The 56,687-nt window shown below is 66.4% G+C and carries 49 protein-coding genes, 4 pseudogenes and 1 riboswitch (1 of these 54 running past the window's edge); of the genes and pseudogenes, 28 read left to right on the top strand and 25 right to left on the bottom strand.

Going from position 1 to position 56,687, the window contains the following annotated elements; genetic code table 11:
- Positions 1–42: 42 nt before the first annotated feature.
- Positions 43–225, top strand: a complete 183-nt coding sequence (locus tag K369_RS25340) for a hypothetical protein (protein WP_245278147.1) — start codon at positions 43–45, stop codon at positions 223–225.
- A gap of 10 nt (positions 226–235) precedes the next feature.
- On the opposite strand, the pseudogene istB (K369_RS05450) reads toward K369_RS25340, so the two are convergent.
- The 3 genes and pseudogenes from istB (K369_RS05450) to K369_RS26195 all read right to left on the bottom strand — a co-directional run bounded on the left by istB (K369_RS05450) (position 236) and on the right by K369_RS26195 (position 2,729).
- Positions 236–962 (bottom strand): annotated as a pseudogene (gene istB / locus K369_RS05450) (IS21-like element helper ATPase IstB).
- Positions 895–2,461, bottom strand: a pseudogene (istA, locus tag K369_RS05455) (IS21 family transposase). The pseudogenes istB (K369_RS05450) and istA (K369_RS05455) overlap by 68 nt, the downstream one beginning before the upstream one ends.
- A 94-nt stretch (positions 2,462–2,555) precedes the next feature.
- Positions 2,556–2,729: a hypothetical protein gene (locus K369_RS26195; protein WP_156967742.1), complete on the bottom strand. Its 174-nt coding sequence runs from the start codon at positions 2,727–2,729 to the stop codon at positions 2,556–2,558.
- 125 nt (positions 2,730–2,854) lie between these two features.
- On the opposite strand from K369_RS26195, the gene K369_RS05460 reads away from it, so the two are divergent.
- From K369_RS05460 to K369_RS25355, 6 genes and pseudogenes are all read left to right on the top strand, one after another.
- Positions 2,855–5,983 (top strand): helicase-related protein, encoded by a 3,129-nt coding sequence (locus tag K369_RS05460; protein ID WP_036288943.1) that lies wholly within the window; start codon positions 2,855–2,857, stop codon positions 5,981–5,983.
- 298 nt (positions 5,984–6,281) lie between these two features.
- On the top strand, positions 6,282–6,512 hold the full coding sequence (locus tag K369_RS05465; RefSeq protein WP_036288946.1) for an AlpA family transcriptional regulator: 231 nt from the start codon (positions 6,282–6,284) through the stop codon (positions 6,510–6,512).
- Between the two features lie 311 nt (positions 6,513–6,823).
- Entirely contained in the window at positions 6,824–7,105 is a 282-nt protein-coding gene (locus tag K369_RS05470) for a hypothetical protein (protein ID WP_198033049.1), read from the top strand.
- Between the two features lie 123 nt (positions 7,106–7,228).
- The gene (gene istA, locus K369_RS05475) at positions 7,229–8,758 is read left to right on the top strand and encodes an IS21 family transposase (protein ID WP_156967678.1); all 1,530 of its coding nucleotides are present in this window, start codon (positions 7,229–7,231) and stop codon (positions 8,756–8,758) included.
- Complete coding sequence (gene istB, locus K369_RS05480; protein WP_036286363.1) at positions 8,748–9,530, top strand: IS21-like element helper ATPase IstB; 783 nt, start codon at positions 8,748–8,750, stop codon at positions 9,528–9,530. The genes istA (K369_RS05475) and istB (K369_RS05480) overlap by 11 nt, the downstream gene beginning before the upstream one ends.
- Before the next feature lie 292 nt (positions 9,531–9,822).
- Positions 9,823–9,987: pseudogene (locus K369_RS25355) on the top strand (JAB domain-containing protein); the annotation flags it as partial.
- 9 nt (positions 9,988–9,996) lie between these two features.
- Here K369_RS25355 and cobO read toward each other — a convergent pair.
- Genes cobO through K369_RS05495 form a run of 3 tightly spaced genes read right to left on the bottom strand, consistent with a single transcriptional unit; the run spans position 9,997 to position 11,286 of the window.
- Positions 9,997–10,635: a cob(I)yrinic acid a,c-diamide adenosyltransferase gene (cobO, locus tag K369_RS05485; protein ID WP_036288948.1), complete on the bottom strand. Its 639-nt coding sequence runs from the start codon at positions 10,633–10,635 to the stop codon at positions 9,997–9,999.
- Positions 10,636–10,655: 20 nt separating this feature from the next.
- Positions 10,656–10,994, bottom strand: coding sequence for a DUF86 domain-containing protein (locus K369_RS05490; RefSeq protein WP_036288950.1), 339 nt, complete (start codon positions 10,992–10,994; stop codon positions 10,656–10,658).
- Complete coding sequence (locus K369_RS05495) at positions 10,984–11,286, bottom strand: nucleotidyltransferase family protein (RefSeq protein ID WP_036288953.1); 303 nt, start codon at positions 11,284–11,286, stop codon at positions 10,984–10,986. Before K369_RS05495 ends, K369_RS05490 begins: the two co-directional genes overlap by 11 nt.
- Positions 11,287–11,333: 47 nt before the next feature.
- A riboswitch (cobalamin riboswitch) is annotated at positions 11,334–11,529 on the top strand.
- A gap of 30 nt (positions 11,530–11,559) precedes the next feature.
- Between K369_RS05495 and K369_RS05500 the strand changes: the two genes are divergently transcribed.
- The 12 genes and pseudogenes from K369_RS05500 to K369_RS05555 all read left to right on the top strand — a co-directional run bounded on the left by K369_RS05500 (position 11,560) and on the right by K369_RS05555 (position 24,197).
- Positions 11,560–11,745: a CbtB-domain containing protein gene (locus tag K369_RS05500; RefSeq protein WP_036288956.1), complete on the top strand. Its 186-nt coding sequence runs from the start codon at positions 11,560–11,562 to the stop codon at positions 11,743–11,745.
- 7 nt (positions 11,746–11,752) lie between these two features.
- A complete protein-coding gene (locus tag K369_RS05505) occupies positions 11,753–12,460 on the top strand; it encodes a CbtA family protein (protein WP_036288960.1) in 708 nt (235 codons plus the stop codon).
- Positions 12,457–13,491, top strand: coding sequence for a cobalamin biosynthesis protein CobW (gene cobW / locus K369_RS05510; protein ID WP_036288962.1), 1,035 nt, complete (start codon positions 12,457–12,459; stop codon positions 13,489–13,491). Before K369_RS05505 ends, cobW begins: the two co-directional genes overlap by 4 nt.
- 9 nt (positions 13,492–13,500) lie before the next feature.
- A complete protein-coding gene (cobN, locus tag K369_RS05515; RefSeq protein ID WP_036288965.1) occupies positions 13,501–16,926 on the top strand; it encodes a cobaltochelatase subunit CobN in 3,426 nt (1,141 codons plus the stop codon).
- Positions 16,923–18,077: pseudogene (cobG, locus tag K369_RS27580) on the top strand (precorrin-3B synthase); the annotation flags it as partial. The gene cobN and the pseudogene cobG, both read left to right, overlap by 4 nt.
- A gap of 129 nt (positions 18,078–18,206) precedes the next feature.
- Positions 18,207–18,839 carry a precorrin-8X methylmutase gene (locus tag K369_RS27585; protein ID WP_036290115.1) on the top strand — a complete coding sequence of 211 codons (633 nt, stop codon included), beginning with the start codon at positions 18,207–18,209 and terminating at the stop codon, positions 18,837–18,839.
- Positions 18,836–19,609 carry a precorrin-2 C(20)-methyltransferase gene (locus K369_RS05530; RefSeq protein ID WP_051949091.1) on the top strand — a complete coding sequence of 258 codons (774 nt, stop codon included), beginning with the start codon at positions 18,836–18,838 and terminating at the stop codon, positions 19,607–19,609. The genes K369_RS27585 and K369_RS05530 overlap by 4 nt, the downstream gene beginning before the upstream one ends.
- Positions 19,606–20,358, top strand: coding sequence for a precorrin-3B C(17)-methyltransferase (gene cobJ / locus K369_RS05535; protein ID WP_036288968.1), 753 nt, complete (start codon positions 19,606–19,608; stop codon positions 20,356–20,358). Before K369_RS05530 ends, cobJ begins: the two co-directional genes overlap by 4 nt.
- Positions 20,355–21,563, top strand: a complete 1,209-nt coding sequence (locus K369_RS05540) for a bifunctional cobalt-precorrin-7 (C(5))-methyltransferase/cobalt-precorrin-6B (C(15))-methyltransferase (RefSeq protein WP_036288971.1) — start codon at positions 20,355–20,357, stop codon at positions 21,561–21,563. Before cobJ ends, K369_RS05540 begins: the two co-directional genes overlap by 4 nt.
- On the top strand, positions 21,560–22,111 hold the full coding sequence (locus K369_RS24525) for a cobalamin biosynthesis protein (RefSeq protein WP_051949092.1): 552 nt from the start codon (positions 21,560–21,562) through the stop codon (positions 22,109–22,111). The genes K369_RS05540 and K369_RS24525 overlap by 4 nt, the downstream gene beginning before the upstream one ends.
- Positions 22,108–22,875, top strand: coding sequence for a precorrin-4 C(11)-methyltransferase (gene cobM, locus K369_RS05550; protein WP_036288974.1), 768 nt, complete (start codon positions 22,108–22,110; stop codon positions 22,873–22,875). The genes K369_RS24525 and cobM overlap by 4 nt, the downstream gene beginning before the upstream one ends.
- Before the next feature lie 53 nt (positions 22,876–22,928).
- A complete protein-coding gene (locus tag K369_RS05555) occupies positions 22,929–24,197 on the top strand; it encodes a cobyrinate a,c-diamide synthase (protein ID WP_245278110.1) in 1,269 nt (422 codons plus the stop codon).
- Between the two features lie 288 nt (positions 24,198–24,485).
- Here the strand turns inward: K369_RS05555 and K369_RS05560 are convergent, their stop codons facing one another.
- Together K369_RS05560 and K369_RS05565 are read right to left on the bottom strand one after the other, a co-directional pair.
- Positions 24,486–26,033, bottom strand: a complete 1,548-nt coding sequence (locus K369_RS05560) for a murein L,D-transpeptidase family protein (protein ID WP_036288978.1) — start codon at positions 26,031–26,033, stop codon at positions 24,486–24,488.
- Positions 26,034–26,283: 250 nt separating this feature from the next.
- Positions 26,284–27,234, bottom strand: a complete 951-nt coding sequence (locus K369_RS05565; RefSeq protein ID WP_036288984.1) for an acetyl-CoA carboxylase carboxyltransferase subunit alpha — start codon at positions 27,232–27,234, stop codon at positions 26,284–26,286.
- Positions 27,235–27,632: 398 nt separating this feature from the next.
- Here K369_RS05565 and K369_RS05575 point away from each other — a divergent pair, with 398 nt between their 5' ends.
- Complete coding sequence (locus tag K369_RS05575) at positions 27,633–29,732, top strand: ABC transporter ATP-binding protein/permease (RefSeq protein ID WP_084570523.1); 2,100 nt, start codon at positions 27,633–27,635, stop codon at positions 29,730–29,732.
- Positions 29,729–30,439 (top strand): RlmE family RNA methyltransferase, encoded by a 711-nt coding sequence (locus K369_RS05580; RefSeq protein ID WP_036288995.1) that lies wholly within the window; start codon positions 29,729–29,731, stop codon positions 30,437–30,439. The genes K369_RS05575 and K369_RS05580 overlap by 4 nt, the downstream gene beginning before the upstream one ends.
- On the opposite strand, the gene K369_RS05585 is transcribed toward K369_RS05580, so the two are convergent.
- The 3 genes from K369_RS05585 to K369_RS05595 form a co-directional block, all read right to left on the bottom strand.
- Positions 30,436–31,854 (bottom strand): DHA2 family efflux MFS transporter permease subunit, encoded by a 1,419-nt coding sequence (locus K369_RS05585; protein WP_036289003.1) that lies wholly within the window; start codon positions 31,852–31,854, stop codon positions 30,436–30,438. The two genes, K369_RS05580 and K369_RS05585, sit on opposite strands and share 4 nt — an antisense overlap.
- Positions 31,855–32,016: 162 nt before the next feature.
- On the bottom strand, positions 32,017–32,235 hold the full coding sequence (locus K369_RS05590; RefSeq protein WP_084570524.1) for a hypothetical protein: 219 nt from the start codon (positions 32,233–32,235) through the stop codon (positions 32,017–32,019).
- A 127-nt stretch (positions 32,236–32,362) separates the two neighbouring features.
- A complete protein-coding gene (locus tag K369_RS05595; RefSeq protein WP_036289011.1) occupies positions 32,363–33,688 on the bottom strand; it encodes an Nramp family divalent metal transporter in 1,326 nt (441 codons plus the stop codon).
- A 475-nt stretch (positions 33,689–34,163) separates the two neighbouring features.
- Here K369_RS05595 and K369_RS05600 point away from each other — a divergent pair, with 475 nt between their 5' ends.
- Both K369_RS05600 and K369_RS05605 read left to right on the top strand, forming a co-directional pair.
- A complete protein-coding gene (locus K369_RS05600; protein WP_036289013.1) occupies positions 34,164–35,045 on the top strand; it encodes a tetratricopeptide repeat protein in 882 nt (293 codons plus the stop codon).
- 235 nt (positions 35,046–35,280) lie between these two features.
- Positions 35,281–35,463 (top strand): hypothetical protein, encoded by a 183-nt coding sequence (locus K369_RS05605; protein WP_018264348.1) that lies wholly within the window; start codon positions 35,281–35,283, stop codon positions 35,461–35,463.
- A gap of 227 nt (positions 35,464–35,690) precedes the next feature.
- Here the strand turns inward: K369_RS05605 and serA are convergent, their stop codons facing one another.
- On the bottom strand, positions 35,691–37,277 hold the full coding sequence (gene serA, locus K369_RS05610; protein WP_036289014.1) for a phosphoglycerate dehydrogenase: 1,587 nt from the start codon (positions 37,275–37,277) through the stop codon (positions 35,691–35,693).
- 102 nt (positions 37,278–37,379) lie between these two features.
- The gene (locus tag K369_RS05615; RefSeq protein WP_036289017.1) at positions 37,380–38,552 is read right to left on the bottom strand and encodes a phosphoserine transaminase; all 1,173 of its coding nucleotides are present in this window, start codon (positions 38,550–38,552) and stop codon (positions 37,380–37,382) included.
- A gap of 248 nt (positions 38,553–38,800) precedes the next feature.
- On the opposite strand from K369_RS05615, the gene K369_RS25365 reads away from it, so the two are divergent.
- Positions 38,801–39,319, top strand: coding sequence for a Panacea domain-containing protein (locus K369_RS25365; protein ID WP_198033050.1), 519 nt, complete (start codon positions 38,801–38,803; stop codon positions 39,317–39,319).
- Positions 39,276–39,686 carry a hypothetical protein gene (locus K369_RS26205; protein WP_156967745.1) on the top strand — a complete coding sequence of 137 codons (411 nt, stop codon included), beginning with the start codon at positions 39,276–39,278 and terminating at the stop codon, positions 39,684–39,686. Before K369_RS25365 ends, K369_RS26205 begins: the two co-directional genes overlap by 44 nt.
- Before the next feature lie 104 nt (positions 39,687–39,790).
- Here the strand turns inward: K369_RS26205 and K369_RS05620 are convergent, their stop codons facing one another.
- The 5 genes from K369_RS05620 to gmd all read right to left on the bottom strand — a co-directional run bounded on the left by K369_RS05620 (position 39,791) and on the right by gmd (position 44,884).
- Entirely contained in the window at positions 39,791–40,642 is an 852-nt protein-coding gene (locus tag K369_RS05620) for an outer membrane protein (protein WP_084570526.1), read from the bottom strand.
- A gap of 137 nt (positions 40,643–40,779) precedes the next feature.
- A complete protein-coding gene (locus tag K369_RS05625; protein WP_156967746.1) occupies positions 40,780–41,328 on the bottom strand; it encodes a hypothetical protein in 549 nt (182 codons plus the stop codon).
- A 168-nt stretch (positions 41,329–41,496) separates the two neighbouring features.
- Positions 41,497–42,906 carry a glycosyltransferase family 1 protein gene (locus tag K369_RS05630; RefSeq protein WP_245278111.1) on the bottom strand — a complete coding sequence of 470 codons (1,410 nt, stop codon included), beginning with the start codon at positions 42,904–42,906 and terminating at the stop codon, positions 41,497–41,499.
- Positions 42,903–43,898 carry an NAD(P)-dependent oxidoreductase gene (locus tag K369_RS05635; RefSeq protein ID WP_051949093.1) on the bottom strand — a complete coding sequence of 332 codons (996 nt, stop codon included), beginning with the start codon at positions 43,896–43,898 and terminating at the stop codon, positions 42,903–42,905. Before K369_RS05635 ends, K369_RS05630 begins: the two co-directional genes overlap by 4 nt.
- Entirely contained in the window at positions 43,895–44,884 is a 990-nt protein-coding gene (gene gmd / locus K369_RS05640) for a GDP-mannose 4,6-dehydratase (RefSeq protein WP_036290130.1), read from the bottom strand. Before gmd ends, K369_RS05635 begins: the two co-directional genes overlap by 4 nt.
- Before the next feature lie 242 nt (positions 44,885–45,126).
- On the opposite strand from gmd, the gene K369_RS05645 reads away from it, so the two are divergent.
- On the top strand, positions 45,127–46,419 hold the full coding sequence (locus K369_RS05645) for a glutamate-5-semialdehyde dehydrogenase (protein WP_036289026.1): 1,293 nt from the start codon (positions 45,127–45,129) through the stop codon (positions 46,417–46,419).
- Positions 46,420–46,478: 59 nt separating this feature from the next.
- Here K369_RS05645 and K369_RS05650 read toward each other — a convergent pair whose 3' ends face one another.
- Entirely contained in the window at positions 46,479–47,654 is a 1,176-nt protein-coding gene (locus tag K369_RS05650; RefSeq protein ID WP_036289028.1) for an IS4 family transposase, read from the bottom strand.
- A gap of 332 nt (positions 47,655–47,986) precedes the next feature.
- Between K369_RS05650 and K369_RS05655 the strand changes: the two genes are divergently transcribed.
- Positions 47,987–48,622 (top strand): nicotinate-nucleotide adenylyltransferase, encoded by a 636-nt coding sequence (locus K369_RS05655; RefSeq protein WP_036289030.1) that lies wholly within the window; start codon positions 47,987–47,989, stop codon positions 48,620–48,622.
- Here K369_RS05655 and K369_RS05660 read toward each other — a convergent pair.
- Both K369_RS05660 and rimO read right to left on the bottom strand, forming a co-directional pair.
- Entirely contained in the window at positions 48,575–48,838 is a 264-nt protein-coding gene (locus K369_RS05660) for a hypothetical protein (RefSeq protein WP_036289033.1), read from the bottom strand. The two genes, K369_RS05655 and K369_RS05660, sit on opposite strands and share 48 nt — an antisense overlap.
- Before the next feature lie 235 nt (positions 48,839–49,073).
- Positions 49,074–50,432: a 30S ribosomal protein S12 methylthiotransferase RimO gene (rimO, locus tag K369_RS05665; protein ID WP_036290133.1), complete on the bottom strand. Its 1,359-nt coding sequence runs from the start codon at positions 50,430–50,432 to the stop codon at positions 49,074–49,076.
- 226 nt (positions 50,433–50,658) lie between these two features.
- Between rimO and K369_RS05670 the strand changes: the two genes are divergently transcribed.
- Complete coding sequence (locus K369_RS05670) at positions 50,659–51,636, top strand: beta-ketoacyl-ACP synthase III (RefSeq protein ID WP_036289034.1); 978 nt, start codon at positions 50,659–50,661, stop codon at positions 51,634–51,636.
- A gap of 7 nt (positions 51,637–51,643) precedes the next feature.
- Here K369_RS05670 and K369_RS05675 read toward each other — a convergent pair whose 3' ends face one another.
- The 4 genes in view from K369_RS05675 to pheT are tightly spaced (at most 31 nt apart) and all read right to left on the bottom strand, a layout consistent with a single transcriptional unit that may run on beyond the window.
- Positions 51,644–52,300 (bottom strand): isoprenylcysteine carboxylmethyltransferase family protein, encoded by a 657-nt coding sequence (locus tag K369_RS05675; protein WP_036289037.1) that lies wholly within the window; start codon positions 52,298–52,300, stop codon positions 51,644–51,646.
- Positions 52,297–54,072 (bottom strand): FAD-dependent oxidoreductase, encoded by a 1,776-nt coding sequence (locus K369_RS05680; protein WP_036289040.1) that lies wholly within the window; start codon positions 54,070–54,072, stop codon positions 52,297–52,299. Before K369_RS05680 ends, K369_RS05675 begins: the two co-directional genes overlap by 4 nt.
- Positions 54,073–54,103: 31 nt before the next feature.
- Positions 54,104–54,400: a hypothetical protein gene (locus K369_RS05685; RefSeq protein WP_156967747.1), complete on the bottom strand. Its 297-nt coding sequence runs from the start codon at positions 54,398–54,400 to the stop codon at positions 54,104–54,106.
- Between the two features lie 2 nt (positions 54,401–54,402).
- Positions 54,403–56,687, bottom strand: partial view of a phenylalanine--tRNA ligase subunit beta gene (gene pheT, locus K369_RS05690; RefSeq protein ID WP_036289041.1) — the 3' portion only. 139 nt of this gene lie beyond the right edge of the window; only the last 2,285 of its 2,424 coding nucleotides appear in the window; the start codon falls outside the window, past its right edge — the gene reads right to left on this strand; the stop codon is at positions 54,403–54,405.

Consider the following 56,687-nt stretch of genomic DNA (forward strand, 5'->3'; position numbering starts at 1 on the left):
CGCGTATGGGCGGCGCTGCGCGATATTCCGCCGGGCGCCACGATCAGCTACGCCGAGCTCGCCGCACGCATCGGCGCGCCGAGTGTCAATCGGCATCGAAAATTGACCCCCGATCGGCGTTCAAAATTGACCCCCTTTTGGCGTAGGGCGGAACGCGAGCGCTCGCCCCGGCGGAGCTGGCGGGGTTGCGCAGCCGGGGCGAGTGCGTTTCGGTTCGCGATGTGATCGGGAAGCGTCAGGCGCGGTTCTTGAAGCGCCAGCTTTCGTTGCCGGTCTCGACTGTCGCAATGGTGGGTGAGGCGATCGAGCAGCGCGCTGGTCATTTTCGCGTCGCCGAACACGCTCGGCCATTCGCCGAATGCGAGATTGGTAGTGATGATGATAGAGGTGCGTTCGTAGAGCCGGCTGATCAGATGGAAGAGCAATTGTCCGCCAGATTGCGCGAAGGGCAAGTAGCCGAGCTCGTCGAGTATGATGAAGTCCATTCTCGTGAGATATTCCGCGAAGCGTCCCTGACGACCTCCTCGCGCTTCGGTCTCGAGCCTGGTGACGAGTTCGACGGTGTTGAAGAAGCGGCCGCGTTTTCCAGCGCGAATGCAATTTCTTGCAATCGCTATCGAAAGATGGCTCTTCCCCGTACCGGTTCCACCGACGAAAACACAATTACGTTGTTGGTCGAGGAAGCCGCCGTTCGAGAGATCGCGCACCAACCCTTCATTGATCGGCGTACCGTTGAACTGGAAGCCGTCGAAGTCCTTCGCCAGCGGCAATTTGGCGATCGTCATCTGATATTTGATGGAGCGCGCGTGCTTTTCGGCGATTTCCGCCTCGAGAAGATCGCCGACGATGCGTGGCGGCTCATGCTGCCTCTTTATGCCACTCGACATCACCTCGTCATAGGCGTTCCTCATGCCGAAGAGCTTGAGCTCTCCCATGAGATCGAAGAGCTTGGTGCGTTCCATCAGCCTGTTCTCCTCAATTGATCATAGCGGGCGCAGTCGGCGAGCGGCATGTGCAGCAGCATCAACGACTCGGGCGTCGGGATCGTCGGCGGGGGCGGCGGCTCGCGCCGGCGGGCGAGAATGTTGAGAATGACGTCGGCGGAATGGACGCCTTGGCCGAGCGCCTCCGCGCAGGCGGCTTCCACCGCGGTCAATCCGTCCTCGACGACGGCGGCCAGAACCTTGACCATCTGTCGATCGCCATCATTGCTGCCGGCGAGCTTGCGCCGCACGCGCTCGATCGCTCCCGGCAACACCCAGTCCTTGAACGGCGCGCCGTTCCGTAGCGCGCCGGGCTTGCGCGCGAGAACTGGCACATAATGCCAGGGATCGAAGATCGTCGCGCCGCGCCCGAAGGCCCGAGCATGTTCGGCGACCACCCGCCCTTTTTGGCGGAAGACGATGCGGTCGGCGTAGGCGTGGATCTCGACCGGGGCGCCGACGGCGCTCGCATTGACCGAGTATTTATTGTTGTCGAAGCGCACGAGGCAAGTCTTCGACACCGACGCGGTCAGCTCGTGGAATCCGTCGAACCGCCCGCGCAGCGGAACGAGCTTCGGGCGCTCTTCTTCGAATGCCTCCCAGACCGTCTTGTCCGCGATTTCCGGATGCGGATGAGCCTTGGCGTAGGTGACGCATTTATCGAGAAGCCAGGCGTTCATATCGTCGTAGGTCTTGAACCGCAGGCGCGGCGTGAAGAACCGCTCCCGCGCCAGGCCGACTTGATTTTCGACCTGGCCTTTCTCCCAGCCGGACGCTGGCGTGCAGGCGACCGGCTCGACGAGATGATGGCTGCACATTTGCGCGAAGCGACGATTGAACTTGCGCTCCTTGCCGACGAAGATCGTCTCCACCGCCGTCTTCATATTGTCGTAGATGCCGCGCGTGCAGGCGCCCCTGAAGAAGGTAAAGGCGCGATCATGCGCGTCGAAAACCATCTCCTGCGTCTCACGCGGATAGGCGCGAACGAAAGGCATGCGGCTGTGGCACAGACGCATGTGCGCCACCTTCACGGTCGTCGTCACGCCGTCGAGCACAACGATCTCGTGGCTCCAGTCGAACTGGTAGGCTTCGCCCGGCTCGAAGCTCAACGGCACATAGGCGGCCGCCGTCGCCGCGCCTTGCTCGCTGCGCCATTTGCGCGAGTAGCGACGCACAGCGTCATAGCCGCCCGCGTAGCCCAGGCCGCTCAGATCTTCGAAAATACGGATCAGGGTTAGCCGCTCGCGCGGCGCCTTCTTCTCGTTCTCCGCGAGAACCTCATCGAGCTTGTCCGACCAAGGCCCGAGCTTGGGAAACGGCTGATTGTCGCGCTCGTAAGCGAAGGACGTTGCCTCCGACCGCAGCGCCTTGCGGACCGTGTTCCGTGAAATGCCCAGATCGCGAGCGATCTCCTTGATCGTCTTGCCCTTGACGAAATGTTCGCGACGGATTCGTCCGATCGTCTCCACAATCAACATCCCCCACCACCCGCCGTTTCAACCAAAACGGGCGGACTGTCCGGACTTCACCAGAGGGGGTCAATTTTCAACGCCGATTCCCCTCGTATGGGGGTCAAACTTGCACGCCGAATAACATCTTCTGCTCTCCGAACTGGGCGATCCCTTCGCCGCTGCCCTGGCGGCGCAGGACGGATCTGGTGCGGGCGCCTGGAGCACAGGCAGCGACGACGCACCGATCCTCGAAGAGATGGTTCGTGCCTTCTGCCGAGGTGGCGACCAGCTTCACGCGATCGAGCGCCTCATCACCCGTATGGAGGCGACCGGTGGCGGCGAAGCCGATCCTATTCCGGCAGAGTTCCGCGCGCTCTGGGACACTTTTCGGATCGCCCTTGCGACCGGGGGAGCGAGCTCATGACCGATGAACGGTTTCGCGCCGAGACGCCACTTGCGCCCCTCAAGGTCTTCCAGCGGCGCACCGTCGATTACGTCTTCGACCGCCTCTATGGCCAGGACAACCCCGTCCGCCAGTTTCTGGTCGCCGACGAAGTCGGCCTCGGCAAAACGATGGTTGCGCGCGGGGTGATCGCCCGCATGATCGAGCATCTGTGGGACACGACCAAACGGATCGACATCCTCTACATCTGCTCGAACCAAGCGATCGCCGCGCAGAACCTCAACCGGCTGAATGTACTTGGACGGCGCGAATTGACTCTGCCGACCCGTATGACCCTGGTTCCCCTGCAACTGCGCGGCCAGGCGGGCCTGGACGCCAACAAGGTCAACTTCATCAGCCTGACGCCTGGCACCACCTTCGATCTGCGCTCCGCGACGGGCGTGACGCAGGAACGCGCCTTGCTGTTCCATCTCCTGCGCGACCTCGTTACGCGCCCGCGCGGCCTGCACAACCTGTTGCAGGTCACGGCCGGCGTCGAGGGTTGGAACCGCGCTGTGGACAACCTCACCCTCGAAGGCGTCGACAAGCGCATCATCGAGCGTTTCCGCCGCGACGTGCAGGCGGATCGCGACCTCTTCGAGGAACTCGAACGGATTTGCGAACTCTTCCCGCGCCGCCGGGACACCTATCCCGCAGAAATGACACAGCCCCGCAACAGCCTGGTCGCCCGTCTCCGCGCCAAGCTGTCCCACGCCTGCGTGGATGCGCTGCAACCCGACCTCATCATCATGGACGAGTTCCAGCGGTTTCGGGATCTGCTGCATGGCGACAGCGACGCGGCGATCCTCGCGCGCGAGCTGTTCGACTACTCGGGAGGCGACGGGCACGCCGCCCGCACCTTGCTGCTTTCCGCCACACCCTACCGGATGCTCACGCTCGCCGGCGACGAGCCCGACGAAGGCGACCACTATCAGGACTTCCTTGAGACCCTGAGTTTCCTCTACGGCCGGGAAAAGGGGCCGGAGGTGGCAGCCACGCTGGCGCGTGAAATGCGCGCCTTCCGCGGCCTCCTGCATGCCCTGCCACAGTCACATGCCTCAGCGGTCGAAACCCGCCAGACCATCGAGCGGCGCCTGCGCCGTGTGATCGCCCGAACCGAGCGGGTCGCATCCACAGTCGAGCGCGACTCCATGATGAGCGAGCCTCCCATCACGGTCTCGATCGCGCCCGCCGACCTCGCGCAGGCATCCGCCGTTTCTCAGGTGGCGCGCACGCTTGATGCGCCGGAGATCATCGAATACTGGAAGTCTTCGCCCTATCTGCTCAATTTCATGCGCCACTACAGCCTGAAGCGGCTGCTGGAAGACCAGATCGACGCGCCTTCGGCCGTGCTCCGCACCGCAATCCAGGCGGCTCGACCGGCCATGCTCGATCACGACGCCATCGACGCCTATGCGCCGCTGGACCCGGCCAACGGTCGCATGCGCGCGATCATGGACGACATCTTCGGCCAGCATCTGGAACAGAACCTCTGGATACCCGCCGCCATGCCCTATTACGGCGAGGCGCGAGCCGGGGCGCCGCTGACCAAGGCGCTGATATTTTCGTCCTGGTCCATGGTGCCCGATGCGATCGCAGCCCTGCTGTCCTACGAAGCCGAACGGCGCATGGGCGTCGGCGAATCCGGCCGGCGCTATTTCGAGCAGCATCGCCTGCGTCCCTTGCAGTTCCGGCAGGATCATGGCCGGCTCGCGGGTCTGCGCGCGCTGCTGCTGATCTATCCCTCGCCGGCGCTGGCCGAGCTGGCCGATCCGCTGGCGGTGTTCAGCGAGACGGGGGTCGCCTTGTCGCTGGAGGGAATGCGCTCCGCTGTGGGCGACCGCCTCAAGCCCGCCCTCGGTGCTTTGAAGGAAGGCGCCGTGTCGCATCAGGACGCGCACAGCGCCGAGTGGGCCGCCCCAGCCGTGATCGATGACCTGCTGGGCGCGCGATCCCGCGCCTGGCTGGAAGCGCCCCACGGCATGCGCGCCCTGGCGAGCGAAGACGCCTTCCACGATCATGTCGCCGAACTGGCGGCAGCGGTGAAGACGCACGACATCGGCGCTTTGTCCGACGATCTTTCGGACCTGCTGGTTGACGTCGCGCTCGGCAGTCCGGCCGTCTGCGCGCTTCGCGCCCTCAAGCGGATCGCGCCCGAGCTGGCGTGGGATGACCCACGCTTGCTCAGCGCCGCCGCCGAAGTCGCCTGGTCGTTCCGGGCGCTGTTCAATCAGCATGACGCGGTCGCCTTGCTGCGACGGGATACCGACGATCACTACTGGCGCCGCGTGCTGGCCTATTGCGCCCAGCACAACCTACAGGCCGTCCTGGACGAATACGCACATTACCTCGTCGATGCCGAAGGTCTCGGAGCCCGCCCAGCCGACGACCGCGCAATCGGTGTCGCTCGCGCCATGGCACAGGCCCTCGCTATCCGCCCGTCGCAGATCGACGTCGATGACGTGCAGGTCGATGGAGAGTCCCTCGCCATCAGCAAGTTCCAGATGCGCGGACGCTTCGCGATGCGGCTCGCCGATTACAAGGACGAAGACGGCGCCGTCGCGCGGCTCGGAGGCGTGCGTGACGCCTTCAACTCACCGTTCCGGCCGTTCGTTCTCGCCACCACGTCGGTCGGCCAGGAAGGGCTGGACTTCCATCCCTATTGCTATCGCGTCTATCACTGGAACTTGCCAGGCAACCCGGTGGACCTCGAGCAGCGCGAAGGCCGCGTCCACCGCTTCAAGGGCCATGCCGTGCGCCTCAACCTGGCCGAGCGCCAGGCCGCGGTCGTGAGGGGCCGTGGGCAGGCTCCTGACGATCCGTGGAAGCTGATGTTCGAGCACGCGCGATCCGAGGCGGCGGTCGACACCGATCTCATCCCCTATTGGATCTACGAAGGTTCCGTGCGCGTCGAACGGCGCGTGCCGATGCTGCCGTTCAGTCGGGAAGTCACGCGACTCGCCTGGCTCAAACGCAGCCTCACGGTCTATCGACTGGCCTTCGGTCAACCACGGCAGGACGATCTGCTCGACTACCTGCAAACCCTGGCCGGCGACGGCATGGACTCCAACTTGCTTGCAGATCTGCAAATTCGGCTTGAGCCATAGGTGTTCGACAGGTCAGCGTGATGACCTCACCGCGCCTGGCTCCAAATGCCCTTTGCGAGCGGGAAGACCACTCCGCATCCCCGCCTATTTATATCCCCCACCATCCGCCTTCCCTACGCCTGACGATTGATACTTCCCTGGCCACTTCCGCGCGCTCATGTTCGGTCGTGCAGGAGCGTGCGCCATCGAAGCTCGGCCAGCGTGTCGGTGGCTCTGAATGACCAACGCATTACGAAATGCGTCTCGCGCTCGACCATCAACGATCATCAGCGGCAGGTCTCCTGCCGAAGGAGGGCGTATGTCAGAGACCACATTCCTCACGCCGGAAGAGGTGGCCGAACGCTATCGTGGCAGCGTTTCCGTCGGCACCCTTCGGAACTGGCGTGCGATGAAGATCGGGCCATCATTCGTAAAAATCGGCAAAGCGGTGCTCTACCGGATCGACGAGCTTGAGGCGTGGGACGACAGGAATCGTGTGCAGTGCCGCGCCCCGAAGCGAATTGAGCAAAGCGCCATGGATCGAGCTTGATCGCTCAGCACAAATGGCGGGCGCGCCGGTTGGCGCTCCCGACGCGCCCGCGCGCCCGCCTTCAGTTCATGCGAGGCGAACCGCCCCTCATGCGGCTGGACCATATGACGGCCAGCCTGGTGGGCCTCATGCGGGTTCGCCGCCATTCCCACCGCCATGCTTAATCCGCCCCACGGTGCGGCTTCTCCCATGGTCCCCGCGCTTATCGGGTCCGGGTCCCCATATCTGACTCAGGCGCTCGGCGTTTCCGCGATCGGGCCGAGCGTGTCGATCTCGGCGATCTTCTGAAACTCGCTGAGTTAGTCCTGCTGATGGGTCGCCAACCAACGGACCACGCGATTGTTCGCAAGGAGCTTGGCGACGTATCCAGCCGCCGTGCGATCAAGCAGCTCATGCGTCAGACGGATGCGAGCGAGAGGACCGTGAAGCATTGGCTCTCAGCGCAGCACGGGCCGGATACGGTGTATTTCCTGCGCCTGGTGGTTTCGTCGCCCGTCATCAGGGCCTTCGTTCTCGGCCTGCTCGAAGGCCCGGCGGCGATCCCGTTGACCGGCTGGCCCGGTGGATCGCATATCGCTCGCCAGAGCCCGTGAAGCCTATGCGGTGTTGATTTCCACTGAGAGCTGACCCAGGCAGCACGAGTTTTTCCACCGAGAACTGACCCATGTTCGAACCTTTCCCCCTCGACCGTCGTGGGGGACCTTGGAGTGATCGACATGGAGTTATTGAGCGTCATCCGACGCTGGCGATATCGGCAGGAGTTTTCGATCCGGGAGATTGCGCGACGCACGGGGCTGTCGCGCAATACGGTGCGCAAATACCTGCGCTCGGACAGCGTGGAGCCGGGGTTCGCCACGCCCGATCGACCGAGCCGGCTCGATCCGTTCGCCGACAAGCTGGCGCACATGCTGCGTCAGGAGGCCGCAAAATCGCGCAAGCAGAAGCGGACGGTCAAGCAGTTGCACGCGGATCTGGTCGCCCTCGGCTACGACGGCTCCTACAATCGCGTGGCGGCGTTCGCGCGCGAGTGGAAGGCGGCGCGGCATCGGGAGCAGCAGACCTGCGGGCGCGGCGCGTTCGTGCCGCTGACGTTTCTGCCCGGCGAGGCGTTCCAGTTCGACTGGTCGGAGGATTGGGCGATCATCGCGGGCGAGCGGACGAAGTTGCAGGTCGCCCAGTTCAAGCTCTCCTACAGCCGTGCGTTCTTCCTTCGCGCCTACCCGCAGCAGACGCATGAGATGCTCTTCGACGCCCACAACCACGCCTTCCGCGTGCTGGGCGGCGTGCCCCGGCGAGGCGTCTACGACAACATGCGCACCGCGATCGACAAGATCGGGCGTGGCAAAGAACGCCAGGTCAACGCCCGCTTCGCCGCGATGGTCAGCCACTTCCTGTTCGAGGCCGCATTCTGCAATCCGGCCTCCGGCTGGGAAAAGGGGCAAATCGAGAAGAACGTTCAGGATGCTCGTCATCGCCTCTGGCAGCCAATCCCGAGCTTTCCGTCGCTGGCGGCGCTCAACGACTGGCTGGAGGCGCGATGCCGCGAGCTGTGGGCCGAGATTCCGCACAGCGCGCAGCCGGGGACGATCGCGGAGGCTTGGCGCGAGGAGGTTCCGCAACTGATGCAGCCTCCGCGGCCATTCGACGGCTTCGTCGAACACACCAAGCGGGTCACGCCGACGTGCCTGATCCATCTGGACCGCAATCGCTACAGCGTGCCGGCTTCATTCGCCAATCGCCCCGTCAGCGTGCGGGTCTACCCTGAGCGCGTCGTCGTCGCCGCCGAGGGGCAGATCGTGTGCGAGCACGCCCGCGTCTTCGCCCGGTCGCATGACGACAAGAGCGTGACGGTCTACGACTGGCGGCATTATCTCTCCGTCATCCAGCGCAAGCCGGGCGCGCTGCGCAATGGCGCGCCCTTCGCGGAACTGCCGGTCGCCTTACGGACGCTGCAACAGCGCATGCTCGAGAAGCCGGGAGGCGACCGTGAGATGGTCGAGATTTTGGCTCTGGTCCTACAGCACGACGAGCAGGCCGTGCTGACCGCCGTCCAATTGGCGCTGGAGGCCGGCGCGCCGACCAAGACGCACATCTTGAACCTGTTGCATCGCTTGGTGGACGGCAAGCCGGTCGACGCGCCGCCCGTGAAACCGCCCAACGCGCTGACGCTCACCACCGAGCCGCAGGCCAATGTCGAGCGTTACGACGCGCTGCGCAAGGGTCGGGAGGCGCGCCATGCGTCATAATCCCGCCGCCGGCGCCATCGTCATCATGCTGCGCAGTCTCAAAATGCACGGCATGGCGCAAGCCGTCAGCGAGCTGACCGAGCAAGGCTCCCCGGCCTTCGAGGCCGCGCTGCCGATCCTGTCGCAACTCTTGAAGGCGGAAACCGCCGACCGGGAGGTGAGATCGATCGCCTACCAGCTCAAGTCCGCGCGGTTCCCGAACTATCGCGATCTCGCCGGCTTCGACTTCGCCAGCAGTGAGGTCAACGAGGCGCTCGCGCGCCAGCTTCATCGCTGCGAGTTCCTCGAGGATGCGCATAACGCCGTCCTGGTCGGGGGACCTGGCACGGGCAAGACGCATCTGGCGACAGCGATCGGCGTCCAGGCGATCGAGCATCACAGAAAGCGTGTGCGGTTCTTCTCCACCGTCGAGCTCGTAAACGCGCTCGAAGCCGAAAAGCACCAAGGCAAGTCGGGCCAAGTCGCGGCGCGGCTCGTTCATTCCGATCTCGTCATCCTCGATGAGCTCGGCTACCTGCCGTTCAGCGGCTCCGGCGGGGCGTTGCTGTTCCATCTGCTGAGCAAGCTCTACGAGCGAACCAGCGTCATCATCACGACGAATCTGAGCTTCGGCGAATGGGCCGCCGTCTTCGGGGACGCCAAGATGACGACGGCTCTGCTCGATCGCCTCACTCACCGCTGCCATATCCTCGAAACTGGAAACGACAGCTTCCGGTTCAAGGACAGCTCGGCGAAGGCGGACAAACCTGCAAAGGAAAAGACCAAAACTTGACGACCGACTGAGCCGCAAGCCATCTTCAACCCGGGTCACTTCTCAATGGAAATCCCGGGTCAAATCTCGACGGAAATCTACACCCGAGGGCTCCGCCGAATCGGTGGGCTTGAATTGTGAGGCGGAAAGGATGAAGTTCGGTGCCGTGCGTGACGTGAACTCGCTGAGCGCGCTGATGATCGCCCGTGACGATCACGATAGCGCACTAAGCGCAGCTCCCAAACCCCGGCACCACCTTCAGCGGTTCTTCAAAAAAATCATTGAATATCAAAATGATAATGAACACAGTGGGATGACGCATAATCACCCGTCCGGCGATCCGACGCCTTCCACCGCCGACATTCGCATGACGCTGGACATTATCGCCATAGCGCAGCCTTTCGGCATCGCCGTGCACGACCATCTGATCGTCGGGCGGAATGGGCATTCGAGCCTGAAAGGGCTGAAATTCATTTGAGGCGCCGCCTCAAAACTCGATTCCGGCCTGCGCCTTCACCCCGGCCTGGAAGTGGTGCTTGACCATTGTCATCTCGGTGACGAGATCGGCCGCCGCGATCAGCTCCGGCTTGGCGTTGCGGCCGGTGACGACGATGTGGAGATCGCCGCGCCGCGCCGTCAGCGCCGCGATCACCTCATCGAGCGGCAGATGCTCGTAACGGAGCGCGATCGACAATTCGTCGAGCACGAGCAGCCGAATCGACTTCGAGGCCATCAGCTCCTTCGCCTTCTCCCAGGCGCGCCGGGCCGCCGCCTCGTCGCGGGCGCGGTCCTGCGTCTCCCAGGTGAAGCCCTCGCCGAGCGTGTGCCAGGCGAGCAGCCCGTCCTCGCGGCCGAGCCTCTCGAGAATGCGCCGCTCGCCCGTGTCCCAGGCGCCCTTGCCGAATTGCACGACGCCCACCGCGAGCCCATGTCCCATCGCCCGCAGAGCGAGGCCGAAGGCCGCGGTCGATTTGCCCTTGCCGGGGCCGGTATGGACCATCAGCAGGCCTTTTTCGGCGATGCTCTTGCCGGCGACCTCGGCGTCCTGCACGGCCTTGCGCTTCTCCATCTTCTCACGATGGCGGCGGGCGGCGTCTTCTTCGAGCGGCTTGCTGGCGTCGGTCATGATTTTAATAAAGCGCAGGGCTAGCCATCTGTCGAGATTGCCGTCAGCAACGACCGAAGCGCTGGGATTTCTTCCGTCGCTGTCTTCCATAAGATATTGCAGTCGATGTCGTAATAGGCGTGAATCAAACGATTGCGCATCGATGTGATCTCGCGCCAGGGCACAGAGGGCGCGGCGGCGCGAGTCTCGAGACTTACTTTGGATGCCGCCTCGCCCATGATTTCGATCGCGCGAGCCAGCGCGAAGGTGAGCATTCGATCCCTGTCGAGATCGCTGCGCACACGGCCCACGATGAAACGGCCGGCGTCTTCCGCAGCCTCGATCATATGGCGAATTCGTATCACATCGTCAGGCGGCATACTGAATCTCGGCCTTGCGTACGACGTCCTCACGAAAATATCGGCTGAGATCCCCGGCCGTTCGCAGGTCGATGGTCCGTCCGCCGAGCAGTTCGGACAGTTCCGTCTCGATGCGGGCCATTCCGAGCAGCCCCGGCTCGCGATCCGGCTCGAACTCGACCAGGAGATCGATATCGCTGTCCGGCCGAGCAGAGCCTGAGAGCTCGGAGCCGAACAAAGAGAGCCTGAGGATGTGATGCCGACGGCAGACGGCGGCCAACGCGTCCAGGTCGGGGAAGACCAGGGCAGACATTCGTCAACTCCTCGTAGCCGCGCCGTTTGACGGCGCCCGAGCGCCAGATTATGACTGGTTGCGACGGTCCTCCGCAAGGAGGCGAAGAGGGAATGCGGTATGGGGCTCGCCCCTGATCCGCGGCTGCCCCCGCAACTGTGAGCGGCGAGCGCGCGCCCGTGATGCCACTGGGTCAAAGCCCGGGAAGGCGGCGCGCGCAGCGACCCGTGAGCCAGGAGACCTGCCGTCGCCCGAAACCATTGAGGCCGCCGGTGGGGCGGCGAGGAGCAGAACATGACCACGAAGACCCTTTCCGCCGCCGCGATCGTCTCCGCCAGCCGTCTCGAGATCCTGCGCGCTGCGCTGGTCGTGTTCACGCTCGGCGCCGGGCTCGTCTATCTCGCCGGCTTCTCTTATGCGAGCGTCGCGCATAACGCCGCGCATGATTCGCGCCATTCGCTCGGCTTCCCCTGCCATTGACGCAGCGGTGATCCAGCGACTCCTCGCGGTCGGCCTTTTGGCCGGCCTTCTCGCGGGGCTAGCGGTCGCGGCCCTGCAGAATGTCACCACGACTCCGCTGATCCTCGCCGCCGAGGTCTATGAGACCGCGGCCGAACAGGCTCATGCCGGAGTCGAGGCGCATCAGCACGCGCACGCCGTCGAGCCCGCTTGGGAGCCCGCGCCGGGCCTCCAGCGCACCGCCGCGACCAGCCTCGCCACCAGCGTCACCTCCATCGGCTACGCTTTCGTGCTGCTGGCTCTGATGCTGCTCTCCGGCGAGACGATCGAGCCCAAGCGCGCCGCGCTCTGGGGCGTCTGCGCTTTCGCCTCCACAGGCCTCGCCACCAGCCTCGGCCTCGCGCCGGAGCTGCCCGGCAGCGCCGCCGGCGATCTCGCCGCGCGCCAGCTCTGGTGGATCGGCACGGCGGCCGCGACCGGCGCCGGGCTCTTCGCCGTGCTGCGCGTCGAGCGCCCGCTCGTAAAGGCGCTCGGCGTCGCGCTGATTCTCGCGCCGCATCTCATCGGCGCGCCGCAGCCGCCCGCGCCGGAGAGCACCGCGCCGGCCGAGCTGGCCGCGCGTTTCGCCGCCGCTTCGCTCGCCATTCATGCGCTCACCTGGATTCTGGTCGGCGCGGCGGTCGGCTTCGTCTGGCGCCGTCTCCCGACAAAGACCGGCGCGGAGGCCGCGGCGTGAGCGCTCTCGCCAAAATCCCCGCCACCATCGTCACCGGCTTTCTCGGCGCCGGCAAGACGACGCTGATTCGCCATATCCTCGAGACGGCGCGCGGCCGCCGCCTCGCGCTCATCATCAACGAGTTCGGCGATGTCGGCGTCGATGGCGACATTCTTCGCGCCTGCGGCGTGGAGAATTGCCCCGAGGAAAACATCGTCGAGCTGGCCAATGGGTGCCTCTGCTGCACCGTGGCCGATGATTTCGCGCCGGCGATCGAGGCGCTGCTCGCGCATCCGAACCGGCCCGAGCACATCATCATCGAGACCTCCGGCCTCGCTCTGCCCAAGCCTCTGGTCAAAGCCTTCGAATGGCCGACGATCCGCCCGCATCTCACGGTCGATGGCGTCATCGCCGTGGTGGACGGCCCGGCGGTGGCGGCGGGCCGCTTCGCCGATGATCTCGACGCCATCGCCAAAGAGCGCGCCGAAACCCTCGCGATCGACCACGACAATCCGCTGGAAGAAGTGTTCGAGGATCAGCTTCTCTGCGCCGATCTCATCGTGCTCAACAAGACCGATCTGCTGAGCGCGGAAGACGAAGCGCAAGTCACAGAGCAAATCCGCGCCACCGCGCCCCGCGCGGTAAAGCTGCTGCGCGCCAGCGAGGGCAGGCTCGATCCCGCCATATTGCTCGGCCTCGGCGCGGCGGCGGAGGACGATCTCGCCAATCGCCCCTCTCACCATGATACGGAAGAGGGCCATGATCACGATGATTTCGAGAGCTTCGTCGTCGAGATCGCCGCCGCGCGCGATCCTGGCGAGCTGATCGAGCGCTTGGCCCGCGTCGCCGAGGCGCATGACGTTCTTCGCATGAAAGGCTTCGTCGAGATCGCCGGCAAGCCGATGCGCCTATTGGTGCAGGGCGTCGGCGCGCGCTTTCGTCATCAGTTCGACCGCCCCTGGCGCGCCGATGAAACGCGCGCGAGCCGCCTCGTCGTCATCGGCGAGAAGGGTCTCGATCGCGCGGGCGTGACGGCCATGCTGACGAGCTGAGGACGCGCCATGCATCTGCTCGCGCGCGATCTCCACGGCCTCGACGAGAATGAGGCGGCGGTCGACCTCGGGCAGACGCCGGCGCAAATCGTCTTCCTTTCCTTCTCCGACGCCGAGCTTTGCCTCCTCGCCGAGCTGCATGAGCAGAACGCCGCGCTTCCCTCCTTGCGCTGTGCCTCGCTCGCCCGGCTGAAGCACCCCTATTCGGTCGATCTCTACATCGACAAGGTCGCGCGCCATGCGCGGCTCGTGGTCGTGCGCCTGCTGGGCGGCAAGGATTACTGGGCCTATGGCGTCGACGAGCTCGCGACCGCGGCGCGCATGCGCGGCTTCGCGCTGGCGATCGTTCCGGGCGACATTCATGGCGATGAAAGGCTGGAGCGAGCCTCCACGCTTTCTTCCGACGCGCTCGCGCGCATCTGGTCCTTCTTCCGCGACGGAGGCCCGGACAATCTGCGCTCCTTCCTCGGCTACGCCGCGACTCTCGCCGGAACGCCCACGCCCTGGCGCGAGAGCGCGCCCGCGCCGGTCGCCGGCCGCTGCGAGCAAGCCTGCCGTTCAGCCCTTTCCACCAACCCTCCCCCTCATGCTGAGGAGTCTCCGCAGGAGCCGTCTCGAAGCACGAGGGGGAGTTTCAGAAGTCCGTGCGTGACGGCTCCCCCGTCCTTCGAGACGCCCGCTGCGCGGGCTCCTCAGGATGAGGGAGCCTCCGGGCAATCGAGCGGCGCACAGGCGGCAGCGGCGCCGCGCGCGCTCGTCACTTTCTATCGCTCCGCTTGGCTCGCCGGCGATTTCGCGCCGATCGTCGCGCTCGCCGATGCGCTGCATGCGCGCGGCTTCTGCGTCGAAGCCTATTTCGTCGCCAGCCTCAAGGACGCCGCTTGCGAGACGCTGCTCGCGCAGACGATCGCAGATTTCCGTCCCGATGTGATTCTCAACGCCACCGCCTTCTCCGCGCGCACGGAAGGCGGCTCGGTGCTCGATCGCGCCGACGCGCCTGTTCTCCAAATCGCGCTCGCCACTTCGACGCGCGAAGCCTGGACGAACTCAAAGCGCGGCGCCAATGGCGCCGATCTCGCGATGAATGTCGTGCTGCCCGAGGTGGACGGCCGCATCTTCGCCGGCGCCGTCTCGTTCAAGGCGCAGACGCGCGCGCGCGCCGCCAGCGAGTTCGACGAGATTCGTCATTCCCCCGAGCCATCGCAGATAGATCACGTCGCGGCGCTCGCGCAGAATTGGGCGCGCCTGCGCCGGCTCGGACATAGCGAGAAGAGCCTCGCGCTGGTGCTCTCCGATTATCCGGCGAGACGCGGACGAGGCGGCTATGCAATCGGCCTCGACACGCCGAAAAGCGTGGTCGCCATTTGCGATCTGCTGCGCGACGCCGGTTACGAAATCGGATCGCTTTATCGTGACGGCGATCTCGTCATGCGCGCGCTGGAGGAAGCCGCGCATTGCGCCGAGCTGCCGCTCGCCGAATATCAGCGCCTCTTCGCCGCGCTGCCGGACGATTTCACTGGACAAGTCCTCGCCGCCTGGGGCGCGCCGCAAGAAGATCCGGCGTTCGCGAAAGGCGCCTTTCGCTTTTCCTGCATAGAGACCGGCAAGCTCGTCATCGCATTGCAGCCGGATCGCGGAAGCAGAGCCGAACGTCGCGAGACCTATCACGACGCCGAGCTCGCCCCGCGCCATGCCTATATCGCTTTCTATCTGTGGCTGCGCCACAGTCGAAGCATAGACGCGCTGATTCATCTCGGCACGCATGGCACGTTGGAATGGCTGCCCGGCAAATCGGCGATGCTCGGCCCGTCTTGCGCGCCGCAGGTTCTGCTCGGCGCCACGCCGCTCGTCTATCCCTTCATCGTCAATGATCCGGGCGAGGCCGCGCAAGCCAAGCGCCGCGCCGGCGCGGTGACGATCGGCCATATGACTCCGCCGCTCGTCGAAGCGGGACTCGCCGCCGAGGCGGAGGAGATAGAGAGCCTGCTCGACGAATATGCGAGCGCCGCGACGCTCGATCCGCGCCGCGCCAAGGTGGTGGCGGAAACAATTCTCGATGTCGCCGAACGCAGCGGCCTCGCGCAGGAATGCGACGTCACGCGCGAAACCGATCGCGCGGAAGCATTGGCGCGGCTCGACGCCTGGCTCTGCGATGTGAAGGAAATGCGCATCGGCGATGGGCTGCACATATTCGGCGATGGCCCTTGTGGCGCAGCCGAGGCGAGCGGCTTGCTGCGCGCGCTCGCGGGCCGTTTCGTCGAGCCCGGCCCGGCCGGCGCGCCCTCGCGCGGACGCGCCGACGTTGTGCCGACAGGCCGCAATCTCTTCTGCATCGATCCGCGCCATGTTCCGACCCGCACCGCGCATGATATCGGCGCCCGCGCCGCGCACGAGGTGATGATGCGTCATGCGCAAGAGCAGGGCGAATGGCCGCGCAACATTGTGCTCGATCTCTGGGGCAGCGCCACCATCCGCACCGGCGGCGAGGATTTCGCGCAAGCGCTGGCGCTGATGGGCGTCGCGCCGCTCTGGGACAACGCCAGCGCGCGCGTCTGCGGCTTCGAGATATTGCCGCTCGCGAGCCGCGATTTTCCGCGCGTCGACGTCACGCTGCATATATCGGGGCTGTTTCGCGACATGTTCCCCGGCCTCATCGCGCTCTTCCACGATGCTGTCGCAGCCGTGGCGGCGCTCGATGAAGAGGACGAGTCCAATCCGCTCGCGGCCGCTCGCCGCGCCGGCCGCGCGCTCGAGCGCGTCTTCGGCGCCGCGCAAGGAAGCTATGGCCTCGGCCTGTCGGAGGCCATCGCCCGCGGCGACACGCGCGACGCATTGGGCCAGGCGTTTCTCGTGGCCGGCGGCCATGCCGTCTCGCGCAATGGCGAGAGCGCGCCGGCGCGTGAGGCTTTCGGCGAGCGCGTCGGCCTCGCCGATGCACTGCTGCATGTGCAGGATATGGCGGAGACGGATGTGCTCACCGGCGCCGCCTTCGCGGAATTCGAAGGCGGATTTTCCGCCGCCAACGCCGCGCTCGGCGGCTCCGCGCAGATCACCCATATCGATGCGACGCGGCCCGCCGCATTGAAGCTGCGTTCGCTCGAGCAAGAGATCGCGCGCGTCATTCGCGGCCGCGTCGCCAATCCGCGCTGGCTCGCGGGGCAGATGCGCCATGGCCATCGTGGCGCGGCGGAAATCGCCGAGACGCTCGACAATCTCTTCGCTTTCGCCGCGACGACGCCGCATGTGCGCGACGCGCAATGGGATCTCGTCTTCGATTCGACGCTCGGCGCGCCGAATGTTCGCGACTTTCTGCTCGCCGCCAATCCGCGCGCGGCGGAGGCCATTCGCGACATGTTTCAGCGCGCCATAGAGCGCGGCTTCTGGCGCACGCGGCGCAATAGCGTCGCCGCGGCGCTCGAGGGACCCGCGCTATGACCGTCGCGCCAAAAATCCAAGGCTGGTGCCCGGGCGCGCTGCGGCCGATGCAGAGCGGCGATGGCCTTCTCTTGCGCGCGAAGACGACGCATCCGCGTCTTTCGGCGCGGCAGGCGCGCGAGATCGCGTCGATTGCGCAGGATTGCGGCAATGGCCTCGTCGACCTCTCGCAGCGCGCGCAATTGCAATTGCGCGGCGTGAGCGAAGCGAAGCTCGAGCAGGCGCAGAGTCGCCTCGCCGCGCTCGGCCTGCTCGCCGAAGATGCGGCGACGGAGAGCCTGCTCAATTTCCTCGTCTCGCCTTTCGCCGATGCGCAGGCGAGCGCTCTCGTCGCGCGTCTCGCGCAATCGCTCGTCAATGACGCTCCCCTTCGCGACTTGCCGGGAAAATTCGGCTTTCTCGTCGATGATGGCGGCGCGCTCGGCCTTTCCGCTTCGACAATGGATATTCGCCTCGAGGCGCATGGCGAAAATATCGCCGTCATCGCCGATGGCGCGCGCGAACATGCTTTTCTCGCAACGCCGGAAACGGCGAGCGATGTGGCCTTGGCGCTCGCGCGCGCTTTTCTCGTCTTGCGGAAAGGCCGGGAATTCGAATTGCGTCGCATGCGCAATGTCGTCGCCGCTTTCGGCCTCTCGGCGCTGATGGAAGTGGCGGCTCACACGCCGACGCCGTACACATCGCGCTGTCGCGCCGCTTCCGCCGCAGAGATTTTCGGAGCGCGGCTGTCTCACGAAGGCGGCGAAAACGGCGTGAAGTGTTTCGCCGGCGTGGGCGCGCCCTCTGGGCGATTGCGCGCGGATGATCTTCACGCGCTCGCAGCGCTGGCCGAAGTCCATGGCCTGAACGAGTTGCGCCTCACGCCCTGGCGCGCGCTGCTGCTGCCCTGCGCCGATCTCGACGCCGCGCAAAAAATCGTCGAGGTCGCGGGCGGGCGCGGCCTGGTCATTGCGGCGGATGATCCGCGCCTCTCCGTCATCGCCTGTCCCGGCGCGCCGGAATGCCCGCAGGCGCATGCGCCGACGCGCGATCTCGCCGAAATTCTCGCCCCTCTCGCGGCGCGGCTTGCGTCGGAGGGCGCGAGGCTGCACATATCGGGCTGCGCCAAGGGCTGCGCCTCTCCCGCTGCGGCGAAGGTCGCGCTGGTGGCGACGCCGCGAGGATTCGATCTCATCGACAATGGATGCGCGAGCGATGCGCCGACGTTGCGAGGCCTCGGCGTGAATGAGATAGAAGACGCAATGAGAGCGCGCATCGCGCGCTGCAAACAAGGAGCCACAATGTCCGGCGCATTGACCTACATACGCGACGGCGCCGCGATCTATGACCGCTCCTTCGCCATTATTCGCGCAGAGGCTCGGCTCGAGCGTTTCTCGCGCGAGGAGGAGCGCGTCGCCGTGCGCATCATCCATGCTTGCGGAATGGTGGAGATCGCCGACGATATCGTCTTCTCGCCCGGCTTCGCGGAAGCGGCGAGCGCGGCGCTGCGCAATGGCGCGCCCATTCTCTGCGACGCCAATATGGTCGCTCACGGCGTCACCCGCGCGCGCCTGCCTACGAATAATGAGGTGATCTGCACGCTCGCCGATCCGCGCTCGCGCGCGCTCGCCGAGGAAATGAAGACGACGCGCAGCGCCGCGGCGATGGAGCTGTGGCGCGAGAAGCTCTCTGGCGCCGTCGTCGCCATCGGCAATGCGCCAACCTCGCTGTTCCGACTGCTGGAGATGCTCGACGAAGGCGTAGCCCCGCCCGCTGCGATCGTCGCAATGCCGGTCGGCTTCGTCGGCGCGGCGGAATCCAAAGAGGCGGCGCTCGCCGACGGACGCGTTCCGACGGCGATCGTGCGCGGACGCAAGGGCGGCAGCGCCATGGCCGCCGCGGCGATCAATGCGCTGGCGAGCGAGAAAGAATGAATATCGTCGATCCGAATCTGCGCGCCGACGATGGCGCGCGCGTCACGTTGGGCGCGCTGCTCGGGGTCGGGCTCGGCCCCGGCGATCCCGAGCTGATGACGCTGAAAGCCGCGCGTCTGGTGAGCGAAGCAAAAATCATCGCTTATTTTTCCAAGCGCGGAAAGCCGAGCCATGCGCGCGCCATCGCCGCGCGCTTCATCGCGAAGGATTGCGTGGAGATCGCGCTCGCCTATCCGCTGACGACAGAGATTCCTTTCGATCACCCCGACTATGTGGCGGCGCTCGCCGCCTTCTATGAGGAAAGCGCGGATCGCCTCGCCTTGCATCTTTCGCTCGGCCGCGACGTCGCGCTTCTCTGCGAGGGCGATCCGATGCTCTACGGCTCCTTCATGCATTTGCAGACGCGCTTGTCGTCGCGCTTTCGTGTGGAGGTCTGCGCGGGCGTCTCCGGCATGTCGGGCTGCTTCGCCTCGGCGCGCCAGCCGATGACATGGGGCGACGATGTGCTGACCGTCATTCCCGCGACTCTTCCACGCGAAATGCTCGCGCAGCGCCTCGTCGCGACCGACGCCGCCGTGGTGATGAAACTCGGCGGCAATCTCGGCAAGCTGCGGCTCGCGCTCGAGGATGCGAAGCTCATCGAGCGCGCCATCTATGTCGAGCGCGGCACGATGGCGGAGGAGAAGATCATGCGCCTGGCCGAGAAGCGCGACGATGACGCGCCTTATTTCGCGCTCGTCCTCGTGCCCGGCGCCGGACGTCGGCCGTGACGGGAAAGCTCTTCGTCATCGGCCTCGGTCCGGGCGATGCGCGCTTTCTCACCGCGGAAGCGCAGCAGGCGTTGAGCGCCGCGCAATATGTCATCGGCTATGCGCCCTATGTCGCGCGCGTTCCCGTCACGCCCGGCCAGACGCGCCTTTCGAGCGATAATCGCGTGGAGATCGCGCGCGCGGAAGAAGCGCTGCGCCTCGCCGCGAGCGGACGTGACGTTGCTGTCGTGTCGGGCGGCGATCCGGGCATTTTCGCAATGGCGGCGGCGGTGCTGGAGGCGATCGACAATGGCGAGCCGGCATGGCGTGAATTGGACATAGAAATTCTGCCCGGAATTTCCGCCATGCAGGCGGCGGCGGCGCGGCTCGGCGCGCCGCTCGGCCATGATTTCTGCGTGATCTCGCTCTCCGACAATCTCAAGCCGTGGGAGGTGATCGCAAATCGTCTCGAGCTGGCGGCGCGCGCCGATTTCGTCATGGCTTTCTACAATCCCGCCTCGCGCGCGCGGCCGCAGCGCATTCACGATACATTCGCGTTGCTGCGCCGCGTCTTGCCGGCAGATCGCATCGTGGTCTTCGCGAAATCGGTCGGCCGCGCGGAGGAGAGCATCGCCATCACAACTTTGGGCGAGGCCGATCCGAGCGTCGTCGACATGTCGACCTTGGTGCTCATCGGCGCGAGCGGCACCAGGCTCGTGTCGCGCGAGAATGCGCCGCCTTTCGTCTACACGTCGCGGAAGGCGACATGAGCGCGGCGCGCTGGCTTTCGCTCATCGGCATAGGCGAGGATGGCCTCGCGGCGCTGACGCCGGCCGCGCGTGCGCTCGTCGCCGACGCCTCGCTCATCATCGGCGGCGCGCGTCATCTCGATCTGATCGGCCCGCAGAAAGCGGAGACGCTCCTCTGGCCTTCGCCGCTCTCTGCCGCAATGGAGACGATTCTCGCGCATCGCGGCGCGCCGACCGTGGTGCTGGCGAGCGGCGATCCTTTCTTCTTCGGCGTCGGCGATATGATCGCGCGTAATGTGGCGGCGGAGGAAGTGCTCTGCCTTCCGGCGCCGTCCTCCTTTTCTCTCGCCGCCGCTCGGCTGAAATGGAGCCAGCAGGATTGCGCATTGCTGTCGCTGCATGGCCGCGCCTTCGAGCGCGTGACGCCGCATCTGCAACCTTCGCGCCGACTGCTCATTCTGTCATGGGACGAGACGACGCCCGCGCGCCTCGCGGCGCATCTGACCGCGCTCGGCATGGGCGAGTCGCGCATCCATGTGCTCGAGCATATGGGCGGCGCCGAGGAGCGCATTCGCAGCGCGCGGGCGGAGGCGTTTTCGCTCACCGACATCGCGCCGCTCAACACGATCGGCGTCGAAGCAGTCGCGGGGCCTGGCGCGCGCATTCTGCCGCTGACGCCGGGCCTGCCGGATGATTGGTTCGAGCATGACGGGCAGATCACCAAGCGCGACATTCGCGCCGTGACTCTCGCCGCGCTCGCGCCGCGCCGCGGCGAATGCTTGTGGGACGTAGGTGCGGGCTCGGGCTCCATCGCCGTCGAATGGATGCTCGCCGATCCCGCCAATCGCGCCATTGCGATCGAGCGGAATGCGACGCGCGCGGCGCGCATCGCGCGTAACGCCGCTTCGCTCGGCGTTCCCGATCTCGCGATCGTCGAAGGCGCTGCGCCGGAAGCGCTCGCGGGATTGGCGACGCCGGATGCGATTTTCATCGGCGGCGGCGGCGAAGCAAAGATCATAGAGGCGGCGTGGAATGCGCTGCCCTTGCGGGGGCGCATCGTCGCCAATGCGGTGACGATAGAGACGCAGGCGCTGCTGATCGACGCTTTTGCGCGCATGGGCGGCGAGCTGGTGAGCATTGCGATCGCGAAAGCGCGCCCGATCGGCTCCTATCACGCGCTGGAGCCAGCGCTGCCCGCGCTGCAATGGCGCGCGGTGAAGAGTTGAGCGCGCGCTATGCGATCGGCATAGGCGCGCGCAGCGGCGTGGATGCGCGAGAGGCGGTCGCGCTGATCGAGAAAGCTCGCGAAGCCTATGCGCGCGATCCTTCTCCCGCTCGCGGGAGAAGGTGGCCCGGCATAGCCGGGTCGGATGAGGGCTCGCCGTGGCGTCGCGGTATCGAGGATGAGGGCGGCGCGGACCCTCATCCGACCTCGCTTCGCGAGGCTTCCTTCTCCCACGAGTGGGAGAAGGAGTGGGGCATCGAGATTGCGCTTTTCACCATCGAGTCGAAGCGGGGCGAGAAAGGGCTTCATGACGCGGCGCGATTGCTGAATCTGCCGCTGGTCTTTCTTCCGCTCGATACGCTGCTCGCGCGCAAGGACGAGCTTCTCACCCGCTCGCCGCGCGTAGAGGCGCTCACCGGCGTCGGCAGCGTGGCGGAGGCGGCGGCGCTGGTCGGGGCAGGGGCGGGGAGCCGTCTGCTCGGGCCGCGCCTCGCCAGCGCCGGCCTCACCTGCGCGATCGCGCGAAATGCGTTAGAGGAAGCGCCATGACCATATATTTCATCGGCGCCGGTCCGGGCGCCGCCGATCTGCTGACTTTGCGCGGCCGCGACATTCTCGCGCGCTGCCCCGTCTGTCTCTATGCCGGCTCGCTGGTCGCGCCGGAAATCCTGGCCCATTGCCCGCCGGACGCGCGCATCATCGACACGGCGCCGCTGTCGCTCGACGCGATCATTGCGGAGATGCAGAAGGCGACGGCGGCCGGGCAAGATGTCGCGCGGCTGCATTCGGGCGATCTCTCCATTTGGAGCGCCGTCGGCGAGCAGACGCGGCGGCTCGACGCGCTCGGGATCGCTTACACGATCACGCCGGGCGTGCCGGCCTTCGCCGCCGCCAGCGCCGCGCTGAGGCGCGAGCTGACCTTGCCGGAAGTGGCGCAATCGGTGGTGCTGACGCGCACCTCGGGCCGCGCCTCGGCCATGCCGGAGACGGAGACCTTGGCCGCCTTCGCCGCCGCGCGGGCGACAATGGCGATTCACCTCTCCATCCATTCGCTGGAGCGCGTCGTCGACGAGCTCACGCCATTTTATGGCGCGGACTGCCCGATAGCGCTGGTCTATCGCGCCTCCTGGCCCGATGAGCGCATCGTGCGGGGCACGCTCGCGACCATTGAAGCGCTGGTCGGCGAAGCGCCGATGGAGCGCACCGCGCTCATACTCGTCGGCGAGGCGCTGGCGGCGGAGGATTTCCGCGAGAGCGCGCTCTATGACGCGGGCTATGACCGCCGCTTTCGGCCCACGGGAGCGGGACGCTGACCGCGCCCGGAATTCTCATCGCCGCTGTCCGCTCCGGCGCGGGCAAGACCACGGTGACTCTGGGTCTGATGCGCGCGCTGGCGCGGCGCGGCCTGCGGGTCTCGGGCGTCAAATGCGGGCCGGATTATATCGACCCCGCCTTTCACGCCGTTGCGACCGGACGCGCGAGCTTCAATCTCGACTCCTGGACGATGGAGGCCGAGCTGCTCGCGCAGCTGGCGCTGCGCGCCGGCGAGGACGCCGATCTCGTCGTCGCGGAAGGAGCGATGGGGCTTTTCGACGGCGCGCCCGGCGAGCTGGCGCAGACGGGCGCCTCGGCGGATATCGCCGCTCATATCGGCTGGCCCGTGCTGCTGGTGATGGATGTCTCGGGGCAGGCGCAGAGCGCGGCCGCCATAGCGCGCGGCGTCGCGCTGCATGACGCGCGGGTGAGGCTCGCCGGCGTGCTGCTCAATCGCACCGGCTCGGAGCGCCATCGCAAGCTCGCGCAGGAGGCGATCGAGGCGGTCGGCATAAAAGTGTTCGGCGCGTTGCCGCGCGATTCCGGGGTCGCGCTGCCCGAGCGTCATTTGGGTCTGGTGCAGGCCGGCGAGACGCGAGGGCTGGAGGCTCTGCTCGATCGGCTGGCCGAGCGCATGGAGGCCCATGTCGATCTCGACGCCTTGCTCGCCGCTGCGGGCGGCGGGCTCGTCGATCTCGCGTCCAGTCCTCTCGAGGTTCCTCACCCGCCGGGCGGCCGCATCGCCGTCGCGCAGGACGAGGCTTTCTCTTTCTTCTACCCGCATCTCGCCCGCGCCTGGCGCGAGGCGGGCGCGGAGATCGTTTTCTTCTCGCCGCTCGCCGATGAAGTTCCGCCGGAGGATTGCGACGTCTGCTGGCTTCCGGGCGGCTATCCAGAGCTCCATGCGGGCCGGCTCGCGGCGGCGCAGAATTTTCTCGGCGGGCTTCGCCGCTTCGCCGCGACGCGTGCGGTCCATGGCGAGTGCGGCGGCTATATGACGCTCGGGCGGACGCTGACCGACGCGGCCGGCGCGGCGCATGAGATGGCCGGCCTGCTCGATCTGGCGACGAGTTTTGCGCAGCGCAAACTTCATTTGGGCTATAGGCGCGCAAGGCTTCTCGCCGATGGCGCGCTGGGCGCTGCGGGCGACGAGCTCGCCGGACACGAATTCCACTACGCGACCATCGTGAGTGAGAAGGGCGAGCCCTTTGCGATGGTTACAGACGCCTATTCGCAGGAGCAGCGGCCGGCGGGGCTGCGGGCGGGGCGGGTGACGGGAAGCTTCTTCCACGCGATGACGAAAAAAAAGGGCCGCCGGTAACGCCAGCGGCCCAAGTCAAGGGAGGAAACGCCCAAGGAGGGCTACGGAGCGAGAGAAGTTCTCGCTGCGTCGCACTGTTGTATTGCTGCGGCGCACAAGTGTCAAGCGCCTTTTTGGAAGCCCGCCACAATGTCGCATCACGACCGAGCTTTTGGCGGAAGTTCCGGCGCGGGGCCGCAGCGAAACAGCAACGCTCGCGGCGCCTTTTTCCGACCAATGCAGGCAAAATTGCGACGATCCGCCCTTGGGTGGATCGTTTGAGCAAAAAAATTGTGAGTTGCTCGTAAATCAGGGGCGAGCGGTAACCGGCGGCAGCGCCGGCACGCCGCCAGTGGCCGCAGCGACCTTGGCGTGGCGCTCGGCCCCGAGCGAGGCTTGCGGCTTTTTGGCCGGATCGGCGCGATGCGACGGCGCTGACGCGGGGGCCTGCGAGGCGGCGGCCTGGCCTGCCGCGGTCTTGGTCGCGACAGGCTTGGGCGCTGCAGCCTTGGCGGTCGCCGGCTTGGCCGCGGATTTGGCGGCCTCCGACTTTTCGTTCTTGGCGCTCTCGCCGGCCTTGGCGCCTTCGATCTTCGCGGGCTCCGATTTGGCTGGCTCGGCTTTGGCGACGGCGGGCTCGCTCTGGGCCGGCTCCTTGCGGAAGCCGAGCAATCCGCCGATCGAGTCCGTCGCTCCGGCGAGTCCGCCGAGCCTGACCGGCTCGGCCGGAGCGGCGGCTTCCACGACCTTCGCCACAGTGGCCTGCTCGGCGGCCGCGGCCGCCACCTTGATCTCGGTCTCTTTCTTGGCCTTGGCGGGGAGCCTCGTCGCGCTCATGGCCAGCACGGGAGAACGCGACTTGCCGCCGCCGATCTTCTCGTCGAGGGCGATCTCGATCGGCGGCGCGACCAGCGCCTCCGGCCGGCTCACCTCGGCGACGCGGGCGTAGAAATCGGGGTGCTGGCCGCCGTCCTGATAGACGACGCGCACCGGCCTGACGCCAGCCGCCGCCAGTTCGGCCACTTTGGCGTCGTCCGCAGCGGTTTTCTGCGCGACCTGCGCCTCTATCTCCGCATTGCGGCGCAGCGGAGGGCAGGCGGCGCCGGCGTCGAGCGGCTGGCCATTGGCCGAGGTCGCGTCGAAGACATAGCGCCGATTGCAGACGCCGACGCTAGGCTCCTTGCCGGCGACCTCGAAATGGTCGGAGCCTTCCTTCAGCTGCTTCCAAAAGCCGATATTGGGATCGAGCCTGTGCTTGGCCAGATTCTCCGCCGTCATCTTGAACGGATAGGACTGCATCTGGATCGAGCGCTGGCCATTGTTGAAGGAGGTGCGCAGGATCGCATAGATCTCGGCGATCTGCCGATCGGTCATGGAGAAGCAGCCGGCCGAGGAGCAGGCGCCATGGACCATGATGGAGCCGCCGCTATGGCCATAGGCGCGGTCATAGGCGTTGGGATAGCCGACGTTGAAGGAGAGATAATAGGCGGAGTTCGGATTCATCTGCCCGGGGGTGATGGAATAGAACCCCTCCGGCGCCTGCCGGTCGCCCTCGCGAACCTTCGGCCCGAGCTGGCCGGACCACCGGCACATGGGGAAGGTCTTGAGATAGGCGTAGCGCCCGTCGGGCCGCTGCTTCCAGATTTGGAACTCGGCCTCTTTCTTATAGGAGCGGATGAGCGTCGGCGATTCCTTGGTGACGCCGGCCTGCTCCATCAGCGCCAAGGTCTCGGGCGGGATGGGCGACAGCGCACGCTGCGAGCCGGAGCCGAGATCATTGCAGGCGGAGAGCGCGAGCGACGCCCCGACGAGGCCCCAGGGGGCGAGCCGCCGCCCGACGTTCCGGAAGAGATTCATTCTCGCCCCGCTTCTCGAGGTCCGCGCCCAAAGGCGCGAATCACGCCTCGGAGACCCTACCATGACAATAGACGTCGAATTACCAACGTCCTTCTAACGCAAGACGAAGAATAAGGCCAGAGCGTGGCTGTCGCCGCCGGCAAGAGCGCGGCGATCGTCTGTGAGGTTAACGATTGGTTGACGCCGGGAGACCAGAGCGGGTCAGGGTATCGAGCCCGGCGAATGCTGGACGCTCCCGATTCTCGTCTGCTCAGACCTTGCGGCCGACCGAGAGAAAGCGCTCGGCGCGGGCCTCGACGATTTGCGCGCGGGAGAGATTGGCGAGGCCGGCCAGCGCATCGTCTATGCCTTCGCCCACGGCGGCGACGGCCGTCTCGGGATCGCGATGGGCGCCGCCCGGCGGCTCGGCGACGATGACGTCGATAATGCCGAACTTCAGCAGGTCTTGAGCGGTGATCTTCATGCTGGTGGCGGCGTCCTGCGCCTTGGAGGAGTCGCGCCACAGAATGGAGGCGGAAGCCTCCGGCGAGGCGACCGTATAGACGGAATGCTCCAGCATCAGCACCTTGTTGCAGCTGGCGATGGCGATGGCGCCGCCGGAGCCGCCTTCCCCCACCACCACGGCGACATTGGGCACGCCCAGCGACAGCGACACGTCGATGGAGCGGGCGATCGCCTCCGCCTGTCCGCGCTGCTCGGCGTCTATGCCCGGAAAAGCGCCGAAAGTGTCCACCAGCGAGATGACCGGCAGGCCGAATCGGTCGGCCAGCTCCATGAGCCGGGCCGCCTTGCGATAGCCTTCCGGCCGCGCCATGCCGAAATTGTGCTCGAGCCGGCTCTCCGTGTCGGAGCCCTTCTCCTGGCCGATGAGGCAGACCGGCTCGCCGCGAAAACGGGCGAAGCCGCCGACGATGGCGGAGTCCTCGCCGAACAGGCGGTCGCCGGCCAGCGGGGTGAACTCGCTGAACAAAAGCCGCACATAATCGGAGAAATGCGGGCGCTGCGCATGGCGCGCGACCTGGATTTTCTGCGTCGGCGTGAGGCTGGCGTAGAGATCGGCCAGCGCCTTGTGCGCCTTGGCCTCCAGCTTGGCGAGCTCGTCGGCGATCGACACGCCGTCGCCTTTGGACAGCGCGCGCAGCTCTTCCACCTTGGTCTCCAATTCGGCGACGGGCTTTTCGAAGTCGAGATAGGAGCGCATGAGGCGAACGACACGGGATTGCGGCTGGAAAGCCTAGCGAAGCGGCGCGGAAACTGGCCGTAACGGCGCGGGAAGTCAAGAACGCGCCCCTTATCCTTGCCCGCCGGAGGCGAAAACGCCGAATTTTTTCCTCGCCGCCCGAAAGCCGGCGATATCTTCTCCGCCGGGGAGGGAGAGCGGCGGTCGCCGCCTCGCGCCGGCGCAGCTCGAGCAAAATCCTTTCGCGGCGCAGGCGCGCGGCGCGGCGCGACGATTTGCCCTTTCGGCCGAAAGCGCGCTATCGCAGGGCGAAAGCGGCGCGCCGCGCTCTGCGCCACGCCATTGGCGCAATCTCGAGATTACTGCGCCCGAAAGCGACGCGACGCGCGAATGCGGCGCGACCAACGAGAGGACAGGACATGCAGAGACTCGGAGCGGCCGTCGCCGTCTTCGCGGCGCTAACGCTCGCAGCGGGCGTTCACCTAGGCGACGCCAATCTCTTCCTCTTCGCCGCCGCCGCCGGGCTCTGCGCCTTCACCACCTGGCGCAGCGGCGCCATCTCGAGCTTTCTGAAGATATTCGTCTCAATCTTCTCGGTGGAGACGATCGTCTTCGGCCTCGCGCGCCTGCTGGAGGCCGAGGGCCTGTGGCCCGCGGCGCTCGCCGATTACGCTCTGTCCGAGAGCTTGTCGCTCACCGTCGCCGTCTTCTCGATCATCGTCTTCGCGGTCTCGCATGTTCCTGTCGTGCGCGAGATGACGCGCATCGCCGATCTCTATTTCGACAGCAGCGACCGCGGCGAGGCGAACATATTCGGGCTCTTTCGATTCGGCGCGCGGGAGCGCAGCATCGCCGTCACGATGATCGTGCTGCTCGTGCTCATCAATCAGGCGCAGGTCGGCGTCAATGTGCGCCTGTCCTTTTTCAATCGCGATTTCTTCAACGCGATCCAGGAGAAGAACGCCGACGCCTTCTGGCGCCTGCTGCTCTATGTCTTCACGCCTTGGGCCTTCACCTACATCATCAGCGCCGTGATCGAATTCGTCGTGCAATCGTTGATGATCATTCGCTGGCGGCGCTGGCTCACCGAGCATTACGTCTCCCGCTGGCTCGGCGATCACACGCATTATCGAATGGCGCTCGCCGGCAGCCAGACCGACAATCCCGACCAGCGCATCGCCGAGGACGTGAATCGCTTCATCGATGGCGGCACCGACGGCTACGGGATCTATTCCTATTCGATCCTGCTGATCCAGACGTTGAGCTCGCTCGTCTCCTTCTCCATCGTCCTTTGGGGCCTCTCCGGCAATTACGCCTTTCCGGGCACCGATATTTTCATTCCGGGCTTTTTGTTCTGGGTGGCGCTGCTCTATGCGGCGGTCGGCACGGTGGTGACGCATCTTCTCGGCCGCACTCTGTCGGGCTTGTATTTCGAGCGCCAGCATCGCGAGGCGGATTTCCGCTTCTCGCTGGCGCGTTTGCGCGAATATAGCGAGCAGGTCGCGCTGCTCTCCGGCGAGAAGGCCGAGCGCTCTTCGCTGGTGAGCCGCTTCACGGCGATCATCGTCAACTATCTGCGCATCGTCACGACGCGCAAGAAAATGATCAGCTTCACGGCGACCTATGGGCAATTGTCGCCGATCATACCCTATCTGCTCACCGCGCCCTTCTATTTTGCCGGCAAGATCAATCTCGGCGTGATGACGCAGACGTCGGGCGCCTTCGACAAGGTGCAGGACGCGCTGACCTTCTTCGTCAACTACTACACCTCGCTCGCCAATTTCAAAGCGGTGCTGGACCGCCTCTCCTCTTTCGACGAGGCGATCGAGCGCGCGGCGACATTGAGCGCCGCGGCGCCGAAGTTCGAGCGCGGCGCTTCGCCGGAGATCGCCGTTCATGATCTCGCTCTGTCGCTTCCCGACGGGCGGCGCATCGTCGAGGCGCGCGATCTCGTGTTCCACCCGGCCGAATCGACGCTGCTGACGGGTCCCTCTGGATCGGGAAAATCGACTCTGTTCCGCGCCATCGCCGGCATTTGGCCCTATGGCGAGGGCCGCGTGCGCACGCCGGACGACGCCAATGTGCTGCTGCTGCCGCAAAAGCCCTATATCCCGATCGGCACGCTGGCCGCGGCCATCGCCTATCCGAGCGCGCCCGACGCCTTCTCTCGCCGCGCGATCGAGGAAGCGCTCGACGCCGCGCGGCTCGGGCCGTTCGTGCATCGGCTGGACGAGGAGGACGCCTGGTCGCAGCGCCTCTCCGGCGGTGAGCAGCAGCGCGTCGCCGTCGCCAGGGCGCTGCTCGCCGAGCCCGACTGGCTCTTCCTCGACGAGGCGACCTCTGCGCTCGACGAGAAGCTCGAGGGCGAGATCTACGCCATGCTGCGCGAGCGCCTGCCCAATACGACGATTATCTCCATCGGCCATCGCTCGAGCCTGCTCGCCTTCCATCAGCGCCATATCGCGATGGAGCAGGAGGCGGACGGAACCTTCGCGCCGCGCGAAGCGGTGCTCGCATGACGAAATCGGGCGCAGGGGGGCGCGAAGGCGGCCGCTCGCTGAAGGAGCGCGTGAAGACGGCGAGAAAGCGCTCGCTGTCCTCGACGCTCTGGCTCGAGCGCCAGCTCAACGATCCCTATGTGGCGCAGGCCAAGCGCGACGGCTATCGCTCGCGCGCCGCCTATAAGCTGCTGGAGATGGACGAGCGCTACAAGCTCTTCGCGCCCGGCAAGCGCATCGTCGATCTCGGCGCCGCGCCGGGCGGCTGGTCGCAGATCGCCGCGACGCGGGTGAAGTCGGCCGAGGGCAAAGGCAAGGTCGTCGGCATCGATCTTCTCGACATGGAGCCCATCGCCGGCGTCGAGTTCACCGTGATGGACTTCAATGAGGAGACTGCGCCGGAGCGGATCAAGGCCATGCTCGGCGGCGGCGCCGATGGCGTCATGTCGGACATGGCCGCCAACGCCACCGGCCATAAGCAGACCGATCATTTGAAGATCGTCGCGCTCGCCGAGCTGGCGGCGGATTTCGCTCGCGATGTGCTGGCGCCGGGCGGCTTTTTCGTCGCCAAAGTGCTGCAGGGCGGCACGGAGCATCAATTGCTCGCGGCGCTGAAGCGCGATTTCGCGCAAGTGCGCCATGTGAAGCCGGCGGCGAGCCGCGCCGATTCCGCCGAGCTCTATGTTCTCGCCACCGGATTTCGCGGCGGCCGACAGGAGCGCTTCTAGGCCGATCCGTCGGCCTCGATCGGCTGCTCGATCGATTTCTTGCCGGTCAGCCCCTCTCCCGCCGTGGGCGCGAGCCTGCGGAAAATGAGGACGGAGGAGGCCGAGACCGCCGTCACCGCGAGAAAAGCGGCGTCGAAATCCGTGAGCCGCAGCGCGCCGCCGCCATGCAGCGCGCTCGCCGTCTCGAGCGTCGCGGCGGCGAGCGAGACGCCGGCCGACAGGGCCAATTGCTGCCCGGCGGAAGCGAAGCTCGTTGCCCGGCTCATCGCCTGAGGCTCTATATCGGCATAGCCGATCGCGTTCAGCGCCGTGAATTGCAGCGAGCGGAAGAAGCCGCCGACGAGCAGCAGGCTCATGATGATCCAATGCGGCGTTTCCGGCGAGAACAGCGCGTTGAAGCAGAAGAAGCCCGCCGAGATCAGCGCATTGACGACGAGCACGCGGCGGAAGCCGAAGCGGCTCAGAATGGGCTGCGCCGTCGTCTTCATCGCCATGGCGCCGATGGCGGCGATGAAGGTCAGCGAGCCCGATTGAAACGCCGTGAGGCCGAAGCCGGTCTGCAACATCAGCGGCAGCAGGAATGGCGAGGCGCCGAGGCCCGTGCGAAACAGAAAGCCTCCGATGATGGAGGCGCGGAAGGTCGGCACGCACAGAAGGTCGAGATCGATGATCGGATGCGGCGCCCGCCGCGCATGGCGCACATAGAGGAGGAGCGCGATCGCTCCCGCTGCGACCAGCCCCGCCGCGGCCGGCGCCGGAACGATGCGCTGGCCGAGCGCGCCGAGGCCGAAGACGAGGCTCGACAGGCCGAAACCCGAGAGCAGAAAGCCGCGAATGTCGAGTGGCGGAACGCTCTCCTCGCGCAGATCGGGAATGTATCGCGTGACGAGCGCGACGCCGAGCAGGCCGATCGGCACATTGATCCAGAAAATATAGCGCCAATGGAAATAAGTGGCGATGAAGCCGCCGAGCGGAGGCCCCACCACCGGGCCGATCAGCGCCGGAATGGTGAGATAGGCGAGCGCGCGCACCAGATCGTGACGCGGCGCGACGCGCAGCAGCACCAGCCGTCCGACCGGAACCATCATGGCCCCGCCGAGCCCCTGGACCACGCGCGCCGCCACCACGCCGGCGAGCGAGGCGGAGAAGCCGCAGAGAATGGAGCCGAGCGTGAAGACGAGGATCGCCGCGCGAAACACCCGCCGCGCGCCAAAGCGATCGGCGACCCAGCCGGAGAGCGGAATGAAGACCGCGAGCGAGAGAAGATAGGAGGTGAGCGCGAGCTTCAGAGCGATGGGGTCCTCGCGCAGATCGGCGGCCATTGCGGGTAGGGCGGTCGCCAGCACGGTTCCGTCGAGATTCTCCATGAACAGCGCGGTCGCGATGATGAGCGGCGTGGCGGCGAAGGAAGGCAACGGACCCCTTGTCTTTCGAGCGGATCGGCGCGGCGCGGCCGCGGCGGGAGCCCTCCTTATGCGCCTATTCTCGAAGCGCCGCCAATGGCCCGGCCAATGGCCGGCCTCGACGGCGCTCGCCCCGTCGCCCGAGGCGTGGCTCAGGCGACGGGGCGCTCCGCGTCAGATCGTCTGCTGGGGAGCGGTCCAGCCGGCCGTGCGCCAGCTCTGCTCGAGGCCCCAGCGCCAATGATGATGATGGCGCCAATGATGGTGGTGATGATGGCGCCAGTGGTGATGGTGATGGTGGTGATGATGCCGATGGTGGCCGCGGGCGGAGGCCACGCCGGGCAGCATCAGCGCGCCGATGAGGGCCGCCGCATAAACCATAGGTCGAAACATGCCGTTCTCTTCCCTTCTGGCGAGGCGGCCCCCAGCGCCGCCTCGGCCGGGGAGGAATGTCGCCCGAGACAGGATCGTTCCGGCTGCGGTCGGGGCGAGGCCCGGCATGGTGAAGGGGCGGTAAAAATCAGCCGGCGATCGCGTCGAAGATCAGCTTGCCGTTGAGCGCGATGATGGCCACGGCGATGACGGCGGCGACGATTGTGGCGCGGCGCGGCGCTGCGAGCTCACCCATCAGCCGGCGCGAGGCGGTGAACCAGACGAGCGGCACGACGGCGAAGGGCAGAGTGAAGCTCAGCACCACCTGGCTCAGCACCAGCAGCCGGCCGGCAGCCTCCTCGCCCGAGATCAGCGTCACGCCGACGGCCGGGACGATGGCGATGAGCCGCGTCACCAGACGGCGAAGCGCGGGCTTCATGCGCAGCTCGACGAAGCCTTCCATCACGATCTGCCCGGCCAGCGTCGCCGTGACGGTGGAGTTGAGCCCGCAGGCGATGAGGGCGATGGCGAAGAGCTTGGCGGCGATCGGCGCGCCGAGCAGCGGGGCGATCAGCGTGTAGGCCTGGCCGAGCTCGGCGACCTCCGTATGGCCGGAGGCGTGGAAGACAGCGGCCGCCAGCACGAGAATCGAGCCGTTGATGACGAGCGCGAAGAGCAGCGCCAGCGAGCTGTCGAAAATGGCGAAGTCGATCGCCTCTCGCCGCTCGGCCGAGCTGGCGCCGACGTCACGCGTCTGCACGATATAAGAGTGCAGGAAGAGATTATGCGGCATCACCGTCGCGCCGAGAATGCCGAGGCCGATATAGAGCATCTCGGGATTTTCGATCAGCGCGCGGCTGGGGACGAGGCCGGCGGCGACCTCGTGGAGATCGGGCCGCGCCAGCAGCAGCTGACCGCCGAAGGCCAGCGCGATGATTCCGAGCATGGCGACGACGAAGAGCTCGATCTTGCGGAAGCCGAGGCGCTCGAAGGCGAGCACGAGGAAAGTGTCGAGCAGAGTGACGACGACGCCGAAGGCGAGCGGCAGGCCGAACAGCAATTGCAGGCCGATCGCCGTGCCGATGACCTCGGCGAGATCGGTCGCCAATATTCCGGCCTCGGCCAAGAGCCAGAGCCCCACAGAGGCGGAGCGCGGAAATTGGCGACGGCAGGCGCTGGCGAGATCGAGGCCGGTGGCGAGGCCGAGCCGCGCCGTCAGCGATTGCAGCACGATGGCCATGAGGCTGGACAGAACGGCGACGAAGAGCAGCGCCGTGCCGAATTTGGAGCCGCCGGCGAGGGCGGTCGCCCAATTGCCGGGGTCCATATAGCCGGTGGCGACGAGATAGCCCGGCCCCAGAAAGATGAAGAGGCGACGAAAGCCGGCGGTCTCGCGCGGCACGCGCACAGAGCCGCGCATGTCGCCGCGCGTCGCGCCGAGCGTAGCGGAAATTTCGGGCGAGACGGCGTGCATGAGGCGACCTCTGCTGCGCCCGCCCGAAGGCGAGCCACTCGGGACGATATAGGCCCCTCCCGCCGCATGCGCCAGCCGGCTAGAGGTCGGCTTTTCACGCTCGCCCCCGCTGCGGGCTGCGGGCGATGCGACGGACCGGGTCGATTCTATGTCGCAGTGCGTAGCCGGATGCGTCGAGCCGGCGCCGAGCCTGCGGCGAAACGCTAAAATTTGTGACCTTGTTGCAACAGTCGCCGAGATAGTTTTCTGCGAGCCGGGCAAAGAGCCACATGCCCCTTTTCAGCCATAAACGCTGCGCTAATCTCGGCTCGTCACAAGGTCATCGAGGACAAGGGAGACGCCTTCCGCGCCGGCTCGTCGCGGGAGAAGGCTCTTTACGTTCTCAAAGCCTGTCGTCGATTTCGGCGGTGACGATGGCGGTGTTGGTGCGCGGCGTTGTCGAGACGCCCGCGGCGTTGCGAAAGTCAGATCCTCGATGATCGTGTTTCTCCAGGCGATTGCGTCGACGGTGGGGCCGCGCGGGCGTCGTGGGACGCTGCTTCTAGCGCTCGGCTGCGCGACGGTCGGCTCCCTCGCGGCAGGCCGCGCCGCCGCCTTCGACGCGTCGGAGCCGCGCTCCCTCGCCGCCGCCACCCAGCCGTTGACCATGTTCAAGGACCCGCGCGCCGCTCTCGCCGCCGGGCTCGAGAGCTATCACGCCGGCAACACCAAAAAATCGGTCGAGGCTCTGCGCTACGCCGCCGACGGCGGCGAGTCGCTGGCGCAATGGAAGCTCGGCCGCATGTATGCCGATGGCGACGGCGTCGCCCGCGACGACGCCAAGGCCTATTCCTATTTCGCCAAGCTGGTCGAGCATTTCGCCGACGACGAGCCGAGCCCGCGCGAGCGGCTGATGGCGGCCGGCGCCTTCGTGGCCGTCGGCGTCTATTATCTCGAGGGGATCGCCGCCGCGAAGATCATGCCGGACGCCGGCCGCGCTTTCGATCTCTTCCGCTACGCCGCGACCTATTTCGGCAACGCCGACGCTCAATATAATCTCGCGCGCATGTATCTCGACGGCAATGGCGTCTCCAAGGACGCCCGTCAGGCGGCCAATTGGCTCGATCTCGCCGCGCGCAAGGGCCATGCGCCGTCGCAGGCGCTGCTCGGCCATCTGATGTTCAATGGCGAGGCCGGCGGTCCCCCGCAGCGCGCCCGCGGGCTCATGTATCTCACGCTGGCGCGCGAGGCGGCCGGCGATCGGCCGACCGATCAATGGATCGTCGAGCTGCATTCCCGCGCGCTGGCGCGGGCGAGCGAGTCGGACCGCAAGTCCGCCGTGGCCATGCTCGAATATTATCTGACGCGCCGGGACTAAGCCCCTTTCTCGAGCCGAGAACAGCGAGGCGATCCCGGAGCCGTCAGGCCCCGGGGTCGCCTTTTTGCGTCGCGCTCTCGCTTCCTTTCCCCCCAGCCTGACTAATTTTGTCGCGCGCGCACATGCCGCATTGTGTCTCGAAAAGAGTTGGTGTAGGCTGACGCCGATGCGACGCTTTGCCGCGCATCAAGTGCAAAAAAACAAAATAAAGCACCAACATTCGGAGGATCGTCACATGTCAACAATCGGACACAGCAGCGCTGAGATCGGCAAGACCGTCCTGTGGCTGGTCGGAATTGTCGCTTTCGTCATCATCGCGCTGACGAAGGTCCCGGACTGGATTTCCCCCGCCGGCACCAACGGCACGGGCAACGGCAGCGACCCGGGCGTCGGCCGCACCGTGAAGATGATTCAGTAATCACGACGATCCTTCGCCTTTCGTCTGCGGCTTCGCCGACCCTTTTCGCGGAGCCCACGGCATGGCGTTGATCGCCGACTGTTAAAAGTCGCCACTCGATCCGCCTCCTCCGCCCCCTTGTCGCGACAAAGGGGCGGAGTGAGGGGGACGAGGAGGCGCCGGGGAGGAGACCTTCCCGACTCGCGAGCACGCCGCCTGCGGCCTCGCCGCCCCCCTTGAAGCGCAGCTCAAAATTGGAGCGTGGCCGCGAAGCGCACGCCGGGAAGCGCTGCGATTTCGCCTATCGTCTCGCGCGGCGCCGGCTCATCGATCGCGACAATGGCCACGGCGCGGCCGCCCGGCCGATCGCGCCCCAGCGCGCAAGTGGCTATGTTCACGCCGGCGGCGCCGAGCAGGCCGGCGAAGCGTCCGATGAAGCCGGGCCTGTCGGCGTTGGAGACGAAGATCATCCGCTCGGAGAATTCCGATTCGACGCGCACGCCGTCGGCGGCGACGATTCGCGGCCGTCCGTCGTGGAACAGCGAGCCGGAGAGCGTCCTCTCTCCGTCGCGCGTCTTCACCGATATAGCGATCAGCGAATCATAATCGCCTTCGCCGGTGCGCGTCGCCTCGTCGATCGTGATCGCGCGCTCCTTGGCGATGGCGAGCGCCGAGACGAGATTGATCTCGGCCAGCGCCGGCCGCAGCACGCCGGCGACCGCGGCCGCCGTCATCGCCGCGATATTGCGCTGCGCCGCCGCGCCCTCATAGGCGACGGAGATGCGCTCGATCGGCGACTCGGTCGCCTGACCGAGGAAGGAGCCGAGCCTTTCGGAAAGATCGACGAAAGGCGCGAGCCGCGGCGCCTCCTCGGCGCCGATCGACGGAAAGTTGACCGCATTGACGATCGCGCCACGCGTCAAAAAATCCGACATTTGCTCGGCGATCTGCACGGCGACCTTCTCCTGCGCCTCTACGGTCGAGGCGCCGAGATGCGGCGTGCAGACGACATTGGGACACGAGAACAGCGGATTTTCGCGCGCCGGCTCGGTCTCGAACACATCGAGCGCTGCGCCGGCGACATGGCCCTCGTCCAGCGCCGCGACCAGCGCCGCCTCGTCGACGAGCCCGCCACGCGCGCAATTGACGATGCGCACGCCGCGCTTGGTTTTCTTCAAAGATTGCGCGTTCAGCAGATCGCGCGTCTTGGCGGTGAGCGGCGTGTGCAGCGTGATGAAATCGGCGCGCGCCAGCAGCTGCTCGAGATCGACCGGCTCGACGCCGAGCCTTTTGGCGCGCTCCTCGGTGAGGAAGGGATCATAGGCGATGACGCGCATGGAAAAGCCGAGCGCGCGTATCGCGACATTTGCGCCGACATTGCCGCAACCGATGACGCCGAGCGTCTTGCCGGCGAGCTCGACGCCCATGAACTTGCTCTTCTCCCATTTTCCGGCGCGGGTGGAGGCGTCGGCGGCGGGAATCTGACGCGCCAGCGCCAGCATCAGCGCCATCGTATGCTCGGCGGTGGTGATGGAATTGCCGAAGGGCGTGTTCATCACGATCACGCCGCGCGCCGTCGCCGCGGCCACATCGACATTGTCCACGCCGACGCCGGCGCGGCCGACGACCTTCAGCCGCTCGGCCCGCGCGAGCAGCGCCTTGTCGACTTGCGTGGTCGAGCGAATGGCGAGGCCGTCATAGGCGCCGATGGCGGCGGCGAGCGCGCTCGGCTCCTTGCCGAGTTCCGGCCGATAATCCGCCTCTATCTCGCGGGAGCGGAACAGATCGAGCGCTGCGGGCGAGAGCGCGTCGGAGACGAGCACGCGTTTGGGCATGAAGGGCCTCCCTCGGGCCGAGCCCGAGATTTCGCCCCCCTTCGGCGCCGCGCTGGCGCGGCGGCCGTCCCTTTCCCTAGATCGTGACGAGCGGCCGTCGTCTCAAGCCGCTTTGGCCGTTTGCGCTACCGCCTCTGCATAGGCCCAGTCGATCCATTGCGTGAGCGCCGCGACGTCGGTGGCCTCCACCGTGGCTCCGCACCAGATGCGCAGGCCGGGCGGGGCGTCGCGATAAGCGCCGAAGTCGAAGCCCGCGCCTTCTTTCTCGACGAGGCCGACGATACGCGCGGCGAGCGCCGATTGCTCGGCGCGCGGCAGGGCGGCGATGGCGGGATCGGCGAAGACGAGGCAGACGCCGGTGTTGGAGCGCGTCGCCGGATCCTGGGCGAGATGGGTGAACCAGGGCGTCTTCTCGACCCAGTCATGCACCACTTTGGCGTTGGCGTTCGCCCGCGCGAACAGCGCGTCGAGCCCGCCGATCGATTTGGCCCATTTCAGCGTATCGAGATAATCCTCGACGCAGAGCATGGAGGGCGTGTTGATCGTGTCGCCCTCGAAAATGCTCTCCACGAGCTTGCCGTTCTTGGTGAGGCGGAAAATCTTCGGCAGCGGCCAGGCGGGCGTGTAGCTCTCGAGCCGCTCCACGGCGCGCGGCGAGAGGATGAGCATGCCATGCGCCGCCTCGCCGCCCATCACCTTCTGCCAGGAGTAGGTGACGACATCGAGCTTGTCGAATTCGAGCGGCTGCGCGAAGGCGGCCGAGGTGGCGTCGCAGATCGTCAGCCCCTTGCGGTCGGCGGGGATGAAATCGGCGTTCAGCACGCGCACGCCGGCGGTGGTGCCGTTCCAGGCGAAGACGAAATCATTGTCGAAGTTTATCTTCGACAGATCGGGCAATTCGCCGAAGGGGGCGACGAAGCTGCGGGCGGCGCCCGGCTTCAGCTGCTCGATGATGTCGGTGACCCAATCTGCGCTGAAGCTCTCCCAGGCGGCGACATCGACGCCGCGCGCGCCGATCATCGACCACAGCGCCATTTCGACGGCGCCGGTGTCCGAGGCGGGGACGATGGCGATGCGATGGCTCGCCGGCACGCGCAGAACCTCGCGCGTCAGATCGATGGCCTCTTTCAGCTTCGCCTTGCCGGCCGGGGAACGATGCGAGCGGCCGAGCGCCGCGCCCGCGAGCGCGTCCAGCGTCCAGCCGGGACGCTTGGAGCAAGGACCTGAAGAGAAACGCGGATCGGCCGGCTTCACGCCGGGCTTTTGGATGGGCATTTTTGTGCTGCCTCCCCGGGGCATGGATTTTCGGAGCCTGCGCTACGCGCAACACGTCTTCGCGTCAAGTCGGGCGCGAGCTGTGGCGGGGCGCTCTGCCGCGGCGTCGAGGCGCCCCTAGTTGAGCTGCGGGCGCAGACGCGCCTACGCCGGTGGAAATGGCCCCTACAAAAAATAGCCTAGAATCTGAGCTACGGATGTCGCGGGAACCATTATATAAAAGGTCGAGAATTGATTTGGGTCGAGAAATGGCAGGGTGGTCGCCTGAAATTGCAAATGAATTCATCCGCTTAGGGAAAGCGGAGGGGGTGTTCTTTACCCAAATGCAGCTCCAGAAGCTCGTCTACATCGCGCATGGATGGAATCTCGCCATCAACGAAGAGCCTCTCACGCATGATGCGCCCCAAGCGTGGGACTATGGTCCCGTTTATCGTGAACTTTGGCAAGCGCTCCGACCGTATGGTCGTGCACCCGTGACTCGCGAGATTACCAACGGTGAATATGCGCCAGGGTGCTTTGCAGAAGATTTGGGTGCGGCTTCACACGCTGAGCTCGCATCAAGAGAACGCGAGGTGATAGACCGAGTCTACCGTGACTATGGAAAGTTCCATGCCTATCAGCTTTCCGCCCTGACGCATATGAACGGGACGCCGTGGACCTCAATCTATAAGGGTGGGGAGGGTAAGTTCGATGAAATCCCCTCCCAAATGATCCGGGATCACTTTGTCGAACTTACCAGAACCCGTAGAGCAAAAGCTCACGCTTGATGACATCGATGTCGGCGTTCAAGAGGTTGCCGTTGTCGAGAGGAAAAGCAGGCTCGATTTGCTGGAAGAGCAGCAAATCGAGGAGGCTCGGCTTCGTAATGAAATGGCGCGAGCGCATATTGCAAACGTAAATGCAGATCGCGCTATGCGGATGGAGTATGCAAGCCGTATATTGCGCTATCTTGAATCGTATTCTGCAGTTGTTGCCTTGATAGTGATCGCATCGGGTTTTAGCTTCACGTCATTTCATCTGCCAGTTGAGATAGAGGCGTTTTTAGTCGGCAGCACAGCTGTCTCTGCGATTGGCCTAGTGGGATTTATCGCAAAGGGGCTCTTCCGTCTTCCGCCGGACGAAAAATCACACTGAGACGGCGCGCGTCGCGCTAGCGCAGGGATAGGCGTCGCGCCAGCGCGGTTTTAACGTTCCGCCGTGTGCTCAAAGCAGACGTGATCAGAATTTCGGCGCGATCCTCAGTCGATCAGATAGCGGAAGCCGAGTCGGACCTGCTGAATGTCGAGCTTGCGGGTATGGTTGACGCCGAGCGCGTCCTTGCCCGAGATCGAGCCCAGATTGAGATAGCGATAGCCGATGTCCACCGCCCAATGGTCGGTGATGTCATAGGCGAAGCCGCCCATGAAGGCATAGGCGAATTTCAGATAGGTGTTGGAGTAGCTGCGGTCCCAATTGGCCATATAGGTGCCGAGCGTGTAGGGGTCGGTCCAGGTCGTTCCAGCATAGGGAACGAGATTGCCCATGTACCATTGCACCTGGGCCTTCTGGAACAGCACGTCGACGCCGGCGCCGGCGCCGATATAGGGCGTGAGGCCGCCCCAGGTGCCGAGATCGATATAGACATTGCCGAGGAAGACCGAGGCGGTTCCGCGGCTCTGCGAATAGGGGAAACAGTTGGTGTAGACGCCGATGGAGTCGGTGTAGGGTCCTCCGGCTGGCGTGCCGACAGCCCCCGTCTGGCAGGGCGTCTTGATATAGGAGGCCCCGGATCGGCTGTAGAGCGGCTGATAATCGGCGGTGACGTCGGTGCGCAGCCAGCTATTGTAACGATAGCCGAAGCCTATGCCCGCCGACCAATTATTGACGAAGCTGTTCGAGGTGGTGGCGCCGTCTATGTTCAGCACGGGCGAGCGAACCGCGGCGATGTCGCCGCGCAGATACCAGCCGGTTCCCAGCTCTACGGGCTGGTAATCCTGCTGCTCGGGCGGTGAGAAGAAGGGCATGTCCGCCGCGGCGGCCGGACCGGAGGTCGAGAGGCCAAGGATCGCGCAAAAAAGCCCCGCCCCGGCGCAGGAACCGGAAAATCTCATTGGTTCATCCTCGCTACGCGCCGGGCGGCCTGAATCGGGCCGCGACGCGGGTGATGAACGATGAGTAAGTGATTATGCTTAATTGTTACTTAATGAGCGCCGCCGCGGGCTTGTCGCCGCGGCGGCGCTCCCGCCCGTCAAATGAGGTTGAAGGCGCGCGTCAGCAGCGGCGACAGGATCAGCAGAATGAAGCCGAGATAGATCGCGCCCAGCGCGAAGGCTGGAATGAAGCGCATCCCGGCGTGCCGATAGATCCACAGGAACACGGTGAACTTCCACAGCACCAGTGGAAACAGCACGAAGCCGACGAGCTTCAGGGCTGGCATCGGCGGCGGAAATATCTGCGCCACCGCGAGCGTCAGCAAGAAGGATACGAGGCCGATGACCGCGCCCGTGGCGGTGAGGGCGATCAGCGTATGCTGAAAGCGCTCGCGCGTTCCGGTCAGCAGCAGCGCGCCGAAGGTCAGCGCGGCGAGCAGAGCGGCGCTCACCAGTCCGTAAGCGATCGAGGGGGGGATGTCGGCGCTCACCAATTGGCCGCCCGTCTCGGTGAGAATATAGGCGGCGAGGCTGATCCACAGCGCCGGCCGGCTGTCGGGCATAGAGGCCGGCCCGGCCTCGAGCTTGATGAGGTCGAGGAGCGCCTTGGGCGTCGGCGGCAGGCTGATGGACGGCGAGATCGACATATGACGGCCTATCGGGTTGGAGCCTCGGCGGCGGAAGGTCGCGACCTGCGCCCCCGCTTTGCGCAAAAGCGGCGAAGCCTGCGGTTCGAGTGAGCCGCAGGCGCCGCCGCCGCAGCCGTCTCTAACATGCTTTTCGGCGCGGCGGAACAATGGCCGTACGGGCGGGGCTCATGGCAGGGAGCGCGTCCAGTCCTCGGTCGCGATCACCTGCGCGACGCGATGCGCCGCCTCGGCCCAGGAGACGCGGCTGACGGCGGAGGGATCGACCGTCGCGCTTCCGTCGAGCAGCTCCCGAATGCGCTCGGCGAGAGCGGCCGGATCATTGACGCGGAAATAGAGGGCGCCGGCGCCGCCGACCTCGCGGAACACGGGAATGTCGCTGCAGATCACCGGCCGGCCGCGACGCGCGGCCTCGGCAATGGGCAGGCCGAAGCCCTCCGCATAGGAAGGAACGAGCGCCGCCGCGCTCTTGTCGTAGAGAAAGGCGAGCTCGGCGTCGCCGATATCGTCGAGCCAGAAGAGGCGCCGCCCGAATTCGGCATGGCCGCGGATCTCGGCGGCGATCGCCTCCTCGAACCAGCCGCGCCGCCCGACGAAGACCAGTCGCGCATCGCGGCCCTCGCGCCACAGCGCCTCGAAAGCCCGCAGCGCGACGCGATGGCCCTTGCGCGGCTCCACAGTGCCGACGCTCAGAAACATGGCGCCGCCCGCGGCTGCGGCGGCGATCTGCGGCCGCGGCGCGGCGGGCGCGCCATCGGCGATGTCCGAGCCGCAATGGAACCAGCCGATCGAAAGGCCGGGTCGATGCGGCAGGCCCTTCTCTTCCACGAAATCCGCCAGCTCCTCGGCGACCGTGCGCGAGATGGCGAGAAAGGCGTCGCTCTCGAGCAGCGCGCGGCGCAGCCACGCCTCATAGCGCGGCGGCGTCACCTCATGGCAGGCGTGCGGATAGAGGACGGGAATGAGATCGAAAATGCAGGTGACGATCTCGCCGCCGCCGGCGCGAATGCGCGAGAAGATCGGCCGAAACTCCTCGAAAGCGTTCCAGCTGTCGGAGAGCATGAAGAAACGGTCGCCCGGCTCTATCTCGATTTCGCGATCCGGGCCGGCCGTTCCGCCGATGAGCGCGGCGACGAAAGCCTCGCAGGTGAAGAGGCGGCCGCCCTCGCAGCGCACGGCGATCACAGGAATGGGAAGCGCCGGATCGCGATAGAGCCCCTGCGTGATCTTCTTGACGACGCGCTGGATTCCCGTGCCGGCGTCCTGCCGCGCCGTCGCCGTCACATCGACGAGCAGCCGTCGCGGCTTTTGCGTCTTGCCCCGAGCGGCGGGCTCCGAGACGGCGGACTCGATGGCGGGCGCCGGGGCCTTGCGAGAGAAGAGTCGCAGCAGCGGCGTCACTGTGTCGACGAGCGCCGCCTCGAAACGGCGCAGCGGCCGGAAGATCAGCCAGGCGGCGGAATAGACGTTCTTCTCGCGCTCATGGACGAGATGCAGAAGCTCGGCGCGCAGAAAATCGAGCTGGTGCTCGAGCAGGCGATTGCGCTCCTCGAGACGCCGCTCGCGCTCGCTGGTCATTTCGCGGCTTCTGCGGCCGCGCGACAATAATCGAGCAGATCGACGAGCGTCTCGTCGATCGCTCTGCGCGGGCTCCAGCCGGTCGCCGCGCGCAGCTTGGCGGCGTCGCAGCGGGCGATCGGTATGTCGGCCGGCCGCAGCCGCGCGGGATCGACGACAATCTCGAAATCGCGGCGCGCCAGCGCGCGCATTTTCTCGACCAGGGACACTAGCGGGCGCGTCTCGCCCGAGGCGATGTCGAAGACATTGCGGTCAGGAAGACCGGGCGCGACCGCGATGAGCCGCAGATAGGCGTCGATGACGTCGCGCACGTCCAAAAAATCGCGCTGCACGGAAAGATCGCCGACCGAGAGCCGCGGCTCGGCGCGTCCACTTTCGATCTCGACGATCTGCGCGGCGAAGGAGGAAACGGCGAAGCGCTTGTCCTGCCCCGGGCCGATATGGCTGAAGGGGCGGGCCACGATGAGCCGCGTCGTCTGCGGCAGAACATCCGCCAGCATCGACTCGGCCGCCAGCTTGGAGCGGGCGTACACGCTGAGCGGCCGCGGGATCATATCCTCATGCGCCGGGCCTTCGCCGAGGCTCGCGCCATAGACATCGGCGGTGGAGGCGAAGAGCAGGACGGCCGCGGGCGCGTGGCGCGCGAGCGCCGCGGCGAGATGGAACGCGCCGTCGAAATTGACGCGCCAGGTCTCTTCCGCCGCCAGGAAGGACTGCGCCGCCGAGGCTTGCGCGGCGAGATGAATGACGAGATCCGGCCGCGCCTGCGCGACGGCGGCGTCGACCGATTTGGGATCGAGCAGATCGAAGGCGATCGGCGTCCAGCGCCGGTCCGGCGCCGGCTCGCCCGGCCGCGCCAGCGACAGGCGCTGCGCTTCAGGATAGGCGCCCGCCAGCGCCTCCAGCAAATGGCGCCCGACGAAGCCGGAGCCGCCGGTCACCAATATGCGTTCGTAGCGGGCCGTGGATGAGGACGTGGGTTCCACGCTCATCGTGTCGCCGAATCCTGCTTCAGCCGCTCGAGATCGGCGTCCACCATCTCGCGGATGAGCGCATCGAGCGAGGTCTCGGGCGCCCAGCCCAGCGCCTTGCGCGCCTTGCTGGAATCGCCGAGCAGAATGTCCACTTCCGCCGGGCGGTAGAATTTCGGATCGATCACCACATGCGCCTCCATGTCGAGGCCGGCATGGGCGAAAGCGATGCGGCACATGTCGCGCACAGTGGTGGTGACGCCCGTCGCCACCACATAATCGTCCGGCATCTCCTGCTGCAGCATCAGCCACATGGCGCGCACATAATCGCGCGCATGGCCCCAATCGCGCTTGGCGTCTATGTTGCCGAGGCGAAGCTCCTTGGCGAGGCCGAGCTTTATGCGCGCCACGCTATCCGTCACCTTGCGGGTGACGAATTCTATGCCGCGCAGCGGGCTCTCATGATTGAAGAGAATGCCCGAGGAGGCGTGCATGCCGAAGCTCTCGCGGTAATTGACCGTGATCCAATGGCCATAGAGCTTGGCGACCGCATAAGGGCTGCGCGGATAGAAGGGCGTCTTCTCGCTCTGCATCGGCTCCTGAATGAGGCCGTACATCTCGGAGGAGGAGGCCTGATAGAAGCGCGCGCCGGGGGCGCCGAGCCGCAGCGCCTCGAGCACATTGGCGACAGCGACGGCGGTGATGTTGGCGGTGAGAATGGGCTGGCGCCAGGAGGAGGCGACGAAGGATTGCGCGGCGAGATTGTAGACCTCGTCCGGCTTCACCTCCTGCACGATGCGCAGCAGGCTGGAGAGATCGCCGAGATCGCCGTCGAGCAGCCGCACGTCATTGGCGACGCCGAGCCAGCGCAGGCGATGGTCCTCGACGCCGCGATGCGAGGAGCGGCGGATCACGCCATAGACTTCATAGCCCTTGCCGAGCAGAAGCTGTGCGAGATAGGCCCCATCCTGTCCGGTAATGCCCGTCAGCAGCGCGCGTTTCGTCATGCGAAGAACCTCATAGCGGCCGGCTCCGCGCGCCCGGGAACGTCGCATCGCCTGCGTTTTGGACGCGGCGTCGGGCGGGCGCCGGCGATTCGGCTCGAGGAGGCGAGCCGTGGCGACGAGCGCTCGCGTCTTACAAAAGGCCCAGCCCGAAGGCAAGCCTCGCAGGCGCCGGAGGCGCGCGCTCCCTTTCGGGGACGCGCCGATTCGTGGTAGCGCAAGCGAGCGGCGAAAGAGGCGATAAAATGGCGCAGGCGGAAGCATTGGCGAGGGAAGAGCGAGAGTTGAGCGCGCTGATGGCCGAGCTCGGCGCCGGCGCGAGACGGGCGTCGCGGGCGGTCGCTCTGGCGCCGGCCGAGACCAAGAACGCCGCTTTGCGCGCCGCCGCGGCGGAGCTGCGCCGCCGCACGCCGGAGCTGCTCGCCGCCAATGCGCTCGATGTCGCGGAGGCGAAAGCGCGCGGAACGGCCGCCGCTTTCCTCGATCGCCTGACGCTGGATCCCGCGCGCGTCGAGGCGATGGCGCGCGGCCTCGAGGAGATCGCCGAGCTCGCCGATCCGGTCGGCCGGCTGCTAGCCTCCTTCGAGCGCCCCAATGGTCTCCTCATCGAGCGCGTGGCGACGCCGCTCGGCGTCATCGGCGTCATTTATGAGAGCCGGCCCAATGTCACCGCCGACGCCGGCGGCCTCTGCCTCAAGGCCGGCAACGCCGCGATTTTGCGCGGCGGCTCGGAGAGCCTGCGCTCCTCGCGCGCGATCCACGCCTGTCTGGTCGCCGGCCTCGTCGCCGCCGGCCTGCCGGAGGAGGCGATCTCGCTGGTCCCCATCGCCGATCGCGCCGCCGTCGGCGCCATGCTGGCCGGGCTGGACGGCAATCTCGACGTCATCGTGCCGCGTGGCGGCAAGAGCCTCGTCGCGCGCGTGCAGCATGAGGCGCGCGTGCCGGTCTTCGCGCATCTCGAGGGCATTGTTCATGTCTTCGTCCACGCGCAAGCCGATCTCGATATGGCGAAGCATATATTGCTCAACGCCAAGCTCCGTCGCACCGGAATCTGCGGCGCAGCCGAGACGCTGCTGGTCGATCGCGCCTGCGCGGCCACGCATCTTTCGCCGCTGGTGAAAATGCTGCTCGACGCCGGCTGCGAGGTGCGCGGCGACGCGGCGACGCAGGATGTCGACGCGCGCGTGCTGCCGGCGAGCGAGGAGGATTGGCGCGCCGAATATCTCGACGCCATCATCGCCGTCCGCGTCGTCGATGGGCTGGAGGCGGCGATCACGCATATAGAGACTTACGGCTCGCATCACACGGATTGCATCATCACGCAGAATGAGGATGTGGCGCGGCGCTTCATGGCGGAGGTGGATTCGGCGATCGTGCTGCACAACGCCTCGACGCAATTCGCCGATGGCGGCGAGTTCGGCTTCGGCGCCGAGATCGGCATAGCGACGGGCCGCATGCATGCGCGCGGCCCGGTGGGCGTGGAGCAGCTCACCTCGTTCAAATATCGCGTCCACGGCGCCGGGCAGGTCAGAGGATGAGCGCGCGATCTTCGTGCGCGATTCCTTCTCCCACTCGTGGCACGGCTGTCCGGGGAAACTCAGGCATAGATCATCTCGATCTGGCAGTCGGACTTCCACCGGCTCGGCACGCGATATTTGGGCGGCGGCTCGTCGATCGATGCGACGGGCCGGCGCGCGAAGAGGAAACGGCCGGCCAGCTCGGCGAAGCGCAGCGGCGGCAGTGTGACGCCGTGGCTGTGCGCGGCGATGCACAGCAGCAGGAAGGCGATCATCGCCGCCAGCAGCTGAAGCTTGATGGCGTTCTCGTTCTTGCCCAGGAACTTGCGGATCGAGAGATGCTGCTTCAGCCAGCGGAACAGCAGCTCGATCGCCCAGCGCACCTTGTAGAGCGCGGCGATCTCCACCGCATCGCGCGTCATGTCGTTGGTGATCACCTCGATGATCGGCGATTTCGCCCGGCTCGCCGCGTCGCGCTCGATGCGGATGCGGCGCAGGCGCATCCGCAGCTTGGAATCGCCCTTGCTGGCCAGCGCGACCTCGCTGTCCGCGAGCACGGTGAAGCCGTCGCCGCGGGTCTTATCGAGCGGCCGTTCGGCGACGACCTTCAAGCGCGTGTTGGTCTTTGGCCGCGTGACGAAGAGCGCCCCGGCGTCGTGAATGCCCTTCCACCATTTGAAATCATAATAGCCCTTGTCGAAGACATAGGTGGCGCCCGCCTCGATCGGCGTCTTCTTGCCGATGGTGACATCATTGACATTGGCGAGCGTCACCTCGACGCGATAGGGACGGTCGGCCCCGCGATCATAGGCGACATGCATTTTGAGCCCGTGGATGCGGCCGTTGGAGCGGGCGAACGCATGGAACTTGCTCAAAGGGATGGGGGTCGAGTCGATGAGGCGGAGCATCTCGGCTCCCTCGCGCCGCGTCTTGCGGTCGAGCGTCGCGGCGAGCAGAGCGAAGAGATCGGCGAAGACGGCGACGGGCCGGCGGGCGCTGGCTTCGGCGAGCGTCGAGCGCGCGAAACGTCCGACGCCCAGGTGATAATGTCCATTGGCCTCGGCGTTGAAGGCGGCGACGAGGGCGCGCAGGCTGACGACCGCGCCCAGCTGCGCGAAGATCAGCGCCACCAGATGGCTCCAGCTCCTGAAGGATTTGTCGTAGGCGTCGCCGCCGTGACGATCCACGATCTTCTGGAAGCCGCGACGATCGATCGGTTTGAGAAGCTCGACGAAGACGCTATTCTCGAGGCGCATGTCCGGCTCTTTCTTTCTGAGTCTCGACAACCAGAAAGTACCCCGAAACTCTCGGGAAAGCCGGGCATGCGCCCGCGACCTATCGACTCATTCCCCGGACAGCCGTGCACAAGTGGGAGAAGGTGGCCTCGCCGTAGGTCGTCCGGCAAGGACGCCCGTCTCGACAGACGGGCTATGGCGAGGTCGGATGAGGGTCCGCGTGATTATCGCTATCGTCGGTGGAAATTCGGCCCGCATGCTGAAAACCGCGGCGGCCCTCATCCGACCCGACTACGTCGGGCCACCTTCTCCCGTAAACGGGAGAAGGGGCGCGAGCTTTCGAAGATTTCGCGATGATCCGTCTGCCGCCTCACGCGCCGGGAATGCGCATCGGCCTCTTCGGCGGCTCTTTCGATCCGCCGCATGAAGGCCATGCCCATGTCTCGCAGGTGGCGTTGCAGAGGCTGGCGCTCGATCGCCTCTGGTGGCTGGTGACGCCCGGCAATCCGCTGAAGGAGACCGCCGGCCTTCCGTCTCTGGCGCAGCGCATCGCCGCGGCGCAGAAAATCGCCCGCGATCCGCGCATAGTGGTCACGGGGCTCGAGGCGGAGATCGGCGCGCGCTATACGGCGGACACGCTGCGTTTCCTGCATCGGCGCTGTCCAGGCGCGCGCTTCGTCTGGATCATGGGCGCGGATAATCTGCTGCAATTCCACCGCTGGCGCGATTGGCGGGAGATCGCGCGGACGACGCCGATCGCCATCGTCGATCGGCCGGGCGCGACCTTTCGCGCCGCCTCGGCCAAAGCGGCGCAACGCTATGCGTCCGCGCGCCTGCCGGAGAGCGCGGCGGCGCTGCTCGCCGACGCGCCGCCGCCTGCCTTTGTCTATCTGCATGCGCCGCGCGTCGCGCAGTCATCCACCGCGCTGCGCAACGCGCGATTACTTGCCGGCGCTGCGGCGCTGCCACCAGAGCAGCGCGGCCCCTAGGCCGATCATCGGCACGACGACCAGCACATAGGTCCAGATCGTGCCTTCGTCATAAGGGTGACTGTCGTAATAGCCGAACTCGACCGCCTGCTGATACGGGTTGCGGAAGAAGAAGGTGACGAACACCCACAATGCGAGAATGACCGCCGTGAAGAACATCAGCTGACGGCTGGCCAGCAGACGCGGAAGGCGGTCCTTCGGGGGTTCTTCGGTCATCGGGCGGCGCTCCTCGGTTATTATTGTTCAGCATTCGTCGTGCGCGCTCCTTCTCCCACTTGTGGGAGAAGGTGGCCTCGCGAAGCGAGGTCGGATGAGGGCCGCTGTGGTTCGTGGCCTATTTTTTATGTACAATGCTGTCGCGGCCGGGACCCTCATCCGACCCGGCTTCGCCGGGCCACCTTCTCCCGCAGGCGGGAGAAGGAACGCAGCGGCGAGACTACGCCTTCATATATCACACCGCCGCGCCATAGAGATCATAGGCGTCGGCGCGGTCGATCTTCACCGTCACAATGTCGCCGGCGCGCAACGGGCGGCGCGAGGAGATGTGCACCGTTCCGTCGATCTGAGGGGCGTCCGCCTTGCTGCGTCCACGCGCGAGGCCTGTGGCGCCGCCGCCCGGCTCGTCCACCAGAACTTGCAGGCGCTTGCCGATCTTGCGCTTCAGCAGGCGGGCGCTGACCTTCTGCTGGCGCTCCATGAAGCGCTTCCAGCGCTGGTCCTTCACCTCGGGCGCGATGGCGTCGAGCGGCAGATCATTGGCAGGCGCGCCGGCCACGGACTCGTAGCGGAAGGCGCCGGCGCGGTCGATCTCCGCCTCCTCCAGCCAATCGAGCAGATAGGCGAAATCCTCCTCGCTCTCGCCGGGGAAGCCGACGATGAAGGTGGAGCGCAGCGCGAGATCGGGGCAGATGCGCCGCCACGCCTTGATGCGCTCCAGCGTCTTCTCCTCATTGGCGGGACGCTTCATCGCCTTCAGCACGGAAGGGGCGGCGTGCTGAAAAGGGATGTCGAGATAGGGCAGGATATTGCCCTCCGCCATCAGCTCGACGACCTCGTCCACATGCGGATAGGGATAGACATAATGCAGCCGCACCCAGGCCCCGAGCGAGCCCAGCTCCTTTGCGAGATCGAGGAAACGCGCGCGCACGCTGCGGTCGCCCCATTGGCTCTCGGAATAGCGCAGATCGCGGCCATAGGCGCTGGTGTCCTGCGAGATGACGAGCAGCTCCTTGACGCCGGCCTTCACCAGCCGCTCGGCCTCGCGCAGCACCTCGCCGGCCGGTCGCGAGGCCAGCGAGCCGCGCAAATGGGGAATGATGCAGAAGGAGCAGCTATTGTCGCAGCCTTCCGAGATTTTGAGATAGGCGTAATGGCGCGGCGTGAGCTTGACGCCCTGCTCGGGCACGAGATCGAGAAACGGGTCATGGCTCGGCGCGGCGGCGGCGTGGACGGCCTCGACCACGCTCTCATAGGCCTGCGGGCCGGTGATGGCGAGGACGTCGGGGAAGCGCTCGGCGATCGCCTGCGGTTCGGCGCCCATGCAGCCGGTGACGACGACCTTGCCATTCTCCTTCAGCGCCGCGCCGATCGCCTCCAGCGACTCGGCTTTGGCGCTGTCCAGAAAGCCGCAGGTGTTCACCACCACGACATCGGCCCCCGCATGGGTGCGGGTGAGCTCATAGCCTTCGGCGCGCAGGCGCGTGAGAATGCGCTCGCTGTCGACGAGCGCTTTGGGGCAGCCGAGCGAGACGAAGGAGACGCGCGGCGCCTCTTTGGCGGGCGCGGGCGGGTCGGAGGGGACGTTCTGCATGGGCGAAGGCTTGCCATGGCGCGCGCGCCGTGGCAATCGCCCCCGGCGCGGATCGAAACGTGAACTCGGCCCAGCTCGAGCTCGGCCGAACTCGAAGTCGGCCAATCTCGAGCTGGGCTTGGGGATTAACGAATTTTAAGGTTCGCGCCGCGCCGATCCCTGCTAGGCATGAGGTTTCCGCGGCGGCGCATGCTCGCCGGGGTCAGAAGGAAGAGGCTGCACGCCGTTGCTCAGAACCGTCATACTCGGAACCGGATCCTACGCCCCCGCGAAGGTTCTGACCAACGCCGACCTCGAGAAAATGGTCGCGACCAATGGCGCCTGGATCGTCAGCCGCACCGGGATCGAGGAGCGCCGCATCGCCGCGCCGGGCGAATCCACCTCCGATATGGCCGCCGCCGCGGCGAAAAACGCGCTGGAGCTGGCCGGCGTCGATCCGCGCGAGCTGGATCTCATCATCGTCGCCACAGTGACCGGCGACGCTCAGACGCCCGCCTGCGCCGCCTTTCTGCAGGCCAAGATCGGGGCCGAGAACGCTTTCGCCTTCGATGTCTCGGCCGCCTGCGCCGGCTCGCTCTATGCGCTCTCCATCGCCGATCAGTTCATCAAGACCGGCAAGGTCCGCCGCGCGCTGGTCGTCGGGGCGGAGACGTTGAGCCGCGTCGTCGATTGGACCAATCGCGAGACCTGCGTGCTGTTCGGCGACGCCGCCGGCGCCATGGTGCTGGGTCCGGGCGAGGAGGAAGGCCGCGGCCTGCTCGCGACCAGCCTGCGCACCGACGGGACCATGACCAGCATTCTCGGCATTCCGCGCGCCTATGATCCACGCCAGGACGGGCCGACGCCGGGGGAGGCGCATAAGATCAAAATGCGCGGCCGCGAAGTCTATAAGGTCGCGCTGCGCCTGCTGCCGGAGATCGTCACCGAGGCGCTGGCCATGGCCGGCCTCGAGGCGAAGGATGTCGATCATGTCATCGCGCATCAGGCCAACGCCCGCATCATAGAGGCGTCGCTGGCGCAGCTCGGCGTGCCGCTCGAGAAATGCTGGATGAATATTTCCCGTTTCGGCAACACGTCGAGCGCCTCCATGCCGATCACTCTGGACGAGGCCAATCGCGCCGGCCGGCTGAAGAAAGGCGATGTGATCGCCATGATGGCGATCGGCGCCGGAATGACCTGGGGCGGCGCGGTGCTGCGCTGGTGAGGCGTTTTCAGTAGAGGCTGGGAATGAGCCGCGCCGTGCGCGCGCGATAGGCGTCATAGACGGCGCCAAAATGCGAGGCGAGCAGCGCCTCCTCGGATTTCATGCGGGCGACCAGCGGCGGAATCGTCGCCGCCGCCAGCAAGAGGCCGATGAGCGAGCGAAAGACCAGCGCCCAGCCGACGAGGCCGATGAGCAGGCCGAGATAGCTCGGATTGCGGATATGGGCGTAGAGCCCGGTCGTCACCAGCTCATGGCCCGGCTGAATGGCGACGAGGCCGCTGAAGCGTCGTCCGAGCACGAAGACCGGCCACAGCCGCAGCACGCCGCCGATGGCGTAGAGGATGACGCCGATCCAGCGCAGCGTCTCGCCGCCGATCGTCAGAATGTCGAGGCGATCCGTATAGGCGGGCAGAAAAGCGTCCAGGATGCCGATGATCGCGAAGACGGCGATGACCCAGCGATTGCCGCGATCCTCGCGCACGCCGGGGCCGAGATGGCCTTGCGTGAAAGCGGCGGCGACGGCGAGCGCCAGAGTGACGAGCGTCAGCGCCGCGAGCGGCGGATTTGCGAGAAAGGCCGAAACGCCGCCCGCGCCGAGCGCCGTGAGGCCGAGATAGGCGAGGGTGAAGAGGATGACGAGCGCGCCTGTCGCGAGCCTCTTCATCGGCGATCCTCCAACACTTGCAGCGCGGCGCGGCGGCCGGAGCCGATCGCGCTCTCGATAGAGGGGACGCCTTCGACATGCTGGCCCGCAAAAACGATCGGCCCCAAAGGCGCGCAGGCGATGCGCCGCGGCGCCTGCGCGCGGTCGAGCCTGCCGCTCGCGTCGCGCGTCGCGCCGAAGAGAAAGCCCGGCGGCGGCCGCAACATGCTGTGCCCCCAGCGATAGAGAAACAGCGCGCTCACATCGCGATCGAAATCGAAATCCGCGTCGCGCATCAGCCGTGACAGATCGCTGCGGAGCGAGTCTTCGTAATCGGAGAAGGGCGTGTGCATCAGTCTCATGCGCGCTTCGGCGAGGCCGTCGAGCGGCGCGTCGCAGCCGCCATAGAAGGTGAGAATCGTTTGCCGCTCGGGATCGCCGCGCTTGTCGCTCATCCAATCGGCGACGATGTAATTGACGAAATGCCGGCCGCCCCACCAGCTCTGGCTGTAACCGAGGCCGAGCTGCGATAGCGGCGCGGCGCGGCGCAGCGCGACATTGGCGGTGACGAGCGGCGCCGCATGGAATTGCGCCCAGGCCGCTTTGCGCGCGGCGTCGGAAAGATGCGCGACGAGATGGCGCGCGCTCTGCGCCGGCGCGGCGAGGATGATCCGCGCGCCGAAGATGCGGTGAAAGCGGTCATTTTGGAAATAGACGACGTTCGCGCCCCGCGCCGTCGTCTCGATCCGTAGCGCCGTGGCGTTGGTTTCGAAATGCGGCGGCGTCTCGCTCTGCGTCAGCCGACGCAGCGTGCGGCGCGCGATTTCCGACGTTCCGCCCGGATAGGTGAAGACCGAGCCGCGGGTCAGCTCGCTCGAGAGGAAAGCGATGGCGCTGTGAGCGTTCACCTGCTCTGCTGTCCCGCCGAAAGCGCTCAGCGTGTAGGCGGTGAAGAAGCGCGAGACGATCGCGTCGCAGCCGAGCGTCGCCTCGAGATGCTGCGCGAGGCTGACGCTCGAGAGATCGTCGAGCGCGGGGTCGCTCTCATCGGCCGGATCGGCGAGGCCTTTTTCGCCGAGCGCGCGGATCGCCGCGAAAGCGCGGGCGAAGTCTTCGCGAAGGCGCGCGTCATAGGGAAGATGCGCGGCGCCGCGCTCGAATGTGTCTATGTTCCAGCCGCGCGCGCCGGCGCCGAGGCCGGGCGCGAATTCGTCGAAATAAAAGCTGCTCTCCGGGCCGGGGACGCTCTGCGCCAGCCAATCGACGTCGATCGCGCGATAGAATTGCGCGAGCCAATCGGCGGAAGGCGCGGTTCCATAGGCGCCGGCGGTGGAGGCGGAGCCGGGGAGAGGCGGGGCGTCGTCGCGGCCGGCGTTGCCGCCGAGGACAGGCGCCGCCTCGAGGATCAGCAGGCGCGCCCGCGGGCGTTCGCGCAGCAGATGATGCGCCGCGGAAAGGCCAGAAACGCCGCCGCCGATGACGATGACGTCGAAGCGTCCGCCCGCGTCCGCGAGCGGGATTTCGCCGGAGAGATCGTCGCAGCCGGGCGCGAGCGAGACGAAATCTTTCTCGAATGTCAGCCGACCGTCGCGCAGCCAATGGGAGACGGTGAAGGTCGCCGGCAGATTGCCGCCGCGCAGCACGCGCGGATCGAGGCCAATCGGCCCATCGCAGCTTCCGCCCGTGACGGCTCGGGCGGGAGAGCTATGCGAGAGCGCGCCGCCCGCGGCGATCAGCAGGCCATTGAGAAAATCGCGTCGCGCTATGCCGTCGGGGAAGGGCGTTCGAGCCATTGGTCTCGCTCCTCCCGCGCCGGCGGCGGCGTCAGCGGCCGTCGGGCGTGAACATCATGCGCAAGCGCCCGCGATGGCCTCGCTCGCTCCAAGCGCCGGAGCGCTTGGCGCTATGCGGGACCTGCTCCTCCGGCGCGAAGGAGAGCGCGGAATGGGCGTTGCGCGCATGGGCCGCCGGGCCGAAGGAGGCGAGGCAGCGATTATAGGCGTCCGCCGCCTGTATCTGCTCGCAATCGCCTATGTTGCGCGGTTCGGCCGCCGCCGCGCCGGCGGCGACGCAAGAACCGGCGAGGCAAGCAATAAAGACGAAGCGAATCATGCGAAGCATCGTCAACCTCTGAGTTGGGCGCCCGTTTTCTTGCCCGCCTCTGTGACAATTTTGTGGGCGAGCGCCTCGAGATCGGCGTCGGTGAGCGTTTTGTCGCGGGGCTGCAGCCGCACGGCGACGCCGACCGATTTCTTGCCCTCCGGCACGCCTTGCCCTTCGTAAATGTCGAAAATCGCGACATCGACGATGAGCGTGCGATCGGCGCCCTGCACGGCGCGGATGAGATCGCCGGCCGGCTGGGCGCGGTCCAGCAGAAAGGCGAAGTCGCGCGAGACGGGCTGGAGATCGGAGAGCTCCAATTTCGGCTTGGCCTTAGTGGGCTTGGCCTTGGGCGCCGGCAGCGCGTCGAGAATAATCTCGAAAGCGGCGATCGGCCCCTCGACGTCGAGCGCCTGCAGCACGCGCGGATGCAATTCGCCGAAATGGCCGATGACCGCCTTGGGGCCGAATTGCAGCGTCGCCGAACGGCCGGGATGGAGCCAGTCGGGGCCGCCGGCCACGATCTGCAAGCCGCCGGTGGCGACGCCGAGCGTCTGCAGCAGCGCGAGTGCGTCCGCCTTCACGTCGAAGACGCCGACCGCGCGCTCCTTGCCCGACCAATGGCGGCCGGCGCCGGCCGGCAGAGCGAAGCCTCGGCGCAGGCCCGTGGCGGCGATCTTCTGGCCCTTCTCATCCTCGCCGAGGAAGATTTGCCCGACCTCGAACAGAGCGACGTCGGGAAAGCCGCGCGCGGCGTTGCGGCCGGCGGCGGTCACGAGGCCGGGCAGCAGGCTTGGACGCATGTCGGAAAGCTCGGCGGCGATGGGATTGGCGAGCGCGAGGCGATGATTGTCGCCGCTGCCGAAAGCCTGCGCCAGCTCCTTTGAGACGAAGGACCAGGTGACGGCCTCCACCAGCCCGCGCGCCGCCAGCGCTCGCCGCGCCGCGCGCTGGCGCTTTTGCAGCAGAGTGAGAACCGGCTCGGTTACGCCGGCGTTGCGCGGCAGCGGCGTGGCGGCGATGGTGTCGAAGCCGGCGATGCGGGCGATCTCCTCGACGAGATCGGCCTTGCCTTCGATGTCCGGGCGCCAGCTGGGGACGCCGACCAGCGCCTCCTCGCCCGCCGCTTCGACCGTGAAGCCGAGGCGCGTGAGAATGGCGGTCGATTCCTCTTTCGAGACGTCGAGGCCGGTGAGGCGTTTCGTCTCGCTCCAGGGGAAGCGCAGCTTGCGCGTCGGCGTTTCCGCCGAGCCGCAGATGGCGACCTCCGAAGCCTCGCCGCCGCAGAATTCCAGCACCAGTCTGGTCGCCAGATCGAGGCCGGGCAGAGCGAAGGCCGGATCGACGCCGCGCTCGAAACGATAGCGCGCGTCGGTGGAAATGCCGAGCTTGCGGCCGGTGTGCGCGATATTGGCCGGATCCCACAGCGCGGTCTCGATCAGCACGTCCGTCGTGTCGTCGGAGCAGCCGGAATGCTCGCCGCCCATGACGCCGGCGAGAGATTCGGGGCCATTGTCGTCGGCGATGACGACCATGTCGGAATCGAGCTTGTAGCTCTTGCCGTCGAGCGCGAGCAACTCCTCGCCGACGCGGGCGCGACGCACCACAAGATCGCCGGCCACTTTCTTCGCGTCGAAGACATGCAGCGGACGTGCGCGGTCGAAGGTCAGATAATTGGTGATGTCGACGAGCGCATTGATCGGGCGCTGGCCGATGGCGCGCAGCCGATCCTGCAGCCAGGCCGGGCTCGGCCCATTCTTGACGCCGCGCACCAGACGCAGCGCGAAGAGCGGCGCGAGATGCTTGTCGTCCTCAATGAAATCCAGCGTGACGCGCTGCGGAATGGCGAAGCCGCCTGTGATCGTCTCGACAGAAGGCGTCTTCAGCGTTCCGAGGCCCGCCGCTGCGAGATCGCGCGCGATGCCGTAAATGCCGGCGGCGTCGGAGCGGTTCGGCGTCAGATTGATCTCGATGACCGGATCGTCGAGCCCGGCCCATTTGGCGTAGACCGCGCCGATGGGCGCATCCTCCGGCAGCTCGATAATGCCGTCATGCTCGTCGGAGAGCTCCAGCTCGGCGGCCGAGCACAACATTCCGAGCGATTCGACGCCGCGAATGACGCCCTTGCCGAGCGTGATCTTCTTGGCTGGAATATAGGTTCCCGGCGCCGAGAAGACGGTCTTCAATCCCGTGCGCGCATTGGGCGCGCCGCAGACCACCTGCACAGGCGCGCCTTCGCCCGTATCGACCATGCAGACGCGCAGCCGATCGGCGTTGGGATGCGGCTTCGCCTCGATCACATGCGCGA

The sequence above is a fragment of the Methylosinus sp. PW1 genome (assembly GCF_000745215.1).
Lineage (GTDB): Bacteria > Pseudomonadota > Alphaproteobacteria > Rhizobiales > Beijerinckiaceae > Methylosinus.

Excerpts from the sequence above, each read along its gene's own strand:
- K369_RS05460 (WP_036288943.1), top strand. The coding sequence starts at position 2,855 with ATGACCGATGAACGGTTTCGCGCCGAGACGCCACTTGCGCCCCTCAAG.
- K369_RS05465 (WP_036288946.1), top strand. The coding sequence starts at position 6,282 with ATGTCAGAGACCACATTCCTCACGCCGGAAGAGGTGGCCGAACGCTAT.
- K369_RS05470 (WP_198033049.1), top strand. The coding sequence starts at position 6,824 with ATGGGTCGCCAACCAACGGACCACGCGATTGTTCGCAAGGAGCTTGGC.
- istA (WP_156967678.1), top strand. The coding sequence starts at position 7,229 with ATGGAGTTATTGAGCGTCATCCGACGCTGGCGATATCGGCAGGAGTTT.
- istB (WP_036286363.1), top strand. The coding sequence starts at position 8,748 with ATGCGTCATAATCCCGCCGCCGGCGCCATCGTCATCATGCTGCGCAGT.
- cobO (WP_036288948.1), bottom strand. The coding sequence starts at position 10,635 with ATGACCGACGCCAGCAAGCCGCTCGAAGAAGACGCCGCCCGCCGCCAT.
- K369_RS05490 (WP_036288950.1), bottom strand. The coding sequence starts at position 10,994 with ATGCCGCCTGACGATGTGATACGAATTCGCCATATGATCGAGGCTGCG.
- K369_RS05495 (WP_036288953.1), bottom strand. The coding sequence starts at position 11,286 with ATGTCTGCCCTGGTCTTCCCCGACCTGGACGCGTTGGCCGCCGTCTGC.
- K369_RS05500 (WP_036288956.1), top strand. The coding sequence starts at position 11,560 with ATGACCACGAAGACCCTTTCCGCCGCCGCGATCGTCTCCGCCAGCCGT.
- cobN (WP_036288965.1), top strand. The coding sequence starts at position 13,501 with ATGCATCTGCTCGCGCGCGATCTCCACGGCCTCGACGAGAATGAGGCG.
- K369_RS27585 (WP_036290115.1), top strand. The coding sequence starts at position 18,207 with ATGTCCGGCGCATTGACCTACATACGCGACGGCGCCGCGATCTATGAC.
- K369_RS05530 (WP_051949091.1), top strand. The coding sequence starts at position 18,836 with ATGAATATCGTCGATCCGAATCTGCGCGCCGACGATGGCGCGCGCGTC.
- K369_RS05540 (WP_036288971.1), top strand. The coding sequence starts at position 20,355 with ATGAGCGCGGCGCGCTGGCTTTCGCTCATCGGCATAGGCGAGGATGGC.
- cobM (WP_036288974.1), top strand. The coding sequence starts at position 22,108 with ATGACCATATATTTCATCGGCGCCGGTCCGGGCGCCGCCGATCTGCTG.
- K369_RS05560 (WP_036288978.1), bottom strand. The coding sequence starts at position 26,033 with ATGAATCTCTTCCGGAACGTCGGGCGGCGGCTCGCCCCCTGGGGCCTC.
- K369_RS05565 (WP_036288984.1), bottom strand. The coding sequence starts at position 27,234 with ATGCGCTCCTATCTCGACTTCGAAAAGCCCGTCGCCGAATTGGAGACC.
- K369_RS05575 (WP_084570523.1), top strand. The coding sequence starts at position 27,633 with ATGCAGAGACTCGGAGCGGCCGTCGCCGTCTTCGCGGCGCTAACGCTC.
- K369_RS05580 (WP_036288995.1), top strand. The coding sequence starts at position 29,729 with ATGACGAAATCGGGCGCAGGGGGGCGCGAAGGCGGCCGCTCGCTGAAG.
- K369_RS05590 (WP_084570524.1), bottom strand. The coding sequence starts at position 32,235 with ATGTTTCGACCTATGGTTTATGCGGCGGCCCTCATCGGCGCGCTGATG.
- K369_RS05595 (WP_036289011.1), bottom strand. The coding sequence starts at position 33,688 with ATGCACGCCGTCTCGCCCGAAATTTCCGCTACGCTCGGCGCGACGCGC.
- K369_RS05600 (WP_036289013.1), top strand. The coding sequence starts at position 34,164 with ATGATCGTGTTTCTCCAGGCGATTGCGTCGACGGTGGGGCCGCGCGGG.
- K369_RS05605 (WP_018264348.1), top strand. The coding sequence starts at position 35,281 with ATGTCAACAATCGGACACAGCAGCGCTGAGATCGGCAAGACCGTCCTG.
- serA (WP_036289014.1), bottom strand. The coding sequence starts at position 37,277 with ATGCCCAAACGCGTGCTCGTCTCCGACGCGCTCTCGCCCGCAGCGCTC.
- K369_RS05615 (WP_036289017.1), bottom strand. The coding sequence starts at position 38,552 with ATGCCCATCCAAAAGCCCGGCGTGAAGCCGGCCGATCCGCGTTTCTCT.
- K369_RS25365 (WP_198033050.1), top strand. The coding sequence starts at position 38,801 with ATGGCAGGGTGGTCGCCTGAAATTGCAAATGAATTCATCCGCTTAGGG.
- K369_RS05620 (WP_084570526.1), bottom strand. The coding sequence starts at position 40,642 with ATGAGATTTTCCGGTTCCTGCGCCGGGGCGGGGCTTTTTTGCGCGATC.
- K369_RS05625 (WP_156967746.1), bottom strand. The coding sequence starts at position 41,328 with ATGTCGATCTCGCCGTCCATCAGCCTGCCGCCGACGCCCAAGGCGCTC.
- K369_RS05630 (WP_245278111.1), bottom strand. The coding sequence starts at position 42,906 with ATGACCAGCGAGCGCGAGCGGCGTCTCGAGGAGCGCAATCGCCTGCTC.
- K369_RS05635 (WP_051949093.1), bottom strand. The coding sequence starts at position 43,898 with ATGAGCGTGGAACCCACGTCCTCATCCACGGCCCGCTACGAACGCATA.
- gmd (WP_036290130.1), bottom strand. The coding sequence starts at position 44,884 with ATGACGAAACGCGCGCTGCTGACGGGCATTACCGGACAGGATGGGGCC.
- K369_RS05645 (WP_036289026.1), top strand. The coding sequence starts at position 45,127 with ATGGCGCAGGCGGAAGCATTGGCGAGGGAAGAGCGAGAGTTGAGCGCG.
- K369_RS05650 (WP_036289028.1), bottom strand. The coding sequence starts at position 47,654 with ATGCGCCTCGAGAATAGCGTCTTCGTCGAGCTTCTCAAACCGATCGAT.
- K369_RS05655 (WP_036289030.1), top strand. The coding sequence starts at position 47,987 with ATGATCCGTCTGCCGCCTCACGCGCCGGGAATGCGCATCGGCCTCTTC.
- K369_RS05660 (WP_036289033.1), bottom strand. The coding sequence starts at position 48,838 with ATGACCGAAGAACCCCCGAAGGACCGCCTTCCGCGTCTGCTGGCCAGC.
- rimO (WP_036290133.1), bottom strand. The coding sequence starts at position 50,432 with ATGCAGAACGTCCCCTCCGACCCGCCCGCGCCCGCCAAAGAGGCGCCG.
- K369_RS05675 (WP_036289037.1), bottom strand. The coding sequence starts at position 52,300 with ATGAAGAGGCTCGCGACAGGCGCGCTCGTCATCCTCTTCACCCTCGCC.
- K369_RS05680 (WP_036289040.1), bottom strand. The coding sequence starts at position 54,072 with ATGGCTCGAACGCCCTTCCCCGACGGCATAGCGCGACGCGATTTTCTC.
- K369_RS05685 (WP_156967747.1), bottom strand. The coding sequence starts at position 54,400 with ATGCTTCGCATGATTCGCTTCGTCTTTATTGCTTGCCTCGCCGGTTCT.